The sequence below is a fragment of the Allostigmatella hybrida genome (genome assembly GCF_020103775.1).
Classification (GTDB): domain Bacteria; phylum Myxococcota; class Myxococcia; order Myxococcales; family Myxococcaceae; genus Hyalangium; species Hyalangium aurantiaca.
This window is the reverse complement of the sequence record NZ_JAHXBH010000041.1, coordinates 1-57,671: the sequence shown is the minus strand read 5'-3', so window position 1 is coordinate 57,671 and position 57,671 is coordinate 1. Positions and strand designations below refer to the sequence as shown.

The window sequence follows — 57,671 nt, the reverse complement described above, 5'->3', positions numbered from 1 at the left end:
GTGCGCGCCATGGCCATCGAGGACCTGGCACTCCTGGCGGACCCCCGCGCCCTCAACCCGCTGGCGGCGCTGCTGTGGGACCCGAGCCCGCGGATTCAAGCCGCCGCCCTGCGCGCCGTGGCCCTCTTCCAGCATCCCCGCGCCGAGGAGATTCTCACCCAGGTGGTGCGCCACACCCAGCTGCCGGACGCCCTGAAGCTCCAGGCGCTGGACGGGCTGCTCTACCAGCGCACGGCTTCCGCGCGCGCCACCGTGGGGGCCATCTCGAAGGACCCTCGCCTCCCGGCCGCCCTTCAGTCCGCCGCCCTGGGCGTGCTGGCCCGCTGGGACGTCCCTCGGAAGTAACCCCTCGTCCTACCCTCCGGCGACGGCAGGAACGATCGTGATGCGATCTCCTTCCGTCACGGGGGTGGCCAGTTGTTGCAAGAAGCGAATGTCTTCGTCGTTGTGGAAGATGTTGATGTAGCGCCGCACAGCGCCCTGATCGTCCAACACCCGCGCACCGATGCCTGGGAAACGCTTCTCCAGGTTCGCCAGCACTTCGCCCACCGTGTTTCCCGCCGTACTCGCCTCACTCTGCTGCTGAGTCAGGCTGCGAAAAGGGGCCGGAATGCGCACCAGCGCCATGGATCACTCCTCCTTGCCAATCGTGATCAGCACATTTCCCTGAAACACCAACTCCAAGCCCCCCGGCTTCGCCCTGCACTCGACGTCCGCGAGATCCTGGACGACATACCGCGCCCCGCGCTCCCGCAGATCCGCGCCATCCCCCGGGGTAAGTCCCAGGCAAACCGCCCCCGCAGCGGCCCCCGCAGCGATGCCGCTCGGCGCATCCTCCACCACCAGGCACCGGTCCGCAGGCACTCCCAACCGCTTCGCCCCCAGCAGGTAGCAATCCGGTGAGGGTTTGCCGTTCTGGATGTCCTCCCAGGTGACGCAGACCCGGAAAGACGAGGCCAGGCCCAAGGCCGCCAGCACGCGCTGGACGCGTGTCTTGGAGCCACTGGTCACCAGCGCCAGTGGCACCCCCGCGGCAGCGAGGCGCTCGGCCAGCCGCTGGGTCCCGGCCATCCCGCGAAAGTCCAACCGGGGCTCTGCCTGCCGGACCTGGTTCAGGAGGTGCTCCCGCGCGCCTCCCTCCAGCTCCGCGAACAGCGCCGACACGGTGTGCTCGGGTGAGCGCCCCAGAACGTAGCGGCGGATGTCCTCCTCGGTCAGGGTCTTGCCGTGACCGCGCGCGATCTCCTCCCACAGTGCCGCGACGGCCTGATGGGTATCGATCAGGACTCCATCCATGTCGAACATCACGGCGGATAGGATTTCTGACGGCATTGGGCCCTTCCCCAAGGAATCCATCAACCCGCGGCGGCCACCGGGGCATCCCGGCGCTGGGTTGCCCCCAGCCTCCCCGCGATCACCGCGTGCTTCATGGCCTCGGCCATGCGGACGGGATCGGGCGCCTGCGCGACGGCCGTGTTGACCAGCACGGCATCAGCCCCCATCTCCATGGCCTGCGCGACCTGGGCAGGAGAACCGAGCCCTCCTTCGATAATCACAGGCACCGAGACCGCGTCGATCACCTGCTGGAGCGACTTCGGATCGACGATTCCCCGTCCGCTGGCGACGGGCGCGGCCATGATCCGGAGCGCGCAACACCCCATCCGCTCGAGCGCCAGCGCATCTTGGAGATCAGGCAGGATGAAGGGCATGACCGCACAGCCCTCGTCCAGCAACTGCTTGGCGGCCTCCAGCGTCTGGCCATTGTGCGGCAGGTTGTCCGAGGGCCGGACATCGAGCTTGAACACCTCGATTCCGTGGGCGCGGCGAAGGGACCTCACCGTCCGGAGCGCGTCCTCCTTGGAGTGAGCGAACGACGTCGTGCCGATCCAGTTGAACCGCTCCAGCGGCACGAACTGGTCAATGTCCGAGAGCAGCAGGCTGGTCCGGGTCTGCTCCAGGTCCAGGGTCGTGATGAACACGTCACAGCCGCTGGCCGTGAGCACCTTCGCCACCAGCTCGGCCGACACGTACTGCTCGATCCCCAGGATCAGCCGCGAGCGGAACTTCATCGGACCGGCCACGAGCCATGGCTCTGAACCTGACTGCTCACCATCACGAAGCATTGCTGCACCTTTCAGAGAAGAGGTGATGGGGACGATCACCTCGGGAGAGGGGGGTGTTCCGCCCCTCTCCCAGAGGCCGGGAGATTACACGTCTTTCGCCCCTGTCGGACAATCCAGCTTAGCGGACTTTCCGGGAGGAAGCCAACGCCCAAGACCCGTCAGGCCTTGTCCGCGGGCAGACGGCCGTCCGCGATGGAGCACTTCTTGAAGGCGGGACGATCCGTGATGCGCGCCACGTAGTCCGTGAAGATCGGCTCCTGGAGGCCCGGCGCCTTGAACGAGAGGGCCCAGGCGATCTGAGCGCCCACGTAGACATCCGCCGCGCTGAACTGCTCGCCGAGGATGTACGGCCCCGGGGTGAGCATCTTCTTGAACGCGCCGAGCGTGTCCTCGTAGCTGCCATAGCCGACGGTGCCTTTGTTGTCGGCCAGCGGGCGCTTGAGCATCACGTCGAGCAGGGCCGGCTCGAAGCAGCCCGCGCCGAAGAACAGCCAGCGCAGGTAGGTGCCGCGACGCACATCTCCCAGCGGCGGCGCGAGCCCGGCCTGCGGGAAGGCATCGGCCAGGTAGGTGATGATGGCCGCCGTCTCGGTGATGACGGTGCCGTCATGAACGAGCGTCGGCAGCTTGCCCATCGGGTTGAGGGCGAGGAACTCCGGCGACTTCTGCTCGCCTTTCTGCAGGTCGATGCGCACGACGCGGAAGGGCGCCCCCACCTCGTGCAGCATCCAGTGGACCATCTGCGCCCGCGACTGGGGGTTGTGATAGAAAACGATTTCTCCGCTCATCGGTTGCTCCTTGCTGGGAAGGCGCGGAGCATGCCCGGTTTCGCATCGCGCGGAGAACAATCCTTCACGGCAGGCGGCCTCTCCGCGGAAGCCGCCCGCCCCCCCCGCGCCTCAGTTCACGACGGTGACGGCGCCCGTGGTCGTGTTGTGAACGAGCGCGCCGCGCTCGAAGTCCACGCGCCGGCCGCCGCTCACCGCGTAGGCCTCCGACTTCGGGAACCCCAGCGTCTGCGCGACTCCCGCCTCCAGGTACTTCTGGAGCAGGGCACCCTCCAGCCACCGGGCCCCCGTCGCGGACGACCAGTAGATGTGGCCGCCCTGGAAACGGCTGACCTTGCCGGGGGCGAAGGACGTGTTCTCCTCATCCGACACCGGGTAGCCCAGCGCGCTTCGCTCCCAGCCGAGCGCCTCCCAGCGGGCGCGGATGTGGCCATGCACCTCGTGCGCGCCCGTCGCGGGCGTCCAGTAGATGCTGCCCAGCACGGCGCCCTTCTTGAAGTGGTTGTAGCGGCCCACCCCATCCGGCGTCTTCAGCTCCCCCGTGGTGGGGTAGCCCAGCTCGCTGCGCTCCCAGTCCAGCGCCTCCCACTTCTGGCGGATGAAGCCGTGCACCTCCCAGGCGCCCGTCTCGGGCGTCCAGTAGATGCTGCCGTTCTGGAAGTGGTTGTAGCGGCCCACCCCATCCGGCGTCTTCATCTCGTCGGTGATGGGGTAGCCCAGCGGGCCTCGCTCCCAGTTCACCGCCGCCCACCGGTCGCGGATGAGCCCGTGCACCACGCGCGCTCCGGTCGCAGGCGTCCAGTAGATGCTCCCACGCTCGAAGGCGTTGTAGCGCCCCACCCCGTCCGGCGTGGTGTTCTCTCCCGTCTGGCACTTGCCCAGCAGCACCGCGCCGTTCACCGCGTCGTACTTCGCCTTGATGTCCCCCTGCAGCACGCAGCCGGTGCCACAGGCGGCGTTGGCGCGGTTGAGGTAGTCCGTCCAGGGCCAGTTCGCGCCGGGATCCGTGCGGTTGTACGGCTGCAGCTGGCCGTGCCCTACCACGTGGTAGCGGTCCCGGGGAACGCCGTGGTCCCGCGTGATGTCGCACAGCAGCCGGGCCGAGGCGTCGAGCTGTCCCGCGGGCCACACGGTCTGCGCGGCATACCCGCCGTGCTCGATGCCAATGGAGAAGTCGTTGGAGCCCCTGCCGTTCAGCCCGCACTCCACGCCGCCATTGTTCTTGCAGTCAAAGGTGGCCCCGATGTGCCAGCCGCGGCTGCCGTCCCGCACGAGCTGGCTGATCTCCTGGCCGTCCTCCCGCACCACGTAGTGCGCGCTCACCCCCGAGGTGGAGTTGGTCAACCAGCTCCAGCACCCCGCATAGCTGCTCTCACAGGTGTGGATGACCACCATGCGCACCCCCATGGGCCGGGCGTTGTAGTTGGGTGAGGGCCGCCACACGGCCGGGGCGTAGTCCGGGCCCGCGAGCAGTTGGGGGGGCGGCGCTTGCTCCTCGTCCGGTGCCAGTCCGCTCGCGGCCCCTTCCTCCGAGAGCGTTCCCAGCCCCAGGCGGAATACCCGGAACACCTCATCCTGGGAGAAGCTGCGCCGCCCCTGCGCGTCCGGAATGCCAGAGATGGCTTCCACGGCCGGTGCCCAGTCCACCACCCGGTTCCGGCCCAGCCCCAGCCGCATCGAGTGGTGGGACAGCAGCGCCGCCGCCGCGCGGACGTTGGAGCGGGCATCGGTCCGGGCCTCTGCCGCAGTGACCCCGGCACGCTTCGCACCTTCCTCCAGGAGTTCCTCCGAGAGCGCCATCATCCCGAAGACGGCCGGGCGCCCCTCGAACTCCTCGGCGCCCTCCACCATCTGGTAGCGCGTCTGGACGAAGGCGATGGCCTTGAGCAGCGCGGGCGGCACCCCGAACTCCTGCCCCGCATCCCGGAAGAGCGCATCGGAAGCGCTGTCCTCGCGCGCCAGCACCTCCGCCCGTGCCGGGTCCATCTCCTGCACGCCGCGCTCCACGGCGGAGACCGGGAGCTCTTGAGGCGTTTCATTCGAGCCACAGGCCTGCGCCAAAGCCAGCGTGGCGGTGAGCACGGCCATGCCATGTCTGTTTTTCATGGGGGATTCTCCTGACGTCGTTTTTGAGGGAGAGGCCCCATTCCCTACCGAATCCCGCCGGACAAGTGAAGCGGGTGATATCTGCCCTACCTGCCTTCCGTGAGACACGGAATCTCTGAGCCATTGCGTCAAAATCCGGATACCGATTTTCCGGCGCAACTCCGTGCAGGATTTGCCGATAACGGATGTTCCGCCTCTTCCATGCCCCCTTCTGCCTCCACGAATTGGAACCGCTGATCATGGACTCGAGATTGACGTTCAGAAGCCTTGTCTGGGTGTTGTCCGCGGTACTGCTGACCACGTCCTGCGGCCCCGGGGATTTCCCGGAGGATCCTCGCAGCGAGGAGCTGATCACCCTGGACTCCGCCCTGGGGTCCGTGGACATGCACAACCTCATGTCCGACACGGACATCGCCGGGTACCAGACGGTGACGCCGGATCAGGTCCAGAGCTTCCTGGCGTCCAAGGGTTCCTTCCTGGCGGGCTACCGCGACCCGGCGTTCGGCAACAAGACGGCCGCCGCCCTCATCGTGGAGCGAGCCACCGCCTACCGCATCAACCCGGTGTACATCCTGGCGCGCATCGAGACGGAGTCGGGGCTCATCCGCAGCGGCACCTCCCGCAACCTGTCCAAGGCCACCGGCTGTGGCTGCCCGGATGGGAGCGGCTGCGACGCGGCCTACACGGGCTTCGGCAAGCAGGTGGAGTGCTCGGCGAAGACGTTCCGCAACTACCTGAGTGACCTGGAAGCAGGCCGAACCACCGTCTCCGGTTGGAAGGCGGGCGTGGCCAAGAACACGCTGGACCCGTGCACGGTGCGGCCCGCCAACAACGCCACCGCCGCCCTCTACACCTATACCCCCTGGGTGGGCGCCTACGCCGCCCAGTGCGGCACCTCGGCCTGGGGAGGCTCCTCGCTGGTGGCCCTGCTCTACCGGGAGTTCCGCGACAGCCGAAGCTGGGGAGGCGCCTGCGGGGTCGGTGGCGCCATCCTCACGCGCTACAACCAGATCGGCGGGGCCGGGGGCGTGCTCGGCGCGTGCACGACAAGCGAGCTGACCACTCCCGACGGGGTGGGCCGCTACAACCACTTCCAGAAGGGCAGCATCTACTGGACGCCCGAGACGGGCGCCTGGGAAGTCCACGGCCTCATTCGCGCCCGCTGGGAGTCGCTGGGCTGGGAAACCGGCGTGCTCGGCTACCCCACCACGGGGGAGATGAAGACGCCGGATGGGGTGGGCCGCTACAACCACTTCAAGAAGGGCGCCATGCTGGGCAGCATCTACTGGACGCCTGAGACGGGCGCCTGGGAAGTCCACGGCCTCATCCACGAGAAGTGGGCAGCGCTGGACTGGGAGCGCGGCGTGCTGGGCTACCCCATCTCCGGAGAGACGGCGACTCCTGATGGCGTGGGCCGCTTCAACCACTTCAAGAAGGGCACCGTGCTGGGCAGCATCTACTGGACGCCCACGACGGGCGCCTGGGAGGTCCACGGACGCATCCGCGAGAAGTGGGCGGAGCTGGGCTGGGAGCGCAGCACGCTGGGCTACCCCATCTCGGACGAGTACGCCGTGAGCGCCGGCCGCGAGAGCGAGTTCCAGAAGGGCTTTCTCACCTTCCATGCCGCCACCGGCACCGTCTCCGTCCGGATGAAATAGCGATGAGCCACTTCACTCCTTGGAAGCCGTGTGCCGTTGCCGTCTCGCTCGGAGCCCTCCTGTGCGCGGGCGGGGCCTGGGCGCTCACGCCCACGAACGTGACCCAGGTGGCCCGTGTGACCGGCGCCAGCCTCTCCGGAGAGCCCCTGCCCAATCCCAACCAGACCCACGTCAACTACGAGGTGATGGGCACGGATCTCGGCATCCTCTGGGACAAGGGCGGCGGAGAAGTGTTCGTCCTGTTCGGAGACACCTTCGGCCACGGCTGGTGTGGCAACGGCGGTTGCGGCGGAGGCTGGCGCAGCAACGTGCTCGCGAAGTCCTCGGACCGGAACCTCGCGGACGGCTTGACCTTCTCCACGATGATTCAGGATGCCTCGCGCCACGCCAAGGAGATCCTCCCGTCGAAGAAGATCAACTTCGATGAGATGACCGTCATCCCCACCGCGGGCGTCACGGTGGGCTCGCGGCACTACATCCATTACATGTCCGTCCACCACTGGGGCGACCCGGGCCAGTGGTCCACCAACTACGCGGGCATCGCCTACTCGGACGACAACGGCCAGAACTGGGTGAAGCATGGGAGCGCGCGGTGGCCGAACAACACCGCGTACTCCCATCCCTTCCAGATGGCGGCCTTCGTGAAGAACGGCGGCTTCGTCTACATGTACGCGACACCCAACGGGCGCTTCGGCAACGTGTACCTGGCGCGGGTACCCGAGGGCGCGCTGCTGAACATCAACGACTACCGCTACTGGGACGGCAATGGCTGGGCGGCCTCCCAGGCTGCCGCGGTCCCGGTGGTCATGGGCATCGCGGGCGAGCTGTCCGTGGTTTACCACCCCACCTTCGGCCGCTTCCTCATGACGTACTTGAACGAGCACCGCCAGGCCGTGGTGATGCGGGACGCTGCCACGCCCACGGGACCCTGGAGCGGCGAGAAGATCCTGGCCACGGGGGCACGCTTCCCGGGCCTGTACAACGCCTTCATCCACCCCGGGGCCCTGAACGGGCCGGACCTGTACTTCATCTCGTCGCAGTGGACGCCCTACAACACGTTCCTGATGCGCGCGACGCTGACGGCCGACACCTTCAGCGACAACCTGCTGTCCGAGCCCGGCTTCGAGACCCAGGCAGCCACCCCCACGATGGCGCCCTGGTGGGTGATGGGCCAGGGCGGCGTGGACCGGGGCCTGGGCCAAGCCCGCACCGGGGCCAACGAGGGTTTCGTGCGCTCCAACAGCGGCTGGAACGCCCTCAAGCAGAGCGTCGCCGTGCAGCCCTACACGGACTACACCTTGCGCGGCTGGGTGCGGACCTCCGCCAACAACACGGAGGGGTACTTGGGCGCGCGGGGCGTGAACAACGGGCCCATCGTGGGCGAGGTACCCTTCGGCTCGCTGACCCACTACTCGCAGATCTCGGTCACCTTCAACTCCGGCCCCCACTCCCTCATCGAGGTCTACAGCGGCATCTGGGCCAAGAATGGGGACACGTGGATGCAGTTGGATGACGTCAGCCTGACGCGCAGCCCCAACCTCGTGGCGCAGGGCGGCTTCGAGCAGCAGCCCAGTTCTGCCGCCACGTCCCCCTGGTACGTGGAGGGCACCGGCGGCGTGGATCGCGGCCTGGGCTTCGCGCGTTCGGGCGCCAACAACGGTTACGTGCGCAACAACGTGAAGGGCTGGAACGCCCTCAAGCAGGAGGTGGCCGTGGTGCCCAACACGAACTACACGCTGAGCGCCTGGGTGCGGACCTCCCACTCCTTCAACGAGGGTTACTTCGGCGCGCGCGTGCTCCGAGGCGGGCCTGTCCTCAACGAGCTCAAGCTGACTCAACCCCTGGGGGGCTACGCCCAGCTGTCCATGCAGTTCAACTCGGGCGCCCAGCACAGCGTGGAGATCTTCGCGGGTCTCTGGGCCAACGTGGGAGACACGTGGCTGCAAGCCGATGACTTCGTGCTCACGCGCGACTGAAGAAGGCGTCATCAAAGACGCGGAATCCAGAAAAAAGCAGCCAACTGTGCTATACGCAAGATGCCTGCTTTGGATTTCATTTCAGCGATCAGGAGCCTTGCGCATGTTGAGACAACCGCTCTCGCTGCCGTACCGCGTATTGCTGCCCAGCGTGGTGTTGCTGGCCTGTGGGGGAACACCGGAGGAATCGGCCTCGCACGGGGATGCCACCCTGGGGACCAAGACCTCGGCCCTGTGCAGCGGACAGAGCGTCGAGACCTTGAGTGTGAGCGGAATGAGTTCCTACGCGGGCCTGCTGGCGGGAAACGGCACCTGGTCCGTGGGCGGCAGTGCGAACGCTGTGCGGCTGGAGCACTTCATTGATGGCGTTCTCCGAAGCACCGAGGAGCGCCCGGGACGTACCGGCACCTGGTACGTCAGCGCGGACGGCATGACCTGCGGCGCGCACGCCTTCGTGGTGAAGGCCTACCCGATGATCATTGACAGCAACGGCAACCAGACCACCTGCTGGGACGCCCCCCGGCAGACCTCGCAGAGCGTGGACCAACCCTGCCCTACGGTGTCCATGTCGTGCATGCCGGAGTCACGGATCAACAGCATCTGCACCGGCACCGCGAGCGGCGGCACAGGCCCCTATACCCCGTTCTGGAAAGTCAACTACACCTCCGAGGGAAACTGGTTCCAAGGCCAGATGACCTTCAACCTCTTCTGCCCCCCAGAGCCCTACCCCAAACCTGCCCGGATTGAGGTCCTCTTCAAGGTGCGTGACAGCACGGGCATGGACTCTCCCGCCAGGACCACGACGATCCTCTGCAAGTAAAAGGAGCCTTGACGATGCGCTGGTACCGGATGAAGTCCTTGCTGAGTCCTTTGTTCGCCGGGTTTCTCGGGATGGCTTGTGGCGGTACCGGGGACGATCCCCCCGCCCCAGCCTCACCGGACCTGGGAGTCCAGGAATCGGAGCTGTGCTCCGCCGTCAGCGTCACCTCGTTGACCCTGACGGGAGCGAGCACGTACATGGGCGAACTGGCCGGCAACGGCACCTGGGCGGTATCAACATTCTCCAACGCGGTCCGGCTGGAGTACTACCTGGACGGGGCCCTGTTTGCCTACGAGGAGCGGCCTGGACACTCCGGCCTCTTCTATTTCAGCCGGAACGGTGTCTCCTGCGACGTCTGGCACGCTCTCCAGGTGAAAGCGTTCCCGATGATCATCGACAGCAACGGCAACCGCACCACGTGCGTGTCGGGCTCCAGGACCGTGCTGAAGGACGACCTGGGCGAGTCGTGCTCCGGCAACATGCCGTGTGATCAGTGCCACCTCACGGGTTCCTTCACGGGACACTCCCGGCAGGAAGCCGCGGGCCAGTGCCCTCAGAGCGCCCTGGACGGCCCCAACATGATGAAGCTGCTGGAGCGCGTCAAACACTGACCCGGCACGGCTCCGAGGGCCAGAAGCCCTCGAAGCCCCCGCGGCTGGGCTAGTACGCCAGCACCTCGACGTTATCCAGACCCCACGTCTCCCCCTTCAGCCCGCGAGCGAAGAAGCTCAGCTTCAGCTCCGGGCTTGTGTGCGAGAGCGTGAACTTCAGCCGGTAGAGCGAGTCCCCCTTGCTGTAGCCCAGCGTGCCGAGGGCGTCCGCGCCCGTTCCCGGCAGGCTGCCCCGGACGGGATACGACTGCTTGCTGTCCGTGTTCGAGAACGTGGTGTCCAGCAGGAGCCTGCCATCGGCGGCCACACCCCAGCCGTGCGGTCCGGCTGGACCGTCGCCATCCCACGTCCCGGCCAGCACCAGGTCGAAGCTCACGATAACGGTGCTGTGCCTGGGCAGCTTGGTCAGGGCCAGGTCGACGGAGCCGCTGCCAAACTCTCCGAGGAAGAACTTGCCGCCCTCGGGAGACTTGCCCCAGCGCCACTCGCTCCACTCCTGCCGCGGCGCTTCGCTCTGGAAGTTGGCGAAGTACACCCGGTTCCCGCCCAGCTCCTGGGACGGAAGCTCACCGCCCCGCTGGGTGAGGACCTGCCCTTCGAGCTGCGCGGCCGTCGTGGCGAACCCCTTCTCCCCGGTCAGCCCAACGTCGAGGACGCACCGGTCGAGGAAGGCAGCGGTACTGACCTTGCGCTCGCGGCACGCGGCCAGTCCCAGCTCCAGCTGGGCCGGGGTCAGATCGGCCACCGAGATGGGCGACCACGGAAAGTCCACGTCCGTGAACGTTCCGGTGTCCTCTTTCGCCCCATAGTCGAACAAGGACTCCGCCGCCGTGATGCGCCAGCTCGACGCGAAGCTCGAGGGGCTGGTGTAGAGCTGCGCGAAGGTCGGCGGCTGCGGGAGAACCACGCCGGTGCGCAGGGCGAGATCATCGTTGGTCTTTCCGCTGTAGTTGCCGAGCAGACCGCGAAGAGCCCCCTGGCGGGAAGTGGGCAGCGCGAAGTTGACGTCGATGTACCCACTGTTCAGCGTGACGATCAGCCGGTCGTGGCCCGGGTAGTAGACGACATAGGACGCCGCATCCTTGCGGCGCAGGCGCCCTCCCCCCGGCAGCGGGACGGTATTGCCCACGGCCAGGGACACAGCGCCCCCGTTGACCTTCACCTGCGGGGTGGCGTCCAGATAGAAGCCCACGCGGCTCGTCCCCACCTGGGTCGCCAGCGCCGTCATCACGCTGACTTCTTTGCTCCCATTCCAGGGGCTCATCCGCGCCTGGACCGTGAGGGGAGCCCCCCGCGTACTCTCGACGAGGATGAACTCGCCGACGCCCTGGAAGTCATACGCCAGCCCGTCGAAGGTCCCCAGGTGCGGGTCGCCCCAGCCATACGAGATGCCGCACTCGCCCGGGGTGTTCACCTGACAGCCATCCCTGTACTGGAGCACCAGGACGTCCTTCTCCCCGGCGTTCATCGTCGCCGGGGTGGTGAACTCTCCTTCCGTGAAGCCCGCGATGTAGACCCGGTCGTTGATGTCGGCGGCGATGCCGTTGCCGCTCTCCATCACCTTGGTGGGATCCAACGCGTTGACCGAGCCGATCTGCCGCGTCACGAGCTTCATGCCCGCGGCGTCGTACTTCACCATGAAGATGTTGTCGCTGTTAGCCGAGGTATTGGTCTCAAGATCGAAGTTGGTGCGGCCCGTGATGTAGACGTTGGCTCCACCGTCGGAGGCAATGGCCTGCGCCATGTCATTGCCCGCGCTGCCCATCTGCCGCGACCACACCCGCGTGCCGTCCGCGTTGAACTTCACCACGATGGCATCGAGCAATCCCATGTGGGGTTGCCCGTCGAAGGAAGCCCCCGTGTACCCCACGACGTAGACGTCGACGATTCCGTCGAGCCGGCGCGAGGTGGCCACCCCATAGATGGAGTCCGCCTGGTTCGTGCCCATCTGCTTGACCCACTGGAACGTCCCCGCGGCGTTGTACTTGGCCAGGAACAGATCCGTCATCCCCGCGTTGGTTCCGTTCAGGTTCCCATCGGTGTGCCCCGCGACGTAGACGTTGTCGTTGGCATCCGTGGCCACCCCTCGCACCTGCTCCATGTTGGCCGTGCCCAGCTGCCGGGTCCACAACCAGGTCCCCGCCGCGCTGTACTTGGTCAGGAACATGTCGAAGCCGCCGGCATTCGGCTGGCCGTTGATCGAGCCCATCGTGTGGCCCGTGACGTAAATGGCGCCGGTCTTGTCGGTGGTCACCGCCATGACCATCTCGGTGGCCGTGGAGCCGAACTGGCGCGCCCAGACGGTGTTACCGGTCGCCGGATCCACCCGCAGCAGGACCGCGTCCATCACCCCCTGGTTCGTGCCTCCGAAGGAACCGGCGGTGTAGCCCGCCAGGTAGACCTGATGCGGCGTGGCCCCCATGTACGTGGCAACGCCCATCGCAAAGTCCTGGGCAGGGGTGCCGTACTGCTTCGACCAGAGCTTGTTTCCCGCCGCGTTGTGCTTGATCAGGATGAAGTCGTTCTGGCCGATCGGGGTATTGCCGTCGAAGCTGCTGTTGGACTGGCCCACCGTGTAGGCGCCCTCGTCCGTGGCCGCGACGGCCTGGCCCTGATCCTGGGCGACGGCGCCGACGTGCTGGATCCAGTTCAGCGAATCCCCAATGCCCGTGGGCACCATCTGGATCGAGACGCCGGAGGACGGGGCAGGCGAAGCGGCGCCCGCGGGCGCTCCCACCGACACACAAACACACAACAGCCAGTTCCATGCACGCATCTTCAGGCCCTCCAACTCCAGGTCCAGCAGTGTGAAAAATGAAGCGGGGGCCGCAGCATCAGGCCACGGCCCCCGCGGGATTCAACCTCGCTACGGCTTACAGCGAGCCCTTGTAGAGCAGCAGGTTCGGCGTGCCCGCGGGGTTGCCCGTGATGGCGTTCGGGGTGGCGTTGGACTTGATCCACTGGTCGATGGCGGCCGAGGAATCGTCGCCGAAGTTGCCCTTGTAGAGCGCCGCCACGCCCGCGATGTGCGGGGAGGCCATCGAGGTGCCGCTGATGGTGTTCGTCCCATCGTTGAGCCACGTCGACGTGATGCCCGAGCCCGGGGCGTACACGTCGATGCAGGGCCCGTAGTTGGAGTAGTAGGCGCGCGCGTCATTGCTCTCCGAGGCGGCCGCCGTGGTGGCGGCAGCCGCGCTGGCCGGCGAGAAGCCGCAGGCATCCGCGTTGCTGTTGCCCGCGGCCACCGCGACGAAGATGCCCGAGTTAGCCAGGTTGTTCACCGCGTCGTTCACCGCCTGGGAGAACCCGCCGCCCAGGCTCATGTTGGCCACGGCCGGCTTGGTGCCGTTGTTGCGCACCCAGTCCACGCCCGCGATGACACCCGCGTAGGAGCCCGAGCCGCTGCAGCCCAGCACCTTCACGCCGTAGAGGTAGACGCCCTTGGCCACACCCCAGGTGTTGCCCCCGATGGTGCCTGCCACGTGGGTGCCGTGGCCGTTGCAATCATTGAGATTTCCATCCCCGGTGGAGTTGAACACGCTCGCCGCACGCCCGTTGAAGTCGGGGTGGTTCGGCGCGACGCCCGTGTCGATGATGTAGGCGTTCACCCCGAAGGCGGGCTGGCCATAGGTATAGGTGGTGCTCAGCGGCAGGGCACGCTGGTCAATGCGGTCCAGGCCCCACGTCGCGCCACGCTGGGTGACGTCGGCGTGCACCACCTGGTCCTGCTCGACGAACGCCACGGCCGGGTCGCCGCGCACCGCCTCGAGCTGCGCCTTGCTCAGCGCCGCCGAAAAGCCGTTGATGACCCCATAGGTGTGCATCGGCGCGATGCTGGCCGACGCCAGCGTGGCCTGAAGGGAGGCGCCCTTCTTCATCACGACGATGTACTGCTCCGGAATACCCTGGCCCGGAGGCGCCATCCGCAGCGGAGCTTGCGTCTGCCCCAGCCCGGCCGGGTCCTGGCCCTCCAGCTCATTGCCTCCGCAAGCAGCGAGGGCGAGCGCGGAACCAATGAACATCACATGACGCATTGCACGCATGGGTTTTCCTTTCAAAAGCTTCTGGTGGGGGATGCAGGCGAACATATACGGAAACCAACATTTTCACACAAGGATGATTAGCCGGCCTACACGCACTAAGTGGCGAAACCCGAAGCCCTAGTTGTCTCCAACCCATTCCAAAACAGGAGCCAAAATTCACTAGGTGTGAAAATATATCCTAAAGAGGAATTCAGGAACAGGGCTCCAGCCCTTCGCAACGCACTCTCGTCGTTTTCCTTGCTTCGCTTGAGCAAAGAGGCGTATCCGGAAGGCCATGCACGGGACGATCGCGCGAAAGGCATGGGGGCCTCTGGCTGTCGTCCTGCTGGGATTGAGCGCTGGGTGGTACCTCGTAGGCCAAGGACCGCCTGGAGCGCCCACCGCACCGGAGGCTCCGGCCCCACAAGCCTTGCCCTCGCCACAAGGCCAGACGCCCACCGCGTCCCCCTCCGCCCTCCAGGCCTCCCGCGCGTGGCGTCCCGGCAGCCTCTACCGCTACGAGGTGAGCAGCGAGCAGGATGTCACTCTACGTCAACCCCAGACAGCGGCCCCTGCCATGCCAGGGATGCGGTTCCGGCTGAAGGGCGAGTGGCAGGTGGGCCTCGTCTCCGCGCAGGACAACCGCATCGAGGCCCGTGTCCTGCTGCGTCCGGCCTCCTTCTCCGCGAGCGTGGACGGACAGGACCAGCTGGACCCCGATGCCGAGCGCATCCTCTTGGCGGGCCTGTCGACGCCCTTCTTCCTCACGCTGGACAGAAGCGGCGCGGTGAAGCTTGTCCACTTCGAGCGGGACATCGATGGCCTGGCCCAAGGGCTGCTGCGCTCCCTCGTGGCCTCCACCCAGTTCGTCACGGCGGGCGGGCTGGGCGCCACCTGGCAGACGGAAGAGTCCGACTCCACGGGCCAATACCAGGCCGCCTACCGCCGCCTGGCCCCCCCCCGCTTCGAGAAGACCAAGCGCCACTACTCCCACCTGGCCTCGGAACAAGGACTGGTGCCCATCGAGCCCGGCATCCGCCTCCAGGTGCGCTCGGCCACCACCGTCGAGTTGGCGGAGGATCTCTGGGTCCGCTCATTGCAGGGAAACGAGTGGCTGGAGGCCGAGCTGGGCACCGGAATGCCCACCGCCACCACCACCCTCACCGTGGCGCTGCGCCTGCTGGAGCGCCGCGAGGATCTCTCCCTCCTGGGAACGCTGGCCGCGCGGCAGGCCTCGCTCGTCTCCCAGCCGCTGGGCAGCCTCCCGGGGCAGGCCCAGGACCCCATGGCCCACCATCGGCAGATCCTGGGCAACAGGCGCTTCGAGGACATCGTCCAGGACTTGCGCGCACTGCCGCAGGACGCGAAGGCCCGGGATGACGCGCGCACGGCGGCGCTCGAGCGGATGCGCGCGCTCTTCGTGCTCCAGCCCTCCGAGGCGATGAAGGTCCCCGGCATCCTGCGCTCGGGCCTCGAGCCGGCCGCGGCCAGCCCCTTGATTGGCGCGCTGTCGGCGGCCAGCACCCCCGAGTCTCTCCAAACCCTGTCGCGCACCATCGAGGACGCCACCCTGGCCGCGTCCGTCCGGACGGACGCCGTGGCGGCCCTGGGCATGGCCGGCACGCCCACCGAGGAGGCCGTGGACACCCTGTGGCGCACCACCCGGGACGCCGCGCCAGAGCTTCGCGACACGGCGGCGCTCGCCCTGGGCAACGCGGCCATGAACTTGCAAACCGGGGACCCCCGGCGCGCGGACGCGCTGGTGGGCGAGCTGATCAGTGCCTATCGCTCGGCCACCACCCCCGAGCAACAAGCCCTGGTGCTGCAGGCGCTGGGCAACACCCACGCCGCCAGCGCTCAGCCCCTCTTGCTGGAAGGACTGCGCTCTCCCAGCCCGCTGGTCCGCGCAGCGGCCGTCGTCGCGCTGCGCTTCTCTTCAGAACCTTCCACCGACCGGCTTCTGAACGAGGTGCTCATCACCGATCCCTCCTCCGAGGTGCGCAAGAGCGCGGTCTTTGCTTGCAGTTTCCGTCCCCTTGCGCCCCTGCTCCTGGGATTCCAGCGCGCGTTGCAAAGCGATCCGGCGGACGCCGTGCGCGTGGAGATTGTCTTCCTGCTGGGGAGAAACCGCGCCGCCCTGCCCCAGGTGGATGCCCTGCTCACCTGGTCCAGCCAGAACGACCGCAGCACGGACATCCGGCAGGCCGCGATGTCTTTTCTTCGCCCGTCCGCACAGCCGCTCCCCCCTTCCCCCTGAAGGGGCTGCTCCCACCGAGCTCATCCCCTCGGGATGAGAACTCTTCACGGAGAGTGTGTATTTTTTTGTAAACTGATCTACCCTGCGCCCCCCGCTATTCCCGAAAGGAAGGCCATGACTCGTCCGATGCTCAAGGCAGTATGGATGATGACGCTCGCCGTACCCGGGTTTGCGCTCGCACAAAGCGAGCCTCACTACACGGACCCGAATACCTATCAGGTCGAGGTGATGTATCCGCCGGCCGCCTATGCGACCGGCTACGTGATGAACGACCGCCTCCCGTGGGAGTCGTCCTATCCCTTCGTCGTGGGTGGCTATTACACCTCGACGGACCAGGCGGCGATCATCAGCGACGAGCTGGATGCGACGGGCGGAATCCTGTCCACCGAAGCGAGCGGCCCGCTGATCAGCATCAACCAGGGCAACATCCCGGAGGCGGTCCGGCCCAACGTGCCGCCGGTCGTGGAGCACCTCCCGTCCCCGGACTCGGCGCAGATCCAGACCCCGGGGTACAACAAGTCGTACTCCCGCACCCAGAGCTTCGGAAACAACATCTTTGGCGGTGGCTACGCCATTGACGCCGCCGTCACGGCCACCGACGGCACGCTGGCCGAGGCCAAGAAGGTCGAGGCCTACGCCGATGGCAAGGTCTTCGGCACCGCCTTCAACACGCAGAAGGAGCTGGTGCGCGGCCGTGTGGACATCAAGGGCCAGGCCAATGGCCCCAACACCAGCAAGGCGGTGCTCTACGCGATGGGCCAGCAGATCTGGTCCTCGAACCTCTCCGCGAGGTTCGAGCCCACCCCCATCGACTGGAGCCGCACGTTCTTCTCCGCCTCCAAGACGTTCATGGTCGGCCCCGTGCCCATCACCGTCAAGGCTTCGCTGGCAGGCGGCGTCAAGCTCAAGGTGCTCGGTGAGATCAACCCGACGCTCGCCAGGCTGACCGCGGAGCCCGGAGGGTTCTCCAACGCCACGGCCTCCGCCTCGGTCAACATCATCGTCGCCAGCTTTGGCGTCGAGGGCGGCCTCACCCTCATCAATGCCAAGATGCCCACGCTGGGCCAGCTCGACTGGCCGCTGTGCACCATCAACTGGCAGCTCAGCTCCAAGCTGAACCTCAACACGCTCTCGGGCACCTTGAGCCTCTTCGCCAAGATCAAGTTCCTCTTCTTCAGCAAGAAGTGGTCGGTGACCATCGCCCGGTGGAATGGGCTCACCTACGACTGGACCTTGCTGGGGGTCAACGGCACCAAGGATCTCGGCATCTGCACCTCCACCGACAACGCCGGGCCGCCCCTGCTCACGGCCAGCGCGAACTAAGTTCTCGAATCAGGACAGCACTCAAGCCTCGCCTCCAGTCCGGGCGAGGCTTCTTTTTTTGGGAGGAAGGGTCCACGCCCACAAGCACTCACGGTGTGGCGAAACCCAACCCTCAAGCCGGATCTCCGGCTCTTATTAAAAACCATGACATTTCACATAAAGTCCGTATACCATTGAACCCCTTTTAAATGATGACAGAGGGTTTAGTACGGGGACTCGAGTGCCGCCTCCCGCGGCATTGAGGGCTGTCGTTCGTCTGAAGCACGGGAGTTGCCAACTTCGAAGGAGTCAGCATGAACAAGATTCAGATTTTGGGAGCCGTGGCCGTCGTCGCCGGCGTATCGCTGGTTTCCACGGAGGCCGAGGCGCAGCCAATCCTCCTCCAGCGCTGCAGTGCGGACAACCTGAGCCCTGCCGAAGCGCTTGCGCGCATCGAGTGGGCCCGCAAGTGCGCCCTCACGCAGCGCGTGGGCAGCCCGGGCGCTGGGTTCGACACGGGAATCCCCGCCGCCAACGGTGGCAACCTCATCGAGTACGTCGAGGCGGACTCGGCCGCCAACCCCAATGGCAAGAATGCGTTCTCGGGGCCTTCCTATGGCTTCGAGGTCAACTACGCCCACGTCAACACGGCCTTCCTGAGCGGCTCCACCAGCCAGGGCGCGGATTCGGACGGCTACCAGAAGTGGACGCGCCCGGCCACCCGCGCGCGCGCCCGTCCGCTGTACCCCACCTTCGGCACCACCGCCAACCTGGCGGACGCCAACAACTTCCAGCTCATTCCGAGCAGCACCAGCTGCCAGGTCCTGAACGGCGGCGCTCCGGCCGCGACCTTCTACGTGAACGGCTACTGCGAGGCGAGCTGCTACTCGGGTGACCAGAAGGTCCTGTTCGAGGGCGGCGAGCAGCCCATCCTCGAGGCGCTGAACTCGCGCCGCGAGGATCTGGTGACCCTGTCCTCGGAGTCCACGCTGGACAACGTCCGGCTGGCGAAGAACAAGACCTACGGCTACACCGTGGAGACGCGCGACACGGCGCACGAGCTCATTGCCATCTCCACCGCGGCCGGCGGCACGCTGAACGTGACGGATGAGCACCCGGTCATCAACGGCGAGGGCCGCATGGTGCAGGCCAAGACCCTGAAGGCCGGTGACGAGCTGGTGCGCGCGGATGGAAGCCGTGACCCCATCGTGAGCATCGAGCGCGTCAAGCACTTCGGTAAGGTGTACAACATCCGTCCGGTGACCGAGGACCTGGTCTCCAACGTCCTGGTGGCCCAGGGCTTCCTCGTCGGCTCCTCGCGCTTCCAGAACGATGACGTGGGCTACATCAACCGCGTCATCCTCTACAGCGACGTGCCGCACATCCCGTAGTCCATCCCTCTGAAGAGGGCCAGGAGTCCACCGTACACGGGCGGACTCCTGGCTGGAACCGCCCACCCTTCTGGGTGGGCGGCATTGCGCCCCTTCTGCTCCGCTGGAGGCCTGGGATTTCGATGAAGCCCTTCCGACTCACACTCATCGCCGCGGTGCTCATCCTGACCAGCGTTGTCTTGGTCGAGTTTGCCCTGTCCGGGCCTCCCGAGGTACCGCCGCAGGCCACGCCCGAAGTGGCCGCCGTCACGCCCCCCGCCCCGCAGGCCTCCGCGCCTTCCCGGCCGCAGCCCAAGCCCGCGGCCCCCGCGCAGGCCGCCATTCCGCCCCTGCTCGCATCCCCCGAGACACCCTCGCTGCCCGAGGATGACGGGGAGCACGGCGAGTTCACCACCTCGACGGACATCCTCAAGCAGCGCCTCTTCAAGCGCGAGCCCAAGCTGGCGCAGTTCGACTACTTCCGCGAGCACGTCCTGCTCGACTCCGTCAGCCGGGAGAGCTACCGCAAGCTGCTGCTGGACAAGGAGATGATCGCGCAGACGCGCGATGACCTCCTGCACCCGAAGTACACCAAGGACACGACCGAGACCAACGTCCAGCGCTTGATGCAGATCGACTACCTGCGCGAGGGCATGGCCTGGAAGGAGAACCCGGAGAGCGATCACCTGCTCGCCGAGGTGGAGTCCATCATCCTGGAGGACAGCTTCACGGAAGGGATGGCTCCAGGCGTCAAGCGCTCCATCGCCGCGACCAAGATGGAGCTGTACGAGTTGCTCTCCAACCGCGATCCCGCCCGCGCGCTGGCGCTGGTGGACAAGGCCCGGGGAACCCGTCTGGAGCAGATGCTCCAGTACTTCGCCGAGCACAACCAGCGCCGCCTGGCCAAGGAGCGCGAGCTGAGCCTCCAGGCGCAAACCTCTACCCCCAAGCCCTGATGAGAAGAGCGTCCATGTCCGTCTACCTTTCCTTCCGAACCCTCCTGGCGGCCACCGCCGCGGGCACGCTGGCGGCCGGTTGCAGCCCCGAAGAGCTTCCCGCCGCGCCCACCCACGGTGGCTTCGAGTGGTCCACCCAGGGGTGGAGCCTCGTCGGCACCCACTTCGGCACGTACCAGCACGATGAGGCCACGGACCTCTGGGTTCACCCCTACTCGGGCGCCGTCTATGTCTCCGGCTACGAGAACGGCTCGCTGGGACAGTCCGCGGTCGAGCCCTCGGGCAACGCGGACGGGCTGATCATCTCCCTCCCCTCGAACCTGGACTGGCAACAGGCCAAGGTCCTCAAGTTCGAGAGCTACGATGGGAAGGCGGAGGTCATCGAGGCGATCGGTGCCAAGCCCGTCCAGGGCCAGGAGACGTTCGATCTGTACTTCGCGGGACGCACCGCGGGGACGTTTGGCACGGCCAACGCCGGCCAGTTCGACACCCTCGTGGGCTGGACCAACCACGGGCTCAGCTCGAAGAAAGTCTTCCAATTTGGCACGGAGCGGCCCCAGCACCCACGGCGGCTGGCGCTCGATGGCCGGGGGGGCATCGTCGTCTCCGGATATGACGACATCTACATCCCCTCCAACTACGTGGAGACCTGGGAAGATCCGTTCGTCATGAAGTTGCAGCGCTCGAACGACACCCTGGCGCATGCCGCCGGGTGGCCGCTCCAGTTCTCCACCCCCTTCACGGACACGCTGCCAGGCATGGCCATGAAGACCGAGGCGAATGCGCCCATCTACATCACGGGCGCCAATGCCGCCGGGAGCGGCCGCGGCATGTTCGTGAAGAAGCTCCGGCCCGATGGCTCCCTCGAGTGGACCGCCCAGCAGTCTCCCATCTCCCTGGACATGGGGGCGGCGCTGCATGTGCTGCCCGACAACACGGTGCTCTTCGCGGGCTCCAGCTATGCGGACTTCGGGCAGGGCACCATTGGCGAGCAGGACGTGGTGGTGCGCCGGCTGCGCCCGGACAACAACGGGCAGCCGATCTGGACCAAGACGTACGGCACGACGAGCTCCGAGTGGGTCACGGACCTGACCGTCGACGCCGACGGCAACATCTACGTGGTCGGCCAGACCCTGGGGTCGTTCGATCCCAACATCCCGCCCAGCCTGGAGGAGAGCGACATCTTCCTGCTCAAGCTGGCGCCCGATGGAACCTCGCCCCAGTACTTCCAGATCGGCTCGCCGGGGGAGGACTACCCCGCCTCCGTCGCGGTGAATGGGAACGGCGACATCTTCGTGGCCGGCTACACCACGGGCCCCCTCATCCCGGGCAAACCGTACAAGGCGGGCCGTGATGGCTTCGTGTTCCGCGTGACGCCTCCCGGCTTCGGAACGGGCTCTACCCGGCAGTAACTGTCCACAGTTTCCCTCCGCCTCAGCACAGAACGCGCAGTCCCTCCTTGGAGAAATGCCCTCTATGTCCCTGCGCCCGAGCCTGGTGCTCCTGGTGTCTGCCTTGGCGGTGCTGACAGCCTGTGGTGAGGATTCCCCGCCGGACGGCGGGACGCCCGACAGCGGGATCATCACACCGGATGGCGGGGGGGACGGTGGCCCCCCTGGGGATGGCGGCCCGCCCGGGGACGGTGGCACGCCCGGGGACGGCGGCACCCCCGGGGATGGCGGCACCCCCGGGGATGGCGGCACTCCCGACGGGGGTGGCACGCCCCGCTGCGTCGTCCCGCCCGCCAATTGGGGCAATGGGGGCGTGATGTGGGGAACGGCGCTCAGCGATGAGGTCCTGGACGTCGTCATCGACAGCGAGGCGAATGTCTTTGTCGCCGGCTACGAGAACGGCATCACGGGACAGACCAACGTCGATCCCTCGGGAGATGCCCACGCGGTGCTCGTGAAGCTCGCGACAGGCGCCTCCGGGCTGGCGCCCATCTGGAAGAAGGAGTTCGACACCGCAGGAACGGACACCCTCGAAGCGCTCGCCTTCCATCCGGATACCGGCAAATTGCACTTCGCGGGCCGCACCACCGGCGCCTTCCCTGGCTTCACCCACCAGGGCCAGCAGGATCTCTTCCTGGGCGGCCCGGGCAGCGCCTCGGACTTCGAGGTGCTCTATCAGGGGGGCACGGAGACGCCCCAGCACCCGCGCCGGCTCCACTTCGATGCCGCGAGGGATCTCATCGTCAGCGGGTTCGACGACATCTACATTCCCAGCAACTACGTCGATAAGTGGGAGGACCCCTTCGTCGCCAAGCTGCGCCGGGCAGGAGACGCCTTCGCGGTGCAGTGGTGGTGGCAGTTCAACACCCCCCATACCGACATGCTGGGGGGGGCCGCGGTCGATGCCCGGAACACCTCAGCCATCTACATCACGGGCGTCAACGCCGCCGGGGCCCAGCGCGGCACCTTCGTGCAGAAGATCGACACGGATGGCAAGAGCCTGTGGTTCCAGCGCCAGACACCGGTCGGCATCGACATGATGCAGGCGGCCGAGATGCTCCCGGACGGACACGTGGCCATCGCGGGCTCGACCTTCGCCTTGCTGGGGGATCAGGCCTATGGCCAGCAGGACATCGTCGTCCGGAAGCTGGACGCGGCGACCGGTGCCCCCCTCTGGACGTTCCAGTTTGGCACCGAGGAGTCCGAGTGGGTCACGGATCTGGCGGTGGATGCCCAGGGCAACCTCTTCGTGGTGGGCCAGACGACCCTGGCCCTGAAGGATGGCTACGAGCCCCTGGGGGAGATGGATGTGTTCCTCGTGAAGGTGAGCCCGGAAGGAAGACTGCTCAATGTCTTCCAGTGGGGCAGCGCCGGCGAGGACTATCCCGCCGCGGTGGCCGTGGACGCGTGTGGAGAGGCGGTCATCGGTGGCTTCACGACCGGGGATCTGTTTGGCCCAAGCCAAGGGGCCCGGGATGCATTCCTCGTCACCACCGCCCCTTCCGTTCCCGCCGCGGGCAGCGGTCAAGGAATGCCAACCCTTCCACGCGAAGCAGGCTGGTGCGGCGGCGCCATCACTCCCGGTGAAGAACACCCTATGCAAGTGTTTGAGAAATCTTCAAAATAAAACCTGCTTCCATTCGCAACCACCAGCAAGGAGTCTGAAATGAAGGGTTTGTTCGGGGCATGCGCCACGTTATTCGCAGCGGGTTTTCTGCTTCCCTCGCTTGCAGAAGCCCAGCCGATCCTCCAGCAGCGCTGCAACGCGGACAGCCTGGATTCCGCTCAAGCCGAGCGGCGCCTGACCTGGGCCCGCCGCTGCGGCTTGCTGACCCACGTGGGAAGCACCGGGAACTGGTTCGACACCTATACGCCTTCGGCGAACAACGCAGGCACCTTGAAGGACTACCTCGAGGACGACATCACCTACAACGGGGCGGGCCAGAACACCTATACCGGCCAGAATGACATCTTCGAGATCAACTCCTCGTTCGTCTCCAAGCTCTACCAGAGCGGCCCCACGTCTCAGTTCACGGATGGCGATGGGTTCTTCCGCTGGGAGCGCCCCCTGGCCCGCAAGAAGGCGCGCCCGCTCTACCCGACCTTCGGCAACCAGGGTGACATCTACAGCCCCAGCAACCAGCAGCTGTTCCCCCACCCCAGCCAGGTGGTCGACGGCAGCCCGCTCAACTGCAATTTCTATCTCAACCAGGCCGGTACGATTCCGGCGACGGGCCAGAGCTTCTTCGTCAACGGCTACTGCGAGGCGTCGTGCTACACGCCCGACCAGAAGATCCGCTTCCCCGAGGGGGATGTCACCATCCTCGAGGCCGTTACCAGCATGAAGAAGGACGTCGTGACGCTGACGCCGGACTCCAGCCTCGACGCCATCAAGCTGCAGACGAACAAGACCTACAGCTACACCGCGGAGTTCCGTGACACGGCGCACCCGATCGTGCAGCTGGAGATGGCCTCGGGTGGAAAGCTGACCGTGACGACGGAGCACCCTCTCATCAACAGCGAGGGCCGTCTGGTGACCGCCCAGACCCTCAAGGTGGGCGATGAGCTGGTCAAGGTGGACGGCTCGTTCGATCAGGTCGTGAGGGCCGAGCACAAGACGCACTTCGGCAAGGTGTACAACCTGCGGCCGGACACCGACGAGCGCCTCTCCAACATCCTGGTGGCGGAGGGCTACCTCGTGGGCTCGTCGCTCTTCCAGAATGACGAGGTCGGCTACGTCAACCGCATCATCCTCCACCGGCAGGTGCCGGCGTCGCTGATTCCTTGATCGGCAGGTAAGTCTCAGGCCCGGGCCGGCAGCGTCCCTGCGTTGCCGGCCCGCGGCGTCCCCTGCCAAGAAGGCCACCGGAGCGGCCATTTTGCATTACGCTCCCGGCTCCACCCGGAGCCCCCTTCTTCTATGCTCGAACGCACCATCGCCTTCCTCGGAGCCGGCAACATGGCCGAGGCCCTCATCAAGGGCCTCCTGCGCTCCGGCACTGCCCGTCCCGATGCCGTCCTCGCCACGGGCCGCCGCACCGATCGGCTCCAGGTGCTCCAGAACACCTACGGCGTGCGCACCCTGACGGACAACGTGGCCGCCGCGCGCGAGGCGGACATCATCATCCTCTCCGTCAAACCTCAGGCCATGGACAAGCTGCTCGTCCAGGTCGCCCCCGTGCTGGACCACAGCAAGCTCATCATCTCCGTGGCCGCCGGCGTTCCCATCGCCGCGCTGGAGCGTCGCCTGGGCGCCGGGGCCCGCATCATCCGCACCATGCCCAACACCCCCTCCCTGGTGGGCGCGGGCGCCTGCGCCCTGTCCCGCGGTGAGCACGCCAGCGACGAGGATCTCGCCGTGGCCAGCCGCATCTTCCAGGCCGTGGGCATCACCACCGTGGTGGACGAGAACCTCCTGGACGCCGTGACGGGCCTGTCGGGCAGCGGCCCCGCCTACATCTTCCTCGTCATCGAGGCCCTCTCGGATGCCGGGGTGAAGGTGGGCCTGCCCCGCTACACCGCCCTCAAGCTCGCCGCGCAGACGGTGCTCGGCAGCGCCCAGCTCCTCATCGAGACCAACGCCCACCCCGGCCAGCTCAAGGACCAAGTCACCAGCCCCGGGGGCACCGCGATCGCTGGCTTGCATACCCTGGAAGCAGGCGGGCTTCGCACCACCCTCATCAACGCCGTGGAGGCCGCCACCCGCCGCGCCAAGGAGCTGGGCGAGCAGTTCCTGGAGAAGTCCGGGGGCTGACCTATAATCGGTGCCCATGAAGATCACCCCGCTCGACATCCGGCAGAAGCGGTTCGACACCGCCATCCGTGGCTTCTCCCGCCGGGAGGTGGAAGCCTACCTGGAGCTGCTCGCCGGTGAGTTCGAGGAGGTGGTGAAGGAGAACATCTCCCTCAAGGAGGAGCTGCGCCGGGCCCAGCTGCGCATCGAGCAGTACCAGGAGCGCGAGCGCACCCTCCAGGAGACCATGGTCACCGCCCAGCGCATCAGCGAGGACCTGAAGTCCGCCGCCAAGAAGGAGGCGGAGATCATCATCGCGGACGCCGAGCACCAGGCGGAGAAGATCGTCCACGGCGCCCACCAGAAGCTCGTGCAAGTGGTGGAGGACATCAACGAGCTCAAGCGCCAGCGCACCCAGTTCGAGTCCCAGGTGCGCTCGGTGGTGGAGGCGCACCGCAAGCTGCTGGAGACCTTCAGCGCCCCCAGCTTCGCCGACCGCGACTACGCGCGCGTCGAGGACAACGTGGCCTACCTCTCCCAGAAGAAGGCCAACCACGGCGAGTAGGCCCGTGCCCGCCTGGCTCAAAGTCCTGCCGGACGGCGTGGAGCTGGCCCTGCTCATCCAGCCCCGCGCCTCACGCACCCGCGTGGTGGGCGAGCACGATGGGCTGCTGAAGCTCCAGCTCGCCGCCCCCCCCGTGGATGGCGAGGCCAACGCCGCCTTGGTGGAGTTCCTCGCCAAGCGCCTGGGCATCCCCCGCCGCCAGGTGACGCTCGTGGCCGGTGACGCGGCGCGGCGCAAGCGGGTGTTTCTGCAGGGAGTTGATGCGGCCCAGGCCGAGGCTGTTATGTCTCAGGCCTCGTGAGTCCGCGCATGCGCCTGCTCCTGCTCCTCCTCTCCCTGCTGCTCGTGGTCCCCCAGGCCTCCGCCCAGGAGGGCGGCGTGAGCGCGCACGGCGTGGCAGAGCCCGCGCTCGTTCCCACCTCCCGGCCGGCGCTCGTGGCCGGGGAGGTGGCCACCCCGCGCTTCCGCCTGCTCTACACCCTGGGCTCGGAAGGCACCGCCCGGGCCCTGGCGGAGAACATCGAATCGGTGCGCGACTCCTTCGTGGCGGTGTTCGGCCGGGACTGGCCGGGCATCACCGAGGTCCGCATCGGCCTGGGCCGCGAGGAGTACGAGGCCCTGGCGCTGCCGGGAGGCGAGCCCCCGGGCTGGGCGGTGGCGCTGGCCTACCCCTCCCACGGCATCATCCTGCTGGAGGCCCGCAGCCTCAGCACCCCCGAGGGCCCGGTGACGCTGCGCCATGAGCTGGCCCACGTGGCCCTGGGACAGATTGGAGGCCGCTGGCCCCGCTGGTTCCAGGAGGGCATGGCCCAGCACCTCACCGGGGAGCGCATCGCCCTCACCCACTATGCGGCCATCTTCCGCGCCGTGGCCCAGCAGCGCATCTTCGAGTTCGAGGATCTCGCGCAGGGCTGGCCCGACATGCGCTCGGATGTGGAGATCGCCTACGCCCAGAGCGCGGACTTCGTGGCCTACCTCGCCGCGACCCACGGGGCCCCCGCCATGGCCGAGCTGCTCAACGGGGTGGCGTCGGGAGAGCCCTTCGAGAAGGCCTTCGGCAAGGCCTTCCACTCCTCGCTCACGGTGGAGGAGAACGCCTGGCGCGGAGGGCTCGCCACGCGCTTTGGCTGGCTGCCCCTCACCACCAGCTCGCAATTGGCCTGGATGGTGGCCCCCGCGCTGTGCGTGGTGGCCTACCTGCGCCGCCGCCAGCAGCAGGCCGCCCGCCTGGAGCTCATGTCCCAGGAAGAGGCCGCCGAGGACGCCGAGATGGAGCGCCTGGCCCGCGAGATGGCCCTGCAAGAGCCGGTTCCGTCCTCGGAAGCGCCCCTCATGGCCTGGCCCGCCCCCGCCACCGCCACCGGCGAGCCGCAGGAGCTGCAAGCGCAGCAAGAGCCGCAGGAGCTGCAGGAGCGGCGCGAGCTTCGGGACGAGGACGAGGCGAGGGACTCGCACCCGTCCAAGCCCACGCTGCACTGAGCCAGGCCCCCTCCACGGACGCCTCCTCCAGCGGCCGGCCGGCCCTGGGCGCGGCGTGGCGCCAGGGACCGGTGTGCGCCCCGCGCCGCTGAAGCTCCTTTCCCTCCGGGGGGCCCCGGGACCGGAGAAATTACGGTCTGGGGGGCTCCCTCCAGTCGGAGCCATCCGTCCAACGTGCCGATTTTCTTGGGGGTTGGGAGTTCGAGGCCGCTGGCAACGGACTTGCTTTGTCTGGGGAAGGAACTTGGAGGACACCAGACATGACGGAGCGTGGAAAGCGGGCAGCAGGCGTGGCGCGGGTCTTCACCCAGCAGCCGGACCGTCTCGCGGCCGCTTGGAGGCGGGTGCGGTGCACGGGAAGCGCGCAGCACATGCCTCCCCAGGGATTGCTGGACGCGCTGGTGGAGCCCTTCATCCGCGAGGTGGGGGTGAGCCTGGCGGGCAACGAATCGAGCGCGTGGAGCCGCACCCGTGCGGTGCTCCGGCTGTCCCCGGAGCGGGGCGCGCGCAGCCTGTATGAGGAATTCGCCGTCCTGCGCCGCTGCATGGTGGACGCGGTGGAAGTGCTGGGCGGCGGAGACGCGGAGCGCGCGGTGGTGAACCGCGCCGTGGACGAGGCCGTGGACTCCTCGGTGGCGCTGCTGCAGCGGCTCATCGACACGTCGGCCGACGGCCCGCGCGTGCCCTTTGGAGGTTTGGTGGTGGAGTGGTTCGAGCGCCCGTCCGAGGCCCGGGTTCAGCCGGCCTCGAGCGGCGAGCGCGTGGCGCTTCATTAAAGGAATGCCGACCCGTCCGGCTTGACACTCCCGCGAGGGAGCGTCCGAGGGCCGGCGGTTGATGGGGGCGTGCCGCGGGGCAAGGGGGCTCCAGTGGCGCGAAACGGGGGGCGTGCTCCCGGCATGGGGGCTGGTGAGCGCGCGTAGGAAGGCCGCGCGGGACGTGGGGATGGGGATCCCCGCGCCTCGTCGGCCGGACGGGTCGGCTTCGTTTCTGCGGGGAGGGTGCGGGAGGGAGTGTCCTCGGGGGTGGACACTCCCTCCTGTTTTTTTAGTGGGCGTCCGCCCACGTCTTGCCCGCCCCCACTTCCACCTTGAGGGGAACCTTGAGGGTGGCCACCGAGGACATGCACTGGCGCGCCAGCTCCTTCACCCGGTCCACCTCGGCCTCCGGGGCCTCGAAGAGCAGTTCGTCGTGCACCTGGAGCAACATCACCGTGGACAGCCGCTCCTTCGCGAGCGCCGTGTCCACCGCCAGCATGGCCTTCTTGATGAGGTCCGCCGCGGTGCCCTGGATGGGCATGTTGATGGCGGCCCGCTCGGCGGCCTGGGCCACGGCCCGGTTCTTCGAGTTCAGGTCCGCCATCAGCCGCCGGCGGCCGAACATCGTCTCAACGTAACCCGTCTTGCGTGCCCGCTCGACCGTCTCCTCCAGGTAGCGGCGGATGCCAGCGTAGCGGGTGAAGTAGCGCTCGATGATGTCCCGCGCCTCCTCCACGGAGATGCTCAGGCGGGTGGACAAGCCGTGCGGTGACAGGCCGTAGGCGATGCCGAAGTTGACCGTCTTGGCCACCCGGCGCTGGTCCCGATCCACCTGGTCCGGCGGCACGCCGAAGATCTCCGCCGCCGTGCGGCTGTGGATGTCCTCGTCATGCTGGAAGGCCTCCAGGAGGACGGGATCCTCGGCGATGTGCGCCAGCAGCCGCAGCTCCACCTGGCTGTAGTCCGCGGAGACGAGCTGGTGGCCGGGCTCGGCCACGAAGGCGCGGCGGATCTCCCGTCCCAGCTCCGTGCGCACGGGGATGTTCTGGAGGTTCGGATCCGACGAGGACAGGCGCCCGGTGGCGGTGGCCGCCTGGTGGTAGGTGGTGTGAATGCGCCCATCCGGGGCCACCAGCCCCGGAAGCGTGTCCAGGTAGGTGCTCTTGAGCTTGGACAGGGAGCGGTACTCGAGGATGGCGCCCGGCAGGGGGTGCTGCTCGGCGAGCTTCTCCAGCACCTCCTGGTCCGTGGAGGGGCCCGTCTTGCCCTTCTTGAGGATGGGCAGCTTGAGCTTGTCGTAGAGCACCTGCGCGAGCTGGGGATTGGAGCCCACGTTGAACTCCTGCCCCGCGAGCCCGTGGATGTTCTTGAGCTTCGTCTCGCACTCGGCATCCACCTGGGTGGACAGGGTCTTGAACACGGCCGTGTCCAGCTTCACCCCGCGCTGCTCCATGCGCGCCAGGATCGGCAGCAGCGGCAGCTCCAGATCCCTCGCCAGCGCCGCCAGCCCGATGGCCTCCAGCTCCTCCCAGAGCCGGGGGGCCAGCCGCCGGGCCGCGTCCGCGCGGGCGCCATACGCCGCGGCCACCTCCTCCGCGCCGTGCTCCGCCAGGGGCCTGCCCTTCTTCCCCTCGGCCGAGGGCGGCAGCGCGGGCAGCTCCAGGCCCAGCCGCTCGCGGCTCAAGTCCCCCAAGGCGTGCTCGCGGCGCGAGGGGTTGAGCAGGTAGCTCAAGAGCTCCACGTCGTCATGGGCCCCCTGGAGCGTCAGCTTCAGGCTGCCGAGGAGCAGCGAGAGCACCTTGAGATCATGCCCGCCCTTCTTCACCACGGGGTCGGCGAGCAGTCCGCCCATGACGTGGACAAAGCGCGCCTCCGGCACCTGCGCCGAGCCGAGCACGTCATGGCGAAGGGGCACATAGCCGGTGCGCCCATCCGCCAGGGCCAGCCCCAGCCCCACCAGGGGCGCGGAGACGGGCGGCCCCGCGTAGGCGGGCACGAGGAAGAGGCTGCCTGCCTCGCGGGCCGCGTCCGCCCAGGTCTTCAGCTCCGCCTCGGTGGTGACCACCTGCACGGGGGCCATGGGGGCCGCGGGCTCGGTGGGCTTCGGCGTGGAGGAGTCCGCGGGCAGGTCATTCACGAGCCGGAAGAACTCCAGCTCCGTGAAGAGCTGCCGGGCGCGCGCATTGTCGATGGGGCGGCGGGCCAGCTCGGGGATGGTGACCTTCAGGTCCAGGTTCGTGTTGAACGTCACCAGCTGCCGGGCGCGGAGCAGGCTCTCGCGGTGGGAGGCGATCGCCTCGCGGATCTTCGGCTTCTTCACCTCGTCCAGCCGGGCGAGCATCGTGTCCACATCGCCGAACTGCTGGAGCAGGGCCGCCGCCGTCTTGTCGCCGATGCCGGGGACCTTGGGCACGTTGTCCACCGCGTCGCCGATGAGCGACAGGTAGTCGCGCATCTGCCGGGGCTCGATGCCCAGCCGCTCCTTCACCTCGGCGGGCCCGGTGTGGACGTCCTTCATCGGATCGAAGAGGCGCACGTCCTCATCGACGATCTGGATGAAGTCCTTGTCCCCCGTCACCACCTGGACGCAGAAGCCCTCGGCCTTGGCGCGCGCGGCCAGCGTGCCGATGACGTCGTCCGCCTCCCAGCCCGGCACCTCGAGGATGGGCAGGTTGAGCGCCTCCGCCACCTTGCGGATGAGCGCGAACTGGGGAACCAGGTCCTCGGGAGGCCCTTCGCGGTGGGCCTTGTAGTTGGGATCGATCTTCTGCCTCTCGGCGCGGCTGTCCTTGTCGAAGGCGAGCGCGAGGTGAGTGGGCTCCAGATCCTTCAGCGCCTTGAGCACCATGCGCGTGAAGCCCAGCACGGCGTTGGTGGGCACCCCCTTGCTCGTGGAGAGCGGGGGCACCGCGTGGTAGGCGCGGAAGATGAAGCTGGAGGCGTCGATCAGCGTCAGGACGGGGGCGGAGCGCGTAGGGCTCGAAACCATGCCCCGGCCTTAGCGCGGCTCTCCGGCGCTGTCCACGCGGCACATGGCCCGCGGTCCAACGGCCGTCACTCCCCTGCCCCGGGGCTCACTTCTTCGGCGCCTCGTCTCCCCAGAGTGCCTTCAGGTGAGCATCGCGGCCACAACCAACGCGGTAGGACTGGTAGCGCCCGGGATTTTTCCGTGCGTAGTCCTGGTGGTACTCCTCGGCCGGATAGAAGGCGGAGGCCGGGGCGATCTGGGTCACGATCGGCTGCTGGAAGCGCCCCGACGCCTCGATCCGCCGCTTGGACGCCTCGGCGAGCCGCTGCTGCTCCGCGTCCAGGAAGAAGATGGCGGTGCGGTACTCGGTGCCCCGGTCACAGAACTGGGCATTGGCCGTAAACGGGTCCACGTTGTGCCAGAAGACCTCCAACAACTGCGCGTAGCTCACCTGGGCCGGGTCGTAGACCACCTGCACGGACTCGGCATGGCCCGTGGTTCCGTCGGACACCAAGTCATAGGTGGGGTTCGCCACCGTTCCCCCCGAGTAGCCCGAAGTGGCGGACACCACGCCCGGCGTCTTGTCGAAGGCCAGTTCCATGGACCAGAAGCAGCCTCCGGCGAAGAGGGCGGTGGCCCGGGCAGACGGCTTCACCGCATCCTGGGAGGCAGGCGCGGACGCCAGGGCCCCCGCGCCTCCCCAGGTGACGGACAGCGCAAGCAGCATGAGGCGTGTGGAGCGAGACGGCATGACGGTTCTCCCTTTCCCGTCTCCTTACGCATGGGCCCTCTGCCGCGTTACATCCGGGGGGACTGTCGCCTACGTGACAGGCATTCAAGCGACGCGCTGGCCCCTGAAACTCCTGCTCCGTCATTCTTTCGCCAGTCTTTCAGGGGGGGAAACATGAAGCCATCCATTCAGCAGCGCAATCACGTCCATGTGCTGGGCCAGGGCCCGGAAACGCTCATCTTCGCGCACGGGTTCGGCGCCAATCAGCAGGCCTGGCGGCACCAGGTCGCGGCCTTCCAGGACCGGTATCGCATCGTCCTCTTCGACCACGTGGGCAGTGGCCAGTCCGACGTCCATGCCTACAACCCGCAGCGCCACAACAGCCTCCACGGCTATGCGGAGGACGCGCTGGAGCTGTGCGAAGCGCTGAAGCTCTCCCGCTGCACGTGGGTCGGCCACTCCTTTGGCGGCATGGTGGGGGTGCTCGCGGCCACGAAGGCGCCTCACCGCTTCCAGCGGCTCATCCTGGTGGGCGTCTCCCCCCGTTACCTCAACGACCCGGCCGAGGACTACTTCGGTGGCTTCGAGCAGCCGCAGCTGGACGCGCTCTACGCCGCCGTGTCATCCCAGTTTCCAGCCTGGGCGAGCGGCTTCGCCAGCGCCTCCATTCCCGGAAGGCCCGAGCTGATCGCGGAGCTCCTCCGCTCGCTTCAGGCCATGCGCCCAGACCTCGCCCTGTCCATGCTGCGCACCGTCTTCCAGTCGGATCACCGCGCGGACCTGCCCCGGCTGAAGGTGCCCACCCTCGCCGTGCAGACCGCGGAAGATTTCGCCGTGCCGCCAGCCGTGACCCGGTACGTGGCCCACCACATTCCCTATGCGGAACCGGCCCCCCTGGAGGACGAGGTGGGCCACCATCCCCACCTGTCGGCCCCGGAGAAGCTGAACCGGGTCATCGAGACCTATCTCCGCAGAGGCGCCTCCTGAACAAGCCCTCTGCTCTGCATCAAGGCGTGAGGACCACCTTGATGCAGCCGTCTTCCTTGTCGCGGAATTTCTTGTAGAGCGCGGGCGCGTCGGACAGCTTCGCCCGGTGGGTGACGAGCCGGGTGGGATCGATGGCTCCGGACTGGATCTTCTCCAGCAGCGGACGGGTGTAGCGCTGCACGTGCGTCTGCCCCGTCTTCATGGTCAGGCCCTTGTTGACGAAGGAGCCAAAGGGAATCTTGTCCAGGAAGCCGATGTAGACGCCCGGGATGGAGACCGTTCCACCCTTGCGGCAGCAGTGGATGGCCTGGCGCAGCGCATGCGGCCGGTCCGTCGCGAGTTTCACCGCCGCCTTGGCCTTGTCGATGACCGCGTCGAAGCTCCCGGTGCCATGGGCCTCGGCGCCCACCGAGTCGATGCAGCGGTCCGGGCCCCGGCCCTTCGTCATCTCGTTCAGCGTGTCGAAGACATCCTGCTTCGTGAAGTCGATGACCTCCGCCTTGCCCCAGGTGCGCGCCAGCTCGAGCCGCTCGGGCACATGGTCGATGGCGATGACGCGGCCCGCCCCGAACATCCAGGCGCTCTGGATGGCGAACTGGCCCACGGGCCCGCAGCCCCACACCGCCACGGTGTCCCCCTTCTCCATCTCGCAGTTCTCCGCCGCCATGTAGCCGGTGGGGAAGATGTCCGTGAGGAAGAGCACTTGCTCGTCGGTGAGGCTCTCGGGAATCTTCAGCGGCCCCACGTCCGCGTAGGGCACGCGCACGTACTCCGCCTGGCCTCCGGGGAAGCCGCCCAGCATGTGCGAGTACCCGAAGAGGCCCGAGGGCGAATAGCCCATCACCTTGGCGGCGATCTCCGCGTTGCGGTTCGAGCGGTCACACAGCGAGAAGAGCGTCTTCTGGCAGAAGAAGCACTCGCCGCACGCGATGGCGAAGGGCACGATGACCCGGTCGCCCTTCTTGAGCTTGGTGACACCCGAGCCGGTCTCCACCACCTCGCCCATGAACTCATGGCCAAGCACGTCCCCGCTCTTCATGGTCGGCATGTAGCCGTCCAGCAGGTGCAGGTCCGAGCCACAGATGGCGGTACGGGTCACCCGGATGATCGCGTCACGCGGATCTTCAATGGACGGATCCGGAGCGGTTTCATAGCGAACGTCACCGTGACCGTGCCAGCAGATGGCCTTCATCGTGAGGGCTGCTCCTTGTGAGCATCAAAGTTTCTTGGAATCTGGCGATGGCACCCGGGGGCCACCACGGTGGGTGAACACGGAGTGCTCGCCTGACTGCCACCCGAGGGAGTGAACCGGACCCATGCCCTCTCGCGAGCGTCTGGCCTTGAACGCTTCCCGCACAAGATCCAGGGCGGACCCGTGTCCAAGGCGAGACCGGGGACCTACTCATGCCCGCGCATGCGTTCTCGGCCTTTCTTGCGTTGTGGGTCTTGGCTGGCGGTCGCGCTGGCCCTGCTGGTGAGTCCCTCCGTCCAGGCGTTCTGTCCGACCAATGGGGTGCGGTGTGGCCTCGGCGGGGCCGGGGTGACGCATCAAGACCTGACCGAGGAGACCCTGGAGGATCTTGCCCAGGAGCTCTTCGCCCTGTCCCACCCCACCCTGGCGATGAAACAGGCCTCCCAGGAGGTCTCGAAGGCCAACGCCGAGGTCGATGACGACCAGACAAATGGCTTCAAGCACTTCGATGGGGAGAGCTTCGCGGCGGGCAAACAGCGGCTCGTCACGCTCTTCGAGGGCGTCCGGGAGTCCCTGAGGGCCGAGGATGCCACGGCCGCCCGGCGCCAGCTCGGACAGGCCCTGCATACCCTGCAAGACTTCTACTCGCACTCGAACTGGATCGAGTCGGGCCGCTCCGGAGCCCTTCCCAGCTTGTGGCGTCCCGGAGAGGCCCTGCCTCCTCCTGCCGCGGCGGATGCGCCCACGTGCAAGGCCTGCGAGTGGGTCCTCCTCTCGGACGGGAGCCTCCTCGTCGATTGTGGGGACAACCTGCTGACCCCGCTGCTGACCACGGGCTTCTATGGGGGAGAGAACGAGGTCCCCGCGGTTCCCACCAAGTGCCGCCATGGCGGCCCCTTCGACACGGGGCCCGGTCCTTTCGGGGGCATCAACAAGGACAGCGCGCTGCAGCTCCTGTCCCCTCATTTCGGCCTGCACGGCGCCGCGGCGGCCTCCGCCCTGGAGGCGAGCAAGCAATTCATCCGGGACCTCGTGGCCCCGCTCACCGAACACCAGCGCAGGCTCCTGTTCGGCGTGGGCCCGGCGCTGGCCCTGGTCCTCGATACCTCGGGTGGCTGGGAAGGAGGCCTGCTCTCCCAGCTCGTCCGGGAGGCTTCGCGGATCATCGACGCCCGGATGGGCACGGAGCAGGAGCCCTCGCGGTACATCCTGGTGCCGTTTCCAAGCACCTCCACGGGTGCCCTGGGCGCGATGGGAGATGCACGCGAGTTCAAACGCGCGCTCACGTCCTTGAAGACGGGCGGCGGGGGCACCTGCTCGGGCCCGTCCATGACGGCGGTGCTCCAGGCGCTCGGGACCGCCGGTCAAGGCGTGGACCTCTTCGTCTTCACCCGCTCCAGCGCCGGGGACGAGGCCCTGGCCTCCGCCGTCAGCGGGCTGGCCCGGAAACGGGACGCACGGATTCATGTGTTCCAGGCCGGCGCGTGTGGGGGCGACGCGGTCTACCGGCGCCTCGCTTCGGAGACCGGAGGGCAGTTCTTCCAGCTCCGGGCCCTGGATGCGCTGGGCCTCTTCCACTTCGTGGATGCCACCGTTCGCGCCAACGCGGTGGAGCTCCTGTCGGTGGTGGAGCCCCAGGGCGGCAGCAAGACCTTCGCCGTGCCCGTGGACTCCTCCTTGTCCCAGGTGACGTTCTCCGTGAGCGGGAGCACCTCCCTGCGCCTTACTCAGCCCAATGGGCTGCCCCTGCTGGGAGTGGAGCCCGGAGTACGGAAGATCCCCCTCTCGACGGGAATGCTGGTGACGGTGGTAAACCCGCAGCCCGGCACCTGGACGGCCTCGATGACGCCCTCGGGTGGGTTCTCCTTCCGGGTCTCAGGCGAAAGCGCCTTGCGGTTCGAACGCTTCGAGCTCGTCGAGCCCTTTGGCCGTCCTGGACACCAGGGCTATGCCCCGCTGGTGGGCTTGCCCCTGAGCGCTGGCGCGTTCGCCCAGGCGCGGCTCTCCGGAGATCTGGCCTCCACGCGGTTCGAGCTGCGCTCCCAGGCAGGCGGGCTCCTCCAGACGCTCGCGCTGGCCCCGGAGCCCGGTGGCGCTCCGCTGGAGTTCTTCGGGCCCGTGGACCTGCCCTCCTCCCCGTTTGCCGTCTACGCCGTGGGGACCACGCGCGGGGGAGAGCCCTATCAGCGGGCCCTGGCCACGGCGCGGGGGCCTCAGCCGGTGCGGGTCGTGGGCCCTGCCGCCCAAACACTCACGCCGGGCACGGCCGCGTCCCTGGTCTTCCAGGTCCACAACTCCGGTGCGGTGAACACCTTCCGTCCCATGCTCCTGGCGGACCCACGCTTCCCCGCGCGGGTCACGCCCAGCTCGCTCGTCCTGGGCCCCGGGGAAACCGGCACCTTCACCGTGCGCTGGGAGACGCCCCGGAACACGGTGCCCGGAACGGCGACAGCCTTGACGCTGGCGGCCGAGAGCGTCATGCCGGGAGGGCCACACAACTTCGCGGTGGTGGAAGCCCTGGTGGCCTCCCCCTCGCGGTGACCACCACCGGGGCGCAGCTCAGAGCTGACAGTAGGCCGGCATGGAGGCTGGCAACCCTCCCGCGTACGGCGACGGCACCGTGCCGTAGGGATGCGCCTGGAGGAACTGCCAGACCGCCGCGCGAGCAGCGGTAGGGATGGTGTGCCCATTGCCGTGGTTGCAGATCATCGAGAACTGCGACTTGGCCTTCAGATCGGCGGCGTAGTTCTGGCTTGCCGTCTGGAAGTTGATGATGACCTGGTCGGACGGGCCGCCGTGGAAGATCATCGCGGCGAACTTGTTCGACGTGTCTTGCGTGGGGATGGTGGAGACCTTTCCGCCCGAGTAGGTCACCACGCTCGCGATGTATCCCGAGCGGCGGTAGCTCATCTGTGTCGTGTTCAAGCCGCCCGCGCTCATGCCCATGCTGTGAATCCGGCGCACATCGACTCCCACTTTCTGAATGGCACAGGCCAGGACTTCGTCCGCCACCCGCAGGTCATCGTCACGGGACGTGGACGTGACGTAGAACCACGGGAACGTACCCGAGGAAGGATCCCGCGTGGGCGCCGCGACCATCCCGCCCTGCGCCTTGATGGCGGCGATCTGCTCCGCACCGATGCCCGTGCTGGCCTCCGCCGGCTGGCTGCCCGTGCCGTGCCAGTAGAAGACGAGCGGACCGTCCAGCGTCTTGGCCGCATCCGACATCCAGATGCGGACGCTGCGTGCCGGAATGCCCGCGGGCTGGAACGTCAGCGTCCCCTCCTGAAATTCGGGACAGGGGCCGGTGGGCTTTGGAAGAGAGGTGGGCGAAGGCTGCGCCAGGCTGGCGCTCCCGCCCAGGAGCGTCTGAGAGCTGTCTTCCGCCCCCATCCGCTCGGTGCCCTCTTCACCACAGGCGCAAACCAGCATGGCCAACGTGGCAACCAGACCTCTCTTCATGGCGACGACCCCCTTGCCAAGGCAACAGTCCTTAGCAAAACGTGCAAACTACAACTTACCCGCCTACCGGGACAACCACGTCGCTGAAAAACTGACTGGAGGAAGGGGCGTCCTTGCAGACCTCTCCGTCGATGAGGTGGGAGCCCATGTCGAACAGGATCCGCACCTCGTTCGTGTCAGGCGTGGGGAGGATGGCCTCCGGGGCCGAATCGGACGGAGCGGTCAGCGTCAGCACCTTTTGCGGCACACTGCTCGCATCGCCTCCCCACTTCCAGAGCGCGAACGGTCCGTTGCTCTCATCGTGCGGCCCACTGAGGATGAGCACGGCCTGGTGGGCCTCGGACCATGCCATGCCCCGGACGCCCTGGCCGCCCAGGTTCACGAGGAAGGCCTGGCCAAACTGGGCCCTGGCCCCCGTGATGACCGCGGCGGGGTTGGTCAGCGAGACGATGATTGCATTCGAGCCCGACTGCGGATTGCGGAACCCCACCAGCAGGGCGCCAGAGGGCACGGCCGCCAGCCCCTCGATGTTGACGCCCTGCTCCTTGGGAGCCAGGTTGGCCACGGTGGCCTTCGACAGCTGCGAGCGCGCCTCCAGCAACGCGATGACCGAAGCGTCCGGCTGGAGCCAGTTGGCTGGGTTCAGCATGTCCTTCAGCAGGTTCGAGGAGACGCCCGCGATTTGAAGCGAGGCACTGGGCACCGTGCCCGACACATCCAGGGCGAAGAACTTGTAGCGGGACGTCTGCAGCTCTCCGTCCTTGTTCCGGGCATGCGAGGTGGTGACATAGATGCGGTTGCCCACGCGCGCGGCATCCTCGAAGTCCGCCTCGGCCGATGAGGAGATTCCCAGCGCGCTGCTCAGCTCCTTGCTCTGAACGGCGGACGCCTGACTCCCCTGGCGGAAGATGCGCGCGGTCTGCGATTCATCGTTGAAGTTCAAGAAATGGTTGGCGTCGATCCAGGCGCCCCCTGAACCATCGCAAGTCCCTGCGTACGTCCCGGGCTGGGGCGATCCCCCACCCGGCTCCTCCCCGCTGGGCAGCTCCCAGACCACCGTCAGCTGGGGCCGGGCGGACTTGGTGGAGTACTCGCTCGAGCGGATCTCCAACCGGTTGTCATTGTCCTTGTTGGCGACGATGAGCCCCCGGTTGAGCGAGGGGGTTGCCACCCATTTCTGCACCACCTCGAGGCCCGAGGCATTCAGGGCCACGGTGTAGGTGCCCGTGGCGGAAGCCTTCACGGCGCCCAGGGACAGCGTGTTCCGGTCCCCACTGCCATCGGCGCCCTTCGAGGCCCAGGCGTGGCTGCTGTCTGCCTTCTCCCACGTCACCTGGCTTTCATTCCAGGCGCGCGTCAGCTCATAGAAGCCATAGGACTGATCCGCCTTGTCCGACACCGTGACGGAGATGGACGCGGACCGGACGATCGCCTGGGCGGGGATGCTCGACACATCCCACTGCAACAGGATGTAGTTCTCGTTGCCGCTTCCCGCGGGCGTGTCCCCGCTGGCCGAGAGGCTGGTGTCACCGCCATGGTTGGCCCCGAAGCGCTCCTCTTCGATCATCGCATCGCGCGTTCCCGCGTAGCCCGAGGACGGCGAGACACCATCCTGGAACACGGTGCTCTGCACGCCCGTGGCCGCCTGGGCTTCCTCCGAGAGCCACTCGCGCCCTGCTTCCGCCGGCGCCTCCACTCCGCAGCCCGCCGCGGTCAAGCCGCACGCCACCAGGACACCGATGACCGGAACCTTCCATCCACGCATGTGTTCTCCCTTGCACCCGAGGTGCAGCGCGGAGAACCGTCACCCAGGCGGATGCATGCGCTTCGTCACGATTGGCCGAATTTCGGTGTCAGTCCGGTGACACCCACGGCCTCTTCCGGGGCCTCCACCTCGCGGCGCCAGCCATGGGCCTCCAGCCAGGCGCGGGCCGCCTCCGCCCGCTCGGTGTGGAAGGCATAGTCCACGGCGTCGCCTCCCACCGGGACGGCGGCGTTGTCATAGAGCTGTGCCCGGCCCTCGCGCAGCAGCAACACCGGCAGCAGCAGCTCCTCCAGCGCGCCTTCCGCGCTCGGCGCCGAGGAGCCCACCTGGGGGGCCACGAGCCGCCAGCGCTCCAGGAGGATCTGCCCCTTGTCGGACCAGGTGGCCCACTGGTCCAGGTTGCGCTCGTCTCCGAAGAGGACACGGCCGTGCTCGCCCGCGTGCTCCTTGCGCACCCCCAGGTGGCCCCGGTGCAAGGCCACCACCGGCCGCACCTTGCGGTCGAGCTCCCGCACCTTCTGCGCGAAGAGCAGGTTCACCGCCTCGTTGAGGGTCAGCCCCACGAAGCCCTCGCGCCCCTCGGGCTGAGCGCGCAGGAGCGTGCGCTCCTCCAGCCCATCCCCGAAGAGCACCTGAAAGCCCTCCTGCTCCGCGCGCCGGCAAGCCTCCGTGCCCACATCCACCAGCGTCACCCGCGCCCCCGCGGCCCGCAGCGCCCGCCCCACCAGACGCCCGAGCCCGTTGGCCCCCAGCAACACGTAGCCGCCCGGAGCGCTCCGGCGGACGCCCAGGAGGCCCGCCACCCACCCGCCACTGAGCCCCTGCAACACCACCGTCATCCCGATGACCAGGAACACCAGCGCCCGGAGCGCGGGCCCGCCCTCCACGCCCCCGGCCTCCAGCCGCGTGGCGAACAGGGAGGCCACCGCCGCGGCCACGATGCCCCGGGGCCCCAGCCAGGCGATGAAGCCGCGCTCGCGCCATGAGAGCTTGGAGCCGCGCGTGGACACCGCCACCGCCAGCGGCCGGACCAGCACCATGAGCAGCCCCACGGTGAGGAGCCCCCGCCAGCCCAGCGCCACCACCTCCCGGAGCCGCACGTCCGCGGCGAGCAGGACGAACAGCATGCCAATCAGCAACACCGTGAGCTGTTCCTTGAAGACGAGCAGCTCGCGCCGCACGGTGACGCCGGCATTGCCCACCACCAGCCCGGCCATGATGACCGCCACCACACCGCTGTCCGGGGCCAGCGCCCCGCTGATCTGAAAGAGCCCCAGCACCAGGGAGAGGCTGAAGACGTTGTTCAACTCCTCGGGAACCCACCGCTCGGACTTCAGCCCCCGCGCAATGAGCACACCGGCCACCAGCCCCAGCCCCAGCCCCACCCCCCAGCGCAGCGCCAGCTCCCGGAGGAACGTGGACAGGGCCTCCGAGGGCGGCCGCAGCGCCACCTCCAGGGCCACCACGGCGGTGATGGCGCCCACCGCGTCCACGAAGATGCCCTCGGCCTCCAGCACGGTCTCCACCGGCCGGACCACGCGGATGCGGCGCAGCAGCGGGTTGATGACGGTGGGCCCCGTCACCATCACCAGCGTTCCGAAGAGCAGCGCGTTGCGCCAGCCCCAGCCCATGATCCAGTGGCCCGCGAGCGCCCCTCCCGCCGCCGTCACCAGGGCCCCCACGGTGACGAGCTGGCGGATGACGGTGACCTCCTTCTGCAACCGCCGAAGGTTGAGGCTCAAAGCACCTTCGAAGAGGATGACCGCGACCGAGAAGCTCACCAGGACGTGCAGGGCGCCCCCGAGGGACGCGGGCTGCACCAACCCGAGGGCCTCGGGGCCGAGCACCACCCCGGCGGCCAGGAGCAACACGATGCCGGGCACACTGAGGTGCCGGGCGAGGATCTGAGCCAACATCCCCGCGACGAGCGCGAGGGCGACGGAGAGGGCCGGAGAGTGAGCCGTATGTTCCATGGGGGCAGGCGCCGGGGCGCGCCACCGCCAAGCTAGTCACCCACGCGAAAGGCGCTCGCCCTACAGGGCCCAAGGGTTGGCCGCGCAACGAACGGCGAAGCCCCCGGGGCCCGGAGGCTCCGGGGCCCTAACGGCACTTCATCTCTTCCCGGCGGGCGGCGATCTTCTCCTCGAGCCCATCGCCGCTGACGGCGTAGTCCGCGGCCGCCTGCAGGTCGGCGCAGGTTCCGGCGGCCTTGAAGGTCGCCAGCCCTTGCGTGGAGCAGAACCCAACCGCTTTGTTCAGGTCCGTATTGCCCTTGTAGAACTTGAAGCCCAGCTTCCAGAGGCGGCAGCCGCGGCGCTGGTCCTCGCGCTGCGTCCACACCTTGCCGCTGGAATAGGCCCGATCCGCAATGTCCTGCTGGATGTTGTGCCGGTAGAAGGACCGGGCCTCTTCGTACAAGTCCCCCATGAGCCGCTTGTCCAGCTCCAGGGCCTCGTCGAAGGGCTCGGCGGCCTTCTCCACCTCGTCCCGCTGCAGCAGGGTTCCACCGGTCTTGTAGAGCTGATCCACCGTCGACACGGCGGTGATGAGCTCGTCCGCCTTGCCGTGCAGCGACGCCTGCTCGTAGTCGCTGCGCAGCTTCTGGAGCGTGGCGACCGCCTCGGTGGTGCGCCCGGACCAGTAGTCCAGCATGGCCGCGTACATGAGCTTGTTGGTGTAGAGCTCCTTGAACTTCTCCTTCACCTTGTTCGCGGGGTTCGCCGTGTCGCCAGGGCCGCTGATGACCTCCGACACGGGGCACGTCCAAGGAGGCGCGTTCGGATCCACCTTCCGCCGCGCGCTGAGGAACTGGACGTAGAGCTTGTCCTTCGGCCGCCACTGCCGCTTGCCCACCCGCCCCTCCAGGGAGAGCGTGAAGCCCAGGGGTGGCTCGAGTTCCTCGCGCGAGATGTCCTGGCACCAGATGCCCATGTACCGGTCACACCGGGGCACAGCCGCCTTCCACTCCGAGTCCCTCAAGTACCGCTTGCAGTCGTCGAGAGACCGGGCCTTCACCCCCTCCAGCGCCTCGCGGGCCTTCACCTTGGCCAGGCGGAAGTACTGGCTCTCCTTGGGGATCTTCTGGAAGGTGTCGAGCGCCTCCTCTTCCTTGAGGCGCGACAGGGCCTTCTGGCCCTGGGCGTAATAGGCTGAAGCCTCCTTCTCCACCTTGATCTTCCGGATCAGGTTGTTGGCCTCGGTGTTGATGGGGTCGATGTTGAGCGCCTTCTCGCACGCCTCATCGGCCTTCTCCCACTGGGGCTCATTGCCCATCTCCATGGACGAGAAGGAGCGGCACTCACTCAGCAGCTTCTGAAGCTCCCGGGCGGGATCCTTCTTGGCTGCCACGGGGCCTGCCACCTCGGGGACGGGCGCGGGGCCCGTCAGCTTGGAGACGATGCCCACCACCAGCAACATGCCGATGAGCCCGCCCGCCACGGCGAGCAACCGCTTGCGCTGGGGCGGGATGCCCCCCGCCTCCGCCACCGGCTTGTCCCCGGCCGGGCTGCCGCCTCCCCGGTCACGCCGGGCAGGCACCGCGCCGCGGTCCCGGCGCACGGGCAGGTTGTTCGACTCGCCCGCCTCGTACACCACCTCCACCATGCCGAACTGCAGGACATCGCCGGGGGCGATCTCCACGGGCTCCGTCCCGATGACCTCCCCGTTGAGGAGCGTCCCGTTGGCGCTGCCCAGGTCTCGCAGCACCACCTTGCCCTGGGGCGTGCGCTCCACCTCGGCGTGCTTGCGGCTGATCGAATCGTCCTCGAGCAGCACGGCCGCGGGGGGCGCACGGCCCACGAGCAGCTTGCCCTTGAGGGCAAAGGTCTTGTTCGCCCAGGGGCCCGTCAGGCCCCGGAGCACGGAGGCCTCGCTCGCGGGGTCCGCCGCGCCGGGAGCGGACCGGGCGGGCCGCTTGGGCGCTTCCTCGCCCGCGGGGCGCGAGGGCTTCACGCGGGGCAGGGCCCGGGTCGCACGCGGCGAGCCCTCCTCGGCGCCCAGCGCGGGAGCGGCCCGCGTCACCTGCGGCTTGTCGGCGCCCAGGGCGGGGGCCGCGCGCGTCACCTGCGCCTTGCGCCCCGCGCTGCTCGGCCGGGTACTGGCCTTGAGCCGCAGCTCGTAGTCGCCAATGACAATCTGGGACTGGGGCGTCAGCGGCGTGGGCTCGGAGACCCGCCCCGCGTCCACGTAGGTGCCGTTGGAGCTGTTGAGATCCTCGATGAGGATCGCCCCTTCCTCGGCGAAGACGCGGGCGTGCTGGCGCGACACCCCACCCTCGGTGAGGGGCAGATCATTGCTGTCGTGGCGGCCAATCTTCAGCTCGCCCGAGAACTCGTGCTCGGTTTCAGTGCCATCGGGATGACGGACGATCAGGGTGGGCACGCGCGCTACTCCTCGCGGAAGATGCTCATGTTCACGGGGATGCCCTTGCGCTGAAGATCGTCATAGAACTTCGGCACGAACCCGGAGGCCACGAAGCGGCCGCGCACCTTCTGGTCCTCCGTGAAGCCATCCTGCTTGTAATAGAAGATGTCCTGGAGGGTGACGATGTCGACCTCCATGCCCGCCACCTCGGTGATGAAGCAGATCTTCCGCGTGCCGTCCGAGAAGCGCGTCTGCTGGACGATGATGTGCACGGCGCTGGCGATCTGTTCGCGGATGGCCTTCACCGGCAGCTCCATGCCGGACATGAGCACCATGGTCTCCAGCCGCGCGATGGCATCGCGCGGGGTGTTGGCGTGGAGCGTGGTGAGCGAGCCGTCGTGGCCCGTGTTCATCGCCTGGAGCATGTCCAGCGTCTCGCCGGAGCGGCACTCGCCCACGACGATGCGGTCGGGCCGCATGCGCAGGCAGTTCTTCACCAGGTCGCGGATGGTGATGGCGCCCTTGCCCTCCAGGTTGGGCGGGCGGCTCTCCAGCTGCACCCAGTGATCCTGCGGCAGCTGAAGCTCCGCCGCGTCCTCCACGGTGACGATGCGCTCGTCGTCGGGGATGAAGGAGCTGATGATGTTCAGCGTCGTCGTCTTGCCCGAGCCCGTGCCGCCGGAGATGACGATGTTCTTGCGCGCCTTGACGCACATCTCCAGGAACTCGGCCATCTGCGCGGTGACGGTCTTGTACTTGATGAGATCCTGGATCTTCAGCGAGTCCTTCTTGAACTTGCGGATGGTGATGCAGGGGCCCTTGAGCGCCAGCGGCGGGATGATGGCGTTCACGCGGCTGCCGTCCTTGAGGCGGGCATCCACCAGCGGGCTGGACTCGTCGATGCGCCGGCCGATGGGCGCCACAATGCGCTCGATGACGCCGAGCACCGCCTGGTTGGAGGAGAACGTCTTCTCCGACAGGATGAGCTTGCCCTTGCGCTCGATGTAGATCTGGTTGGCGTGGTTCACCATGATCTCGCTGATCTCATCCGACGCGAGGAACGCCTCCAGGGGCCCCAGCCCCAGCGCCTCGTTGATGACGTCGGTGAGCAGCTCCTCCCGGTCCACATCCCCCGGGAGCTCCTGGTCCGCCTCCATCTGATCGATGATGTCGCGGATGGCCTTCTCGGTGCGGCGCCACAGCTCCTCGTCGCCGAGCCGGTCCATGTCCATGCGCCGCAGATCCAGGTACTCGATCAGCCGGTCGTGGATCTCCTTCTGCAGGCGCGTGTAGCGCTCGATGCGCGGGTCCACCTTGCGCTTGTTGCGCGCCATGGCCGCCGCCAGCGAGGCAGGCATGCTCGACTTGGCGGCGGGCTCCGGGGCGGCGCGCGCCGGGGGAGGCTCCTCGTACGGCTCCTCCTCCTCGTACGGCTCCTCGGCCTGGCCATCGTCATAGCCCTCGTCATAGGGCTCTTCCTCGGGCGGGTACTCCTCACCCTGAGCGCCGTCCGCCCCGCGTGCCTCGCCGTCCGGCAGGGGCTCGACGTTGAGGATGTAGTCGCCGATGTAGACCTTGTCGGTCGGCTTGAGCACCATCGGTGCGGCGATCTTCTTGCCGTTCACGAAGGTGCCGTTCGTGGACTTCATGTCCACGACGATGAACTTCCCGTCCTTGGCGACGATCCGGGAGTGGTACTTGGAGACGTTCCCCTTGGCGAGGACGATGTCGTTGTCGCCCAGTCGGCCGATGGAGATCTCATTCTTCTCGAATTCGATCTGCTCTGAGCCTCCACCCTTCTCGGCGAGCGTGATGAGAAACATGGGCGCGGATGGTAGCAAGCGCCCCCCGTGTGACAAAGGGGGCGCCTCGAATTTCGCTGGCTCCTCCCGCAGGGAGCAAGCGGCCGTGCGTCAGTCGAAGATGTTGAAGTTGACCTCGCTGCGGGCCTGCTTGTAGCGGCTCTTCACGTCCTCGATGATCGTCCGGATCTTGTCGGAGTCCGGGTTGACGATGCGCGGGGTGACGAAGATGACCAGCTCGCGCTTGGTCGAGTCGAACGCCCGGTTCTTGAACAGCTCGCCGATGATGGGGATATGGCCCAGGCCCGGCAGCTTGGAGACGGCCTTCTGCTCGTCGTGGCTGAACACGCCCGACAGCACGATGGTCTCCCCGTGGCGCACGGTGACGTTCGTCTTCACCTTGCGGGTGCGGAAGCCCGGCACGGCCGCAGAGCCGCCGATAGACACCGCCACCGAGGTGTCGATCTCCGAGGCCTCGGCCTCGATCTCCGTCTGGATGTTACCGTTGCGGTCCGCGGTGGGGCGCAGGTTGAGGATGACGCCGTAGCTCTTGTACTCCACCGTGAACTGGTTGTTGGTGATGAGCGGGATGGGCACCTGGCCACCGGCCAGGAACTCCGCCTTCTCCCCGCTGGCGCACACCAGCTTGGGCTGGGCGAGCAGGCGGCCGTAGCCATCGTTCGCCTGGAAGCCGATCGAGAACTCCGAGCCCGCGTTGAAGCCCAGGCCGGCGATGCCGGTGCTCAGGTTGCCCGGGAACAGCTCCTTGGTGATGGCGGCGGTGGCGGTGGCCGTGCCGGCGATGTCCGTGGGGTAGCGGATGCCGTACCGGTCGCGGCTGTTGCGGCGGATCTCCACGAACTGCACCTCGGAGAGGATCATCCGCTTGATGCCCACCACCAGCAGGTTCTCCACCTTCTCGCCGATGGCCTTGGTGATGAGCTCCGCCTTCTGCAGGTCCTGCTGGCTCTCCACCGAGCCTTCCAGGAAGATGGTGGCGCCCACCACGTTGGCCTGCACGTTGCGCAGGCCCGCCTTCTGGTAGGCCGCGTTGAGGTTCTGCGCCACCAGCTTCTTGGCGTTGGGGGCGATCTTCACGAAGCTCTTCACGTTCGGGTACAGCGAGACCACCTGCTCGATGCGGTCCGCGTCCTGCGTGGTGTACGCCTGGCCGTCCAGGTAGATGCGGTCACCCACCATGCGCACCGAGACGCCTTCGATTTCACCGAGCAGCTTCTTGATCTCGGAGATGATCTCGTTGGGGTCCTGCCGGCGCACCGCGATGAGGTAGGTGACGCGCTGGCCCGAGCCCTTCCAGATGATCAGCGTCGTCTTGCCCTCGGCCTGGCCGATGATGAGGATCTGGTTGTTGCTGATCGTCTTCACCTCGGCGACGTTCGGGTCGCCGAGGGCGATCCGGGAGAGGCCAGGGACGGAAATCACTCGCTGGGTCCCGACGCCCAGGGCGATGGTGCTGCCGTCCCGTTCCTGTGCGAGCGCGGTGCCGCCCAGAACCAGGAGCAGCAAAGCCCCGAACATGCCGGTGTGGTGCGTGAAGCGTGTGAACATCGTACAAGTCCCCTCTGCGCGTCGAATCCGAGCTAACCCGCGTTTGAGTGCTGCCACCACATGGCCCAGAACGTTCCCAGGGCGATAGCCACCCCATAGGGGATATGCCGCTGGGGCGCGAGGGCTTTCTCCGTCCGCAGAAGCCGGGCCCGGACGGCCCACCTGCGGCCCGCGGAGGCCAGCGTGTCCCAGACTTCGCCCTTCCAGATGAGCGTCACCACGGCCTGGAAGGCGCCCACCAGCGAGATGAAGGCCGCTGCGGCCATCACCGCGGGAAACCCCAGCACCGCCCCCACCCCGCCCATCAGCTTGACGTCGCCCCAGCCCATCCGGCCCCGCAGGGCCCCCGGTACCAGCAGCGCCGCCAGCCCTCCCGCCGACACCAGCCCGCTCACCAACCCCGTCTCCAGATCGCCCACGCCCTCGAACGCCAGGCGCACGCCCAGCGCGAGCGCCATCAGGGGATAGGTGACGATGTCGAGGATGCGGTAATGCAGGACATCCGTGACAACCGATATCACCAGGGCGGCTCCCAGGACTGTCCACAGTGCGGTCTGAGCAGGCGTCATCGGCGCCTGGCCATCCGTCGTCCAGGCGCCCGGAATAAATCAGGGAGCCCTGCGCGCAGTCAATTGGCGAACATCCGAAAGCCCCGGAAGCACTCGCCCTTTCAGCGGTAGGCGAAGCGGATCTTCTCGCTGCAGATGAAGAACTCGTCCCCGTGCTCGATGGTCCGCTTCTTGATCCGCTGCTTGTTGAACCAGGTGCCGTTGGAGGAGCCCAGGTCCTCGATGATGAAGTTGGGCCCCTCGCGGAGGATCACCGCGTGCTCGCGGGAGACCTTGCCGGAGTTGATGACGAGATCGCAGTGCTTGCCCCGGCCGATGACGAACCGGTCATTGCCGATCTTCTGCTGATCCCCCGACTCGGTGATGAGGTAGAGCGCCGAGCCCTCCTCGTCGGACGGCTCCTCGTCCAGGGGCTCCTCGTCGGGCGGCGGCTCCTCGTCGTCGCCCATGTTCTCCAGCCCCGAGTCCTCGGGAGGCTCGGGCGGCTCCTCCTCGTCGTCCACGAGGTCGTCGTCCACCGGCTGGGGCGGCTCGTTCTTGCCCTTGATGAGGCGCTCGAGCTCGGCGGCCGTCTCCAGGACGCGCTCGGCCACCTCGCGGCGCACCGGATCATTGTCCAGGGCGTTGGCCAAGGGGCGGTCATCCACGGGGCGGGAGCCCGAGGGCCGCTGCGGCTCCTCGCGAGGCGGAGGAGGCTTGGCGGCCATGGGGGCCGGCGCCAACACGGGCGGGCCACCCGCCTTGCCTACCGCGGCGGAGGCCCCGGAGGGACGGGAGGACATCGGCGCGGGCGGGGCGGACACCACGTTCAGGGGCGCCGGCGTCTCCGCGCGGCCTGCCCTTCCCACCTCGATGAAGCCATTGAGCCGCGCGAACATGAACAACGCCTGGTTGATCAGCGCATCGCGGTCCGAGCCCATCTGCTGGGCCATCTCTTCAAATGTCTCCCACAGGTGGTCGGCGATGCCGACCTTGCGGGCGGGGCGGGAGTTTTGATCGATCATCGGTAGCGACTCGGGAAAGAAGCCTAGAGGTAGGAGACGATAGCAGACGCCTCCGGTCTCGCCCAATTACTCATACGGGACCAGGCCCGTGGCGTTGGCCGCGTTGTCGATGACGGACGTCATGTTGAACTGAAGGACGCCATCGGCCGAGGGATAGGCGATGTAGGCATAAGAAGCCCCCGCGACCTGGGTGTAAACCACGGGGCCCGGGAGGCGGTAGGATGCCAGGCCGGTCCCCGACGAGGTATCGACCGCGAAGACGAAGGGGCGATAGCCCGACACCGTGCTGACGACGAACTGATCTCCCCGCTGGGGGAGCGGCTCGAGGGACTCGCGGTTGATGAACAGGGTGAGGATGGCCCGGAACGGCGGCCGGTTCGGATCGAACCCCACCGGGGGCCGGAAGAAATAGCCGCCCGGCACCGTCAGCTGCTCCGCCTCCCCATCCCCCAGGCGCCCCACGTAGCCCTCGCCGTCGATGTACACCGCGAAGGGCCGGGTGCCCGCTGCCCGGAAGGAGAAGGTCACCGGGCTTCCGCACTCGGCGGGCAGCGGGGCCGTGAAAGCCACCCCCGTGCCGTCCGGGAGCGCCTCGGTGCGGGTCACCGTCAGGTTCGTGGCACAGGCTCCGCCCTCCCCTTCCAGGATGACGAGGTCCTGGGCCTCCACGGTCCGCTGGGTGATGGCCGCCGCGCCCACCTGGAAGGAGCACCCGGTCCCGGTGCATTGGACGAGGGCGGTGTCCGACAGCGAGCGGCCGGAGAGGCCCGGCAGGATCCCCTGGTACACGAGGCGGTAGATGCTGTCCGTGGTGGCGCCATCCAGCATCTGGACGTTGATGACCTGGTCCAGGGTGCCGCGGGTCACGGTCCGGGTCTGGTTGGCGGCGTCCACATACGCGCGCGAGCCGACGCGCACCCCCGTGGAGTCAAGATCGAACGGCCGCAGCTTGACCGCGTCGAAGAAGGTGATCTGCCCGTTGGAGGCCGGGACGACGCCCACCAGCGGCCGCGCCTGGAACTCGCTCCGCAGCACGAGCCCCTCGGTGCTCTGCTCGGTGCAGCGAATCTGCAGCGCGGCCGAGGGCGCGAGCGTCAGCCCCGTGGGAAGCGCCGTGCCCACCGAGATGGGCTGCATGGGCAGCTGCGTGGAGTCCGTGGCGATCTGTCCCGTGACAGCATCCACCGCCAGCACGCCCGAGCAGGCCTGCGGGCCGCAGCCGCTCTCGTCGAGCACGCCGAAGATGTACGCACCCGCCTCGAGCGAGGGCTTGGCGGGCACGGTGGCGTCGAGCGCGCAGGTCTGCGTCTCGAAGGCCGTCCGCTCGACCCGCGGGTGGGTGGCCAGCAAGCGCACGGGCGCCCCGAACGCGTACTCCTGGAGGGTCTGGCCCGTGGCCGCATCCCACCGGAACGTGCGGAAGGAGGGCCCCCCCTGGTTCTCACTGGCCACGCGGCGCGTGGCGACGGCGAGGTGCTCCTGGCCGGGATTCTCCCGCGTGGCGGGCAGCGTCAGCAGCGCGGTCACCGTCTGTCCGGGCAACGAGAGCCGGCTCTCCGGCGCGGGCAGCGCGTCACCCGCCTCCAGGAGGGCCTCGGGCCCGGGCAGCTCCACCCGGTAGATCGTGGCGCCCTCGGGGCCCTGCGTCGCGTAGTAGAGGGTGCTGTTGCTCCCCCCCCGTGGCCCCCGCGCCGAGAAGGCCGTGACGAAGCCGGTCACGCTCAGGCGCTTCACTTCCTTGAAGTACTCCGGAGCCGCGGCCACGACGGAGATCTCCTGGGAGCCCGCGCTTCGCGCGTAGACGTAGGGACCGGCCGTCTCCTGGCCCAGATCCGCGTCCGCGGTGCCGTAGGCCACGTCCCGGGTCAGGTTGAGGGGCCGCTGCAGCACCGTGATGGAGAGCGGTTCGAGCGGGTTGGGCGCCCGGACGAAGTCCCGGGGGCTCGCCCCCAGGTCCAGCACCCGGAGCTCGTTGCGGTCGGACGAGGTGACGAAGACGTAGTTGCCGACGAACGTGAGATCGTACGTGCCGGCCAGCCCCGCGTCCGTCAGGACCGTCTGCGAGTCGGAGCACCCGCCGAGCAGCCCCGCGCTCAGCGCGAAGCCCACGGCGAGGAAGCGCTTCAAGGTTCGGCTCACTGCTGCTGACACGTGGAGGTCCCCTGTTTGGTATCGCGCCCCTGCGGCCGCCCAAGGTAGGCCACCAGGCGCGCCCCTTGCGGATTGACGAGGTCCGGCACGTCCAGCACCGCGACCCGGCCATCCCCGAAGGTGGTGACATAAAGGCGGGCACTGTCCGTCTGCCCCTGCCGGCGTTGGTCCACCGCGAGCCCGTAGGGCTGGAGGCCAATCCCACCCACCTGGGCGACCAGCTGGCCCAGGTCCGCGTCGTAGAAGGCCACCACGCCGGAGGTGTTGCTCGAGGCGCTGCACGTCACCACCACGAGGTCCCCGAGAGGCTGGCCATTGGCGTCCGTGCGGCTGAGCACCTGCACCTGGCTGGCGCTGTCCGGCAGGGGCACCGAGTCCACCACCGACAGCCTCGGCACGTCCCCTTCCCCGTTCGCGATGTCCACGACGAGCAGCGAGTCCGGGAAGCGCGTCACGAGGTAGAGCCGCGTGCCCGCGGCATTGAGCGCCAGGTCCCGCGCCTCCAGGCTCTGGTAGATGTCGCGCAGGCCCGTCTCCAGGATGCGCGTGGGGTTGTTCCGGTCCAGCAGCCGCAGGAGGAAGCTGGCCGACACCGTGCCCGCCAGGCCCGCCGCGTACGAGCGGCCCGAGATGAACACATAGCGCTTGCCGATGGCCGTGGCGTGCGCCCCGCCAATCGACAGCCCGTTGGCGCCCAGCGGGAAGAAGCTCTCCGCGGTGAGGCTCAGCTCATCCCCGGGCACGCGCACCACGTAGGTCTGGAAGTTGGTGCTGGAGCGGGCCGGCGAGTCCGCCGCCTCGGCGTGCGTCACCCACACCTCGGGCTTGTTGCCCGCCAGGGACGCCGCCACGCTCACCCCGATGGGGGCCGGCGCCCGGGGCAGGTCGGCCTTTCCGCCCGGAATGAGCCCCGTCAACGAAATCCCGGGAAGGCAGTAATTGCCCCCGCCAGGCTGGGCGCAGCTCAGCGCGTTGCCCTGGATGTCGATGGCGTGCAAGGCGTTGGTCTCGGACCGGGCCACGACGAACAGCCGGGGCTGCTCGCCCCGCCACACGTCCATCTCCCCGGCGAAGCTGGAGATCTGCACGACGGACTGGGACGAGGTCTTCAGGTCCTCCACGAGGAGTGGCCCGTCCGGGCTTGCCGGCGCTCCCACCTCGGGCAGCCCCAGCGCATCCAGGTCGAGCGCGAACACCGCGCCCGTGTCGAAGCACTTATCGAAGTTGGAGCTCGCCACATAGAGCGATCCCTTCGAGGCCTCGTTCCCGGGTGCCGGGGGAAGATAGGCAATGCCGCTCGGAAAGACGAAGCGGTCGGTTGGCGGGGGCCGCGGATCGGAACTCGCGGAACACCCCGCCCAGAGCAGCGCGGAGATGAGGATGAGGGGGCGCATCAGAAGGGGGCGGAGTGTAGGAACCCCGCCCCGTCCTGAGCAACTACAAAGGGGCCTGGCTATTCCCCAACCGTCCGCCCCCTACCCCCCCTGAGCGGCCTCGGCCTGAATCTTGGAGAAGTCCGCCACCTGGTTGAAGAGCGCGCCAATCTCCGTGAGGAACCGGACGCGGTTCTCCCGCAGCTCCTTGTCCTCGGCCATCACCGTCACCTTGTCGAAGAAGGTGTCCACCGCGGGCTTCAGGCTGGTGATTTCCTTGAGTGCACCCGAGAAATCGTCCGCCTGGACGTACTGGGCCACCTTGCCCCGCGCCTGGGTGAAGGCGCTGTGGAGGTTCTTCTCGGGCTCGTCCCGGAGCTTGTCTGGGTTGGTCTGCCCCCGGCTCACGTCCTTGCCCTGCTTCTCGACGATGTTCACCACGCGCTTGAAGGCCACCGCCAGCGGCGTGAAGTCCGCCCGCCCGACGATGCTACTGAGCGCCTCCAGCCGCTTGCGCGCTGCCACCAGGTCGTCGAAGCCCACCGACAGCACCGCCTCCACCACGTCCGTCCGGTAGCTCTCCGACCAGAGCGCCTTGAGGCGGCCCCGGAAGAACTCCAGGATTTGCTCGCGCGGCTCCGGCTCCCCGGCCTTGCGCTTCACCGTGGCGATCTTCGGCGCCAGCAGCTTGAGCGCCTCGTCCACCGCGGCCGACAGCGAGAAGCGGTACCCGCGGGCGAACACGAGGTTGATGACGGCCAGGCACGCGCGGCGCAGGCCGAACGGATCCGCCGCCCCCGTGGGCGCCTTGCCGATGGCGAAGATGCCGCACAGCGAGTCCAGCCGGTCCGCCAGGCCGATGAGCGCGCCCGGGTCCTGGCTCGGCATCGCGTCGTTGGCGTTGCGCGGCAGGTAGTGCTCGAAGATGGCCAGCGCCACCGCCTCCGGCTCCCCACCGGCCCGCGCGTACTCGCGGCCCATGACGCCCTGCAGCTCAGGGAACTCGCCCACCATGCCGGTGACGAGGTCCGCCTTGGCCAGGGTGGCCGCGCGCTGGATGGTGGCGGTGTGGGCCTTCTGGCCCGTGTGCTCCGCCAGCCACACGGCGAGCGTCCGGAAGCGCTCGACCTTCTCCGCGTAGCTGCCGAGCTGGCCCTGCCACACCACGCGGCCGAGCTTTTCCACGCGCCCTTCCAGCGGCGTCTTGCGGTCCTCGTCGAAGAAGAAGCGGCCGTCGGCCAGGCGCGAGCGCAGCACACGCTCATAGCCGCGCAGCGAGAGCTTCTCGTCCTTCACGGGCGTGTTGGACACGGCGATGAACTTCGGCAGCAGCTTGCCCTGGGCATCCGTGAGCGAGAAGTAGCGCTGGTGGCTCTTCATCTCCTGCACCAGCACCTCGGAGGGCAGGTCCAGGTGCCGGGCGTCGAAGGTGCCCAGCACCGGCGCGGGCAGCTCCACCAGGTTCGTCACCTGGTCCACCAGCGACTCGTCCTCCAGGAGCTGGCCGCCGGACTGCTGGGCCACCGCCCGGATCTTCTCCAGCAGCAGGGCGCGCCGCTTGGCGATGTCCGCCACCACGTGCACCTTCTCCAGCGCCGCCTCGTAGCCAGAGGGCTGGGCCAGCTCGATGGCGCCCGGGGACAGGAAGCGATGGCCGTACGTCGTCCGGCCGCTCTTCACATCCCCGAAGACCACCGGCAGCACGTCCCCGCCCAGGAGCGCCACGAGCCACTGCACCGGCCGGGCGAAGGCCAGCTCCACGTCGCCCCAGCGCATGGATTTGCGGAAGTTGATGCCGTGCACCGCCGCGTGCAGCACCTCCGGCAGCAGCTCCGCCGCCGGGCGGCCCTTCTCCTGCACCCGGGCGGACAGGTACTCGCCCTTGGGCGTCTGGGTGCGGCCCAGCTCGCTCACCGGCAGCTTGAGGGACTCGGCGAACTTCACCGCCGCCACCGTGGGCTTGCCCTCCTTGTCGAAGGCCGCCTTGGCGCTCGGGCCGAGCTTCTCGGTGGTGACGTCCTCACCGGCATCGGCCACGTCCTTCACCCACACGGCCAGCCGGCGCGGCGTGCCGTACGTGCGCACCTCGCCGTGCTTCAGGCGGCCCTCCGCCATGCGCGTGGTGATGATGCGCTGCAGGTCCTCCAACGCGGGGCCAATGAAGGACGCGGGGATCTCCTCGGCGCCCACCTCCAGCAGCAGATCACGCGCCACGGGCCACCTCCGTCTTCTCCGCCTTCTCCACCGGCTTGTTGATCTTCACGTGGTTCCAGTAGTCGCTGGCGGGCTTGCCCTCCAGCACCGGGAGCTGCTCACCCACCGTCCACGGCGTCTTCGTCAGCGGGAACCCCAGGCGCTCGCGCATCTGGAGGTAGCCTTCCGCGCACAGGCGCGCGTTGTCGCGCACGCGCTTGATGAAGTTGGCGCGCTCCGTCACCGAGATGGCGCCGCGCGCGTCCAGCAGGTTGAACGCGTGCGAGCACTTGAGCGCGTAGTCATACGCGGGCAGCGGCAACTGGCGCTCGATGAGCCGCTTGCACTCCTTCTCGTAGGCGTCGAACAGCGAGAAGAGCATCTGCGGATCCGACTCGTGGAGGGCGTACTTGCTCATCTCCACTTCGTTCGCGTGGAACACCTCGCGGTACTTCACGCCCTTGACCCACTCGATGTCGTACACGCTCTCCACGTTCTGCAGGTACATGCAGATGCGCTCGAGACCGTACGTCAGCTCGGCCGACACGGGGCGGCACTCGAAACCGCCGCACTGCTGGAAGTAGGTGAACTGGGTGATTTCCATCCCGTCACACCACACCTCCCAGCCCAGCCCCCAGGCGCCCAGGGTGGGCGACTCCCAGTCGTCCTCCACGAAGCGGATGTCGTGGGCGTGCGGATCGATGCCGAACGCGCGGATGGACTCCAGGTAGAGCTCCTGCACGTTCTTGGGCGCGGGCTTGAGGATGACCTGGAACTGGTGGTGCTGGAACAGGCGGTTGGGGTTCTCGCCGAAGCGGCCGTCAGCCGGGCGGCGCGAGGGCTGCACGTAGGCCACGTTCCAGGGCTCGGGACCGAGCGCGCGCAGGAAGGTGGTGGGCGCCATGGTGCCGGCGCCGACTTCGAGATCATACGGCTGGGCGATGATGCACCCATGCCGGGCCCAGTGGTTCTGGAGCGTGAGGATCAGGTCCTGGAAGTACATGGTCGGGGCGTCCTGGGGCCAGCGAAGGCTAAAGACGCGGCGGACCCTAGTGACGGGGTCCAGGACCGTCAAGGACGAGGTCAATCCGGGTACAGGGGCAAGTCCGAAACCCGAATCGCGTACTTGCGCTCCTTGGCCAGCTCCACCGGGGCCGAGAAGAGCCGGCTCTGGCCATCGGGGTCCACGATTCGCAGCCGGTAGGTTCCCGCCTGGAGGGGCACCTTGCGCAGCGGCGTGGTGCCCAAGGGGGTGTTGCCATCGAACACCGCCGCCGGGGGCATGGTGCTCAGGGTGAGCAGACCGATGCCCGCCTTGCGCATCCCCGCCTTGGAGGTCGTGTCCACCACCTGGACCTCCTCCTGGGCCTCGTCCCGCGTGGTCTCCGGCTGAACCGCCAGCTTCTCCTCCAGGGTCTTCTCCCGCGGGGGCCCTTCCGGAGCGGCGGCCGGGGCGGAGGCCTTCGCGGGAGGCGTCTTCTGCTTGCCCTTGGTGGTTCCGGGCTTCGCCGGAGCCTTGGCGGTGGAAGACGTGTCGCTGGCGGCCACCGGCTCTTCGGAGGGGTCCGGGGTGGACGGCTCGCCGGCGGGGGCCTCGGCCACGGCAGTGGGCTCGGGCTCGGGCTTGGGGGCCAGCGGATTGGGCGGTGGCGGACGGGCCGGAGGAGGCCAGGGGGCCTGCTCGGGCGCAGGAGGCGGCGGCCCCAGCTCCAGCTCGGCCTTCACCTTGGCCACCGCGGACTCGTAGCCGGGCCGGAGGGCGGCCCGCACGGGTTCGAGCGCCAGCAGTCCGCCCAGGCCTCCCAGGAAGGCGAGCCAGAAGAGCCGGACGCCCCACTTCGACTTCGTGCGCGCCTGGGGGACCGCAGGCGCCGCCTCGGGCTTTGGAGACGGGGCCACCGCGGGCTGGCCTCCCCGGGAGGCAGGCCGGTGAGGGCGCACCCGGGTGGGCTGCGAGGCCGGCGGCAGGGTGACGGGCTCGTGCGCCACGTCCGTGTTCGGCACGGCGGCTGCCCGGCGTGGGGGCGGGGTGCGGGAGCGGGGGCCTCGGGGCGGCACCGTGGTGGCGGCCGGATCGACGGGCTCCTGAACGGGCTTCCGGGGACGCGGCGTGGCCCCTGCTCGCCCGGGGCCTGGCGATGGGGAGACGCGGGCCCGGGGCGTGGTCCTCGCGCTCGTACCGGCGAGCGGCTCGCCCGGCTCGTCCTGGAGGGCGCCGGCGGCCTCCTTGATGCGGGCGTCGTCGCGGCTGGCGTACTCCAGGAGCGCGCGGGTCTTGTCGCGCTTGTCCGAGAAGAGCTCCTGCATCAGCGCGGCCAGGCGCTCCTCGTCGAACAGCTCGGGGCCCATGGCGGCCTCGATGGCCTTGGCCATCTCGCGCCCGGTGGCGAAGCGCTTCGGCTTCTCGCGGGTCAGGGCGCGCATCACCACGGCCGAGAGGGCCTCGGGCACCTCCGGGTTCACTTGGCGCGGGCTGGGAAGCTCTCCCTCCACGATTTGCAGCATCATCGCGGCGTCGCCCGGGGCGTTGAACAGCCGCTGGCCGCACAGCATCTCGTGGAGCAGCACCCCCGCGCAGAACAGATCGCTTCGCCCGTCGAGTGGCTGCCCCCGGACCTGCTCCGGGGACATGTAGCCGCCGGTCCCCTTCACCATGCCCACGGCCGTGCGGCCCAGCCGTCCCTTGGCCTTGGCGATGCCAAAGTCGATGACCTTCACCCCGCCGTCATAGGTGACCATGACGTTGCGGGGGGACATGTCCCGGTGCACCACCGAGACGGAGCGGCCCGTGGGGTCGACGAAGTGGTGCGCGTAGTGCAGGGCCAGGCAGACATCGCGGATGACGCGGGCCGCGAAGCCGGGGGGCAACGGCTCGCCCCGGTTGTCCGCGGCCTTCATCAATTGGTCGAGGTTCTGGCCCGCGAGGAAGTCCATGGCGAGGTACAGCTCGCCGTCCTCCTCGCCGAGATCGAACACCTGGCCGATGTTGGCGTGCGTCAAGGCCGCGGTGATGCGGGCCTCGTCCAGGAACATCTTCACGAACTCGTCGGTCTTGACGTCCGGGAGGATCTGCTTGAGCGCGACGAACTTGCGGAAGCCGCCCGGGCCCGAGGTGAAGGCCAGGAAAAGCTCCGCCATGCCCCCCACGGACAAGCGCGTGAGGATCTCGTACTTGCCGATGCGCCTCCCCCGATCGGGATCGGCCCCGGGGGCCCCTGCCTGAATCGCCATACCAGGCCCCCATGCTAGCCACGGATGCCTACCGCGTCGATGCTAGAGAGGGGGCCCCTCTCCTTTGGAAGCCCGGCCCCCCCCCTGTACTTCCCGACAGGACCCGTCCCCCCCCTCAACCGCTCCCTCACTGGGAGAGAGCCTCGGCATGACTCAGCGGGACGTATGAAGATGTAGACTTCTGAGAAAGAGGGTGGCTTCGCCTCGGAGTAACAGACGACGGCTTGTTCGGCCCCCTTGTCCGGGCTTGGCCGTAAGAAGCACCCCTTTCAAGGTGATGGAGGAGGCTGGCAGCAGGAGGGGTTAGCGAGAGGGGAAGCGGTGGCTTGAGAGGACAG

The 57,671-nt window shown here is 68.0% G+C and carries 42 protein-coding genes (1 of these 42 running past the window's edge); 19 read left to right on the top strand and 23 right to left on the bottom strand.

The window, feature by feature from the left end:
* Window positions 1-345, top strand: the 3' portion of a protein-coding gene (locus tag KY661_RS34600) for a HEAT repeat domain-containing protein (protein WP_225414247.1). Its footprint begins 189 nt before the window's first position; only the last 345 of its 534 coding nucleotides appear in the window; its start codon lies beyond the left edge, outside the window; it ends in the stop codon at window positions 343-345.
* A gap of 9 nt (window positions 346-354) precedes the next feature.
* On the opposite strand, the gene KY661_RS34595 is transcribed toward KY661_RS34600, so the two are convergent.
* From KY661_RS34595 to KY661_RS34575, 5 genes are all read right to left on the bottom strand, one after another.
* Entirely contained in the window at window positions 355-627 is a 273-nt protein-coding gene (locus KY661_RS34595) for a ubiquitin-like small modifier protein 1 (protein ID WP_075010912.1), read from the bottom strand.
* 3 nt (window positions 628-630) lie between these two features.
* Window positions 631-1,332 (bottom strand): HAD family hydrolase, encoded by a 702-nt coding sequence (locus tag KY661_RS34590; RefSeq protein WP_263437598.1) that lies wholly within the window; start codon window positions 1,330-1,332, stop codon window positions 631-633.
* A 23-nt stretch (window positions 1,333-1,355) separates the two neighbouring features.
* A complete protein-coding gene (locus tag KY661_RS34585; RefSeq protein ID WP_225414245.1) occupies window positions 1,356-2,123 on the bottom strand; it encodes a HisA/HisF-related TIM barrel protein in 768 nt (255 codons plus the stop codon).
* A gap of 158 nt (window positions 2,124-2,281) precedes the next feature.
* Window positions 2,282-2,911 carry a glutathione S-transferase family protein gene (locus KY661_RS34580; protein WP_225414244.1) on the bottom strand — a complete coding sequence of 210 codons (630 nt, stop codon included), beginning with the start codon at window positions 2,909-2,911 and terminating at the stop codon, window positions 2,282-2,284.
* A 111-nt stretch (window positions 2,912-3,022) separates the two neighbouring features.
* On the bottom strand, window positions 3,023-5,017 hold the full coding sequence (locus KY661_RS34575) for an N-acetylmuramoyl-L-alanine amidase (RefSeq protein WP_225414243.1): 1,995 nt from the start codon (window positions 5,015-5,017) through the stop codon (window positions 3,023-3,025).
* Between the two features lie 239 nt (window positions 5,018-5,256).
* On the opposite strand from KY661_RS34575, the gene KY661_RS37650 reads away from it, so the two are divergent.
* The 4 genes from KY661_RS37650 to KY661_RS34550 all read left to right on the top strand — a co-directional run bounded on the left by KY661_RS37650 (window position 5,257) and on the right by KY661_RS34550 (window position 10,082).
* Window positions 5,257-6,675, top strand: coding sequence for an LGFP repeat-containing protein (locus KY661_RS37650; RefSeq protein ID WP_317987324.1), 1,419 nt, complete (start codon window positions 5,257-5,259; stop codon window positions 6,673-6,675).
* A gap of 2 nt (window positions 6,676-6,677) precedes the next feature.
* Complete coding sequence (locus KY661_RS34560) at window positions 6,678-8,651, top strand: DUF4185 domain-containing protein (protein ID WP_225414242.1); 1,974 nt, start codon at window positions 6,678-6,680, stop codon at window positions 8,649-8,651.
* 103 nt (window positions 8,652-8,754) lie between these two features.
* Window positions 8,755-9,471: a hypothetical protein gene (locus KY661_RS34555; RefSeq protein ID WP_225414241.1), complete on the top strand. Its 717-nt coding sequence runs from the start codon at window positions 8,755-8,757 to the stop codon at window positions 9,469-9,471.
* 14 nt (window positions 9,472-9,485) lie between these two features.
* Window positions 9,486-10,082 carry a hypothetical protein gene (locus tag KY661_RS34550; RefSeq protein WP_225414249.1) on the top strand — a complete coding sequence of 199 codons (597 nt, stop codon included), beginning with the start codon at window positions 9,486-9,488 and terminating at the stop codon, window positions 10,080-10,082.
* Between the two features lie 49 nt (window positions 10,083-10,131).
* Here the strand turns inward: KY661_RS34550 and KY661_RS34545 are convergent, their stop codons facing one another.
* Window positions 10,132-12,858, bottom strand: a complete 2,727-nt coding sequence (locus KY661_RS34545) for an SBBP repeat-containing protein (RefSeq protein ID WP_225414240.1) — start codon at window positions 12,856-12,858, stop codon at window positions 10,132-10,134.
* 97 nt (window positions 12,859-12,955) lie between these two features.
* The gene (locus KY661_RS34540) at window positions 12,956-14,125 is read right to left on the bottom strand and encodes a S8 family peptidase (protein WP_225414239.1); all 1,170 of its coding nucleotides are present in this window, start codon (window positions 14,123-14,125) and stop codon (window positions 12,956-12,958) included.
* Between the two features lie 409 nt (window positions 14,126-14,534).
* Between KY661_RS34540 and KY661_RS34535 the strand changes: the two genes are divergently transcribed.
* The 12 genes from KY661_RS34535 (at window position 14,535) to KY661_RS34480 (ending at window position 27,993) form a co-directional block, all read left to right on the top strand.
* Entirely contained in the window at window positions 14,535-16,361 is a 1,827-nt protein-coding gene (locus KY661_RS34535) for a HEAT repeat domain-containing protein (RefSeq protein ID WP_225414238.1), read from the top strand.
* 114 nt (window positions 16,362-16,475) lie between these two features.
* Complete coding sequence (locus KY661_RS34530; protein WP_225414237.1) at window positions 16,476-17,684, top strand: hypothetical protein; 1,209 nt, start codon at window positions 16,476-16,478, stop codon at window positions 17,682-17,684.
* Window positions 17,685-17,977: 293 nt separating this feature from the next.
* Entirely contained in the window at window positions 17,978-19,054 is a 1,077-nt protein-coding gene (locus KY661_RS34525) for a Hint domain-containing protein (protein WP_225414236.1), read from the top strand.
* Between the two features lie 122 nt (window positions 19,055-19,176).
* Entirely contained in the window at window positions 19,177-19,989 is an 813-nt protein-coding gene (locus tag KY661_RS34520) for a hypothetical protein (RefSeq protein ID WP_225414235.1), read from the top strand.
* 14 nt (window positions 19,990-20,003) lie between these two features.
* On the top strand, window positions 20,004-21,401 hold the full coding sequence (locus KY661_RS34515; RefSeq protein ID WP_225414234.1) for an SBBP repeat-containing protein: 1,398 nt from the start codon (window positions 20,004-20,006) through the stop codon (window positions 21,399-21,401).
* 64 nt (window positions 21,402-21,465) lie between these two features.
* Window positions 21,466-23,067, top strand: coding sequence for an NHL repeat-containing protein (locus KY661_RS34510; RefSeq protein WP_225414233.1), 1,602 nt, complete (start codon window positions 21,466-21,468; stop codon window positions 23,065-23,067).
* A gap of 39 nt (window positions 23,068-23,106) precedes the next feature.
* Window positions 23,107-24,228, top strand: a complete 1,122-nt coding sequence (locus KY661_RS34505; RefSeq protein ID WP_225414232.1) for a Hint domain-containing protein — start codon at window positions 23,107-23,109, stop codon at window positions 24,226-24,228.
* 132 nt (window positions 24,229-24,360) lie between these two features.
* On the top strand, window positions 24,361-25,194 hold the full coding sequence (proC, locus tag KY661_RS34500; protein WP_225414231.1) for a pyrroline-5-carboxylate reductase: 834 nt from the start codon (window positions 24,361-24,363) through the stop codon (window positions 25,192-25,194).
* 16 nt (window positions 25,195-25,210) lie between these two features.
* The gene (locus tag KY661_RS34495) at window positions 25,211-25,738 is read left to right on the top strand and encodes a DivIVA domain-containing protein (protein WP_075010928.1); all 528 of its coding nucleotides are present in this window, start codon (window positions 25,211-25,213) and stop codon (window positions 25,736-25,738) included.
* 4 nt (window positions 25,739-25,742) lie between these two features.
* On the top strand, window positions 25,743-26,039 hold the full coding sequence (locus KY661_RS34490) for a DUF167 domain-containing protein (protein WP_093525705.1): 297 nt from the start codon (window positions 25,743-25,745) through the stop codon (window positions 26,037-26,039).
* Between the two features lie 8 nt (window positions 26,040-26,047).
* Entirely contained in the window at window positions 26,048-27,217 is a 1,170-nt protein-coding gene (locus tag KY661_RS34485; RefSeq protein ID WP_225414230.1) for a peptidase MA family metallohydrolase, read from the top strand.
* 260 nt (window positions 27,218-27,477) lie between these two features.
* On the top strand, window positions 27,478-27,993 hold the full coding sequence (locus KY661_RS34480; RefSeq protein ID WP_225414229.1) for a hypothetical protein: 516 nt from the start codon (window positions 27,478-27,480) through the stop codon (window positions 27,991-27,993).
* 271 nt (window positions 27,994-28,264) lie between these two features.
* On the opposite strand, the gene polA is transcribed toward KY661_RS34480, so the two are convergent.
* On the bottom strand, window positions 28,265-30,964 hold the full coding sequence (gene polA / locus KY661_RS34475) for a DNA polymerase I (RefSeq protein ID WP_225414228.1): 2,700 nt from the start codon (window positions 30,962-30,964) through the stop codon (window positions 28,265-28,267).
* Window positions 30,965-31,049: 85 nt separating this feature from the next.
* Window positions 31,050-31,694: a peptide-methionine (S)-S-oxide reductase MsrA gene (msrA, locus tag KY661_RS34470; protein ID WP_225414227.1), complete on the bottom strand. Its 645-nt coding sequence runs from the start codon at window positions 31,692-31,694 to the stop codon at window positions 31,050-31,052.
* Between the two features lie 153 nt (window positions 31,695-31,847).
* Here msrA and KY661_RS34465 point away from each other — a divergent pair, with 153 nt between their 5' ends.
* Window positions 31,848-32,660, top strand: coding sequence for an alpha/beta fold hydrolase (locus KY661_RS34465; protein ID WP_225414226.1), 813 nt, complete (start codon window positions 31,848-31,850; stop codon window positions 32,658-32,660).
* A gap of 19 nt (window positions 32,661-32,679) precedes the next feature.
* Here KY661_RS34465 and KY661_RS34460 read toward each other — a convergent pair whose 3' ends face one another.
* Window positions 32,680-33,852 carry a zinc-dependent alcohol dehydrogenase gene (locus KY661_RS34460; RefSeq protein WP_225414225.1) on the bottom strand — a complete coding sequence of 391 codons (1,173 nt, stop codon included), beginning with the start codon at window positions 33,850-33,852 and terminating at the stop codon, window positions 32,680-32,682.
* Window positions 33,853-34,200: 348 nt separating this feature from the next.
* Between KY661_RS34460 and KY661_RS34455 the strand changes: the two genes are divergently transcribed.
* Complete coding sequence (locus KY661_RS34455) at window positions 34,201-36,393, top strand: HET-C-related protein (protein WP_225414224.1); 2,193 nt, start codon at window positions 34,201-34,203, stop codon at window positions 36,391-36,393.
* An 18-nt stretch (window positions 36,394-36,411) separates the two neighbouring features.
* On the opposite strand, the gene KY661_RS34450 is transcribed toward KY661_RS34455, so the two are convergent.
* From KY661_RS34450 to KY661_RS34390, 13 genes are all read right to left on the bottom strand, one after another.
* A complete protein-coding gene (locus KY661_RS34450; RefSeq protein WP_225414223.1) occupies window positions 36,412-37,314 on the bottom strand; it encodes a hypothetical protein in 903 nt (300 codons plus the stop codon).
* Between the two features lie 55 nt (window positions 37,315-37,369).
* Window positions 37,370-39,079 (bottom strand): DUF3616 domain-containing protein, encoded by a 1,710-nt coding sequence (locus KY661_RS34445; protein ID WP_225414222.1) that lies wholly within the window; start codon window positions 39,077-39,079, stop codon window positions 37,370-37,372.
* A gap of 65 nt (window positions 39,080-39,144) precedes the next feature.
* Entirely contained in the window at window positions 39,145-41,052 is a 1,908-nt protein-coding gene (locus tag KY661_RS34440; protein ID WP_225414221.1) for a cation:proton antiporter, read from the bottom strand.
* A gap of 127 nt (window positions 41,053-41,179) precedes the next feature.
* Complete coding sequence (locus KY661_RS34435) at window positions 41,180-43,459, bottom strand: FHA domain-containing protein (protein ID WP_225414220.1); 2,280 nt, start codon at window positions 43,457-43,459, stop codon at window positions 41,180-41,182.
* A 5-nt stretch (window positions 43,460-43,464) separates the two neighbouring features.
* Window positions 43,465-45,264: an ATPase, T2SS/T4P/T4SS family gene (locus KY661_RS34430; protein WP_225414219.1), complete on the bottom strand. Its 1,800-nt coding sequence runs from the start codon at window positions 45,262-45,264 to the stop codon at window positions 43,465-43,467.
* A 90-nt stretch (window positions 45,265-45,354) separates the two neighbouring features.
* Complete coding sequence (locus KY661_RS34425; RefSeq protein WP_075010941.1) at window positions 45,355-46,812, bottom strand: type II and III secretion system protein family protein; 1,458 nt, start codon at window positions 46,810-46,812, stop codon at window positions 45,355-45,357.
* A gap of 32 nt (window positions 46,813-46,844) precedes the next feature.
* Window positions 46,845-47,381, bottom strand: coding sequence for an A24 family peptidase (locus tag KY661_RS34420; protein ID WP_075010942.1), 537 nt, complete (start codon window positions 47,379-47,381; stop codon window positions 46,845-46,847).
* Window positions 47,382-47,482: 101 nt separating this feature from the next.
* A complete protein-coding gene (locus KY661_RS34415; RefSeq protein ID WP_225414218.1) occupies window positions 47,483-48,385 on the bottom strand; it encodes an FHA domain-containing protein in 903 nt (300 codons plus the stop codon).
* Between the two features lie 66 nt (window positions 48,386-48,451).
* Window positions 48,452-50,524, bottom strand: coding sequence for a hypothetical protein (locus KY661_RS34410; protein WP_225414217.1), 2,073 nt, complete (start codon window positions 50,522-50,524; stop codon window positions 48,452-48,454).
* A complete protein-coding gene (locus KY661_RS34405; protein ID WP_225414216.1) occupies window positions 50,521-51,774 on the bottom strand; it encodes a YncE family protein in 1,254 nt (417 codons plus the stop codon). Before KY661_RS34405 ends, KY661_RS34410 begins: the two co-directional genes overlap by 4 nt.
* Window positions 51,775-52,011: 237 nt before the next feature.
* Window positions 52,012-54,123: a glycine--tRNA ligase subunit beta gene (glyS, locus tag KY661_RS34400; RefSeq protein WP_225414215.1), complete on the bottom strand. Its 2,112-nt coding sequence runs from the start codon at window positions 54,121-54,123 to the stop codon at window positions 52,012-52,014.
* Entirely contained in the window at window positions 54,113-55,105 is a 993-nt protein-coding gene (gene glyQ, locus KY661_RS34395; RefSeq protein WP_225414214.1) for a glycine--tRNA ligase subunit alpha, read from the bottom strand. The genes glyS and glyQ overlap by 11 nt, the downstream gene beginning before the upstream one ends.
* 80 nt (window positions 55,106-55,185) lie before the next feature.
* On the bottom strand, window positions 55,186-57,333 hold the full coding sequence (locus KY661_RS34390) for a serine/threonine-protein kinase (RefSeq protein ID WP_225414213.1): 2,148 nt from the start codon (window positions 57,331-57,333) through the stop codon (window positions 55,186-55,188).
* Between the last annotated feature and the right edge of the window lie 338 nt (window positions 57,334-57,671).

What these genes read in the sequence shown, in the direction of transcription:
- KY661_RS34590 (WP_263437598.1), bottom strand. Translation starts at nt 1,332, where the DNA reads ATGCCGTCAGAAATCCTATCCGCCGTGATGTTCGACATGGATGGAGTC.
- KY661_RS34580 (WP_225414244.1), bottom strand. Translation starts at nt 2,911, where the DNA reads ATGAGCGGAGAAATCGTTTTCTATCACAACCCCCAGTCGCGGGCGCAG.
- KY661_RS34480 (WP_225414229.1), top strand. Translation starts at nt 27,478, where the DNA reads ATGACGGAGCGTGGAAAGCGGGCAGCAGGCGTGGCGCGGGTCTTCACC.
- polA (WP_225414228.1), bottom strand. Translation starts at nt 30,964, where the DNA reads ATGGTTTCGAGCCCTACGCGCTCCGCCCCCGTCCTGACGCTGATCGAC.
- KY661_RS34515 (WP_225414234.1), top strand. Translation starts at nt 20,004, where the DNA reads ATGTCCGTCTACCTTTCCTTCCGAACCCTCCTGGCGGCCACCGCCGCG.
- KY661_RS34585 (WP_225414245.1), bottom strand. Translation starts at nt 2,123, where the DNA reads ATGCTTCGTGATGGTGAGCAGTCAGGTTCAGAGCCATGGCTCGTGGCC.
- KY661_RS34445 (WP_225414222.1), bottom strand. Translation starts at nt 39,079, where the DNA reads ATGCGTGGATGGAAGGTTCCGGTCATCGGTGTCCTGGTGGCGTGCGGC.
- KY661_RS34465 (WP_225414226.1), top strand. Translation starts at nt 31,848, where the DNA reads ATGAAGCCATCCATTCAGCAGCGCAATCACGTCCATGTGCTGGGCCAG.
- KY661_RS34540 (WP_225414239.1), bottom strand. Translation starts at nt 14,125, where the DNA reads ATGCGTGCAATGCGTCATGTGATGTTCATTGGTTCCGCGCTCGCCCTC.
- glyQ (WP_225414214.1), bottom strand. Translation starts at nt 55,105, where the DNA reads ATGTACTTCCAGGACCTGATCCTCACGCTCCAGAACCACTGGGCCCGG.
- msrA (WP_225414227.1), bottom strand. Translation starts at nt 31,694, where the DNA reads ATGCCGTCTCGCTCCACACGCCTCATGCTGCTTGCGCTGTCCGTCACC.
- KY661_RS34420 (WP_075010942.1), bottom strand. Translation starts at nt 47,381, where the DNA reads ATGACGCCTGCTCAGACCGCACTGTGGACAGTCCTGGGAGCCGCCCTG.
- KY661_RS34415 (WP_225414218.1), bottom strand. Translation starts at nt 48,385, where the DNA reads ATGATCGATCAAAACTCCCGCCCCGCCCGCAAGGTCGGCATCGCCGAC.
- proC (WP_225414231.1), top strand. Translation starts at nt 24,361, where the DNA reads ATGCTCGAACGCACCATCGCCTTCCTCGGAGCCGGCAACATGGCCGAG.
- KY661_RS34555 (WP_225414241.1), top strand. Translation starts at nt 8,755, where the DNA reads ATGTTGAGACAACCGCTCTCGCTGCCGTACCGCGTATTGCTGCCCAGC.
- KY661_RS34520 (WP_225414235.1), top strand. Translation starts at nt 19,177, where the DNA reads ATGAAGCCCTTCCGACTCACACTCATCGCCGCGGTGCTCATCCTGACC.
- KY661_RS34550 (WP_225414249.1), top strand. Translation starts at nt 9,486, where the DNA reads ATGCGCTGGTACCGGATGAAGTCCTTGCTGAGTCCTTTGTTCGCCGGG.
- KY661_RS34505 (WP_225414232.1), top strand. Translation starts at nt 23,107, where the DNA reads ATGAAGGGTTTGTTCGGGGCATGCGCCACGTTATTCGCAGCGGGTTTT.
- KY661_RS34525 (WP_225414236.1), top strand. Translation starts at nt 17,978, where the DNA reads ATGAACAAGATTCAGATTTTGGGAGCCGTGGCCGTCGTCGCCGGCGTA.
- KY661_RS34510 (WP_225414233.1), top strand. Translation starts at nt 21,466, where the DNA reads ATGTCCCTGCGCCCGAGCCTGGTGCTCCTGGTGTCTGCCTTGGCGGTG.
- KY661_RS34560 (WP_225414242.1), top strand. Translation starts at nt 6,678, where the DNA reads ATGAGCCACTTCACTCCTTGGAAGCCGTGTGCCGTTGCCGTCTCGCTC.
- KY661_RS34595 (WP_075010912.1), bottom strand. Translation starts at nt 627, where the DNA reads ATGGCGCTGGTGCGCATTCCGGCCCCTTTTCGCAGCCTGACTCAGCAG.
- KY661_RS34545 (WP_225414240.1), bottom strand. Translation starts at nt 12,858, where the DNA reads ATGCGTGCATGGAACTGGCTGTTGTGTGTTTGTGTGTCGGTGGGAGCG.
- KY661_RS34425 (WP_075010941.1), bottom strand. Translation starts at nt 46,812, where the DNA reads ATGTTCACACGCTTCACGCACCACACCGGCATGTTCGGGGCTTTGCTG.
- KY661_RS34530 (WP_225414237.1), top strand. Translation starts at nt 16,476, where the DNA reads ATGACTCGTCCGATGCTCAAGGCAGTATGGATGATGACGCTCGCCGTA.
- KY661_RS34390 (WP_225414213.1), bottom strand. Translation starts at nt 57,333, where the DNA reads ATGGCGATTCAGGCAGGGGCCCCCGGGGCCGATCCCGATCGGGGGAGG.
- KY661_RS34460 (WP_225414225.1), bottom strand. Translation starts at nt 33,852, where the DNA reads ATGAAGGCCATCTGCTGGCACGGTCACGGTGACGTTCGCTATGAAACC.
- KY661_RS34575 (WP_225414243.1), bottom strand. Translation starts at nt 5,017, where the DNA reads ATGAAAAACAGACATGGCATGGCCGTGCTCACCGCCACGCTGGCTTTG.
- KY661_RS34450 (WP_225414223.1), bottom strand. Translation starts at nt 37,314, where the DNA reads ATGAAGAGAGGTCTGGTTGCCACGTTGGCCATGCTGGTTTGCGCCTGT.
- KY661_RS34485 (WP_225414230.1), top strand. Translation starts at nt 26,048, where the DNA reads ATGCGCCTGCTCCTGCTCCTCCTCTCCCTGCTGCTCGTGGTCCCCCAG.
- KY661_RS37650 (WP_317987324.1), top strand. Translation starts at nt 5,257, where the DNA reads ATGGACTCGAGATTGACGTTCAGAAGCCTTGTCTGGGTGTTGTCCGCG.
- KY661_RS34440 (WP_225414221.1), bottom strand. Translation starts at nt 41,052, where the DNA reads ATGGAACATACGGCTCACTCTCCGGCCCTCTCCGTCGCCCTCGCGCTC.
- KY661_RS34430 (WP_225414219.1), bottom strand. Translation starts at nt 45,264, where the DNA reads ATGTTTCTCATCACGCTCGCCGAGAAGGGTGGAGGCTCAGAGCAGATC.
- KY661_RS34495 (WP_075010928.1), top strand. Translation starts at nt 25,211, where the DNA reads ATGAAGATCACCCCGCTCGACATCCGGCAGAAGCGGTTCGACACCGCC.